This is a genomic window from Dactylosporangium maewongense (assembly GCF_039531485.1).
Classification (GTDB): domain Bacteria; phylum Actinomycetota; class Actinomycetes; order Mycobacteriales; family Micromonosporaceae; genus Dactylosporangium; species Dactylosporangium maewongense.
In genome coordinates this window covers 110,232-167,902 of sequence record NZ_BAAAQD010000025.1, presented here as the reverse complement: position 1 = coordinate 167,902, position 57,671 = coordinate 110,232, and the positions used below count along the sequence as shown (strand labels likewise).

Annotated in this window: 50 protein-coding genes (1 of these 50 only partly in view); 40 read left to right on the top strand and 10 right to left on the bottom strand. The window is 71.7% G+C overall.

The genetic code is table 11. The features are described 5' to 3' along the window. Window positions 1-568: 568 nt before the first annotated feature. Window positions 569-1,642 carry a sensor histidine kinase gene (locus tag ABD332_RS45620; RefSeq protein ID WP_344510783.1) on the bottom strand — a complete coding sequence of 358 codons (1,074 nt, stop codon included), beginning with the start codon at window positions 1,640-1,642 and terminating at the stop codon, window positions 569-571. Next, complete coding sequence (locus ABD332_RS45615; RefSeq protein ID WP_344510781.1) at window positions 1,639-2,301, bottom strand: response regulator transcription factor; 663 nt, start codon at window positions 2,299-2,301, stop codon at window positions 1,639-1,641. Before ABD332_RS45615 ends, ABD332_RS45620 begins: the two co-directional genes overlap by 4 nt. Before the next feature lie 115 nt (window positions 2,302-2,416). Between ABD332_RS45615 and ABD332_RS45610 the strand changes: the two genes are divergently transcribed. Then, window positions 2,417-3,847: a hypothetical protein gene (locus ABD332_RS45610; RefSeq protein WP_344510779.1), complete on the top strand. Its 1,431-nt coding sequence runs from the start codon at window positions 2,417-2,419 to the stop codon at window positions 3,845-3,847. A 93-nt stretch (window positions 3,848-3,940) separates the two neighbouring features. Here ABD332_RS45610 and ABD332_RS45605 read toward each other — a convergent pair whose 3' ends face one another. Further along, complete coding sequence (locus ABD332_RS45605) at window positions 3,941-5,134, bottom strand: CaiB/BaiF CoA transferase family protein (protein ID WP_344510777.1); 1,194 nt, start codon at window positions 5,132-5,134, stop codon at window positions 3,941-3,943. A 225-nt stretch (window positions 5,135-5,359) separates the two neighbouring features. On the opposite strand from ABD332_RS45605, the gene ABD332_RS45600 reads away from it, so the two are divergent. The 12 genes from ABD332_RS45600 to ABD332_RS45545 all read left to right on the top strand — a co-directional run bounded on the left by ABD332_RS45600 (window position 5,360) and on the right by ABD332_RS45545 (window position 19,298). Beyond that, the gene (locus ABD332_RS45600) at window positions 5,360-6,235 is read left to right on the top strand and encodes a cyclase family protein (protein WP_344510774.1); all 876 of its coding nucleotides are present in this window, start codon (window positions 5,360-5,362) and stop codon (window positions 6,233-6,235) included. Further along, window positions 6,228-7,688 (top strand): MmgE/PrpD family protein, encoded by a 1,461-nt coding sequence (locus ABD332_RS45595; RefSeq protein ID WP_344510772.1) that lies wholly within the window; start codon window positions 6,228-6,230, stop codon window positions 7,686-7,688. Before ABD332_RS45600 ends, ABD332_RS45595 begins: the two co-directional genes overlap by 8 nt. Then, window positions 7,685-9,151, top strand: a complete 1,467-nt coding sequence (locus ABD332_RS45590; RefSeq protein WP_344510770.1) for a dihydroorotase — start codon at window positions 7,685-7,687, stop codon at window positions 9,149-9,151. Before ABD332_RS45595 ends, ABD332_RS45590 begins: the two co-directional genes overlap by 4 nt. 43 nt (window positions 9,152-9,194) lie before the next feature. Then, window positions 9,195-10,100 (top strand): HpcH/HpaI aldolase/citrate lyase family protein, encoded by a 906-nt coding sequence (locus tag ABD332_RS45585; protein ID WP_344510768.1) that lies wholly within the window; start codon window positions 9,195-9,197, stop codon window positions 10,098-10,100. Between the two features lie 92 nt (window positions 10,101-10,192). Then, the gene (locus ABD332_RS45580; RefSeq protein ID WP_344510766.1) at window positions 10,193-11,227 is read left to right on the top strand and encodes a glycoside hydrolase family protein; all 1,035 of its coding nucleotides are present in this window, start codon (window positions 10,193-10,195) and stop codon (window positions 11,225-11,227) included. Between the two features lie 22 nt (window positions 11,228-11,249). Further along, window positions 11,250-12,608 (top strand): FAD-dependent oxidoreductase, encoded by a 1,359-nt coding sequence (locus tag ABD332_RS45575; protein WP_344510764.1) that lies wholly within the window; start codon window positions 11,250-11,252, stop codon window positions 12,606-12,608. 133 nt (window positions 12,609-12,741) lie between these two features. Continuing rightward, window positions 12,742-13,806: a class I SAM-dependent methyltransferase gene (locus ABD332_RS45570; RefSeq protein ID WP_344510762.1), complete on the top strand. Its 1,065-nt coding sequence runs from the start codon at window positions 12,742-12,744 to the stop codon at window positions 13,804-13,806. 9 nt (window positions 13,807-13,815) lie between these two features. Further along, on the top strand, window positions 13,816-14,067 hold the full coding sequence (locus ABD332_RS45565; RefSeq protein ID WP_344510760.1) for a hypothetical protein: 252 nt from the start codon (window positions 13,816-13,818) through the stop codon (window positions 14,065-14,067). 1 nt (window position 14,068) lies between these two features. Continuing rightward, window positions 14,069-14,857 carry an SDR family NAD(P)-dependent oxidoreductase gene (locus tag ABD332_RS45560; RefSeq protein WP_344510758.1) on the top strand — a complete coding sequence of 263 codons (789 nt, stop codon included), beginning with the start codon at window positions 14,069-14,071 and terminating at the stop codon, window positions 14,855-14,857. A 40-nt stretch (window positions 14,858-14,897) separates the two neighbouring features. Further along, a complete protein-coding gene (locus ABD332_RS45555) occupies window positions 14,898-16,265 on the top strand; it encodes a RidA family protein (protein ID WP_344510756.1) in 1,368 nt (455 codons plus the stop codon). A gap of 13 nt (window positions 16,266-16,278) precedes the next feature. Beyond that, window positions 16,279-18,030: a CocE/NonD family hydrolase gene (locus tag ABD332_RS45550; RefSeq protein ID WP_344510754.1), complete on the top strand. Its 1,752-nt coding sequence runs from the start codon at window positions 16,279-16,281 to the stop codon at window positions 18,028-18,030. A gap of 5 nt (window positions 18,031-18,035) precedes the next feature. Beyond that, window positions 18,036-19,298, top strand: a complete 1,263-nt coding sequence (locus tag ABD332_RS45545; RefSeq protein WP_344510752.1) for a PucR family transcriptional regulator — start codon at window positions 18,036-18,038, stop codon at window positions 19,296-19,298. On the opposite strand, the gene ABD332_RS45540 is transcribed toward ABD332_RS45545, so the two are convergent. Beyond that, entirely contained in the window at window positions 19,273-20,409 is a 1,137-nt protein-coding gene (locus tag ABD332_RS45540) for a flavin reductase (RefSeq protein ID WP_344510750.1), read from the bottom strand. The two genes, ABD332_RS45545 and ABD332_RS45540, sit on opposite strands and share 26 nt — an antisense overlap. Before the next feature lie 118 nt (window positions 20,410-20,527). On the opposite strand from ABD332_RS45540, the gene ABD332_RS45535 reads away from it, so the two are divergent. From ABD332_RS45535 to helR, 20 genes are all read left to right on the top strand, one after another. Then, on the top strand, window positions 20,528-21,628 hold the full coding sequence (locus tag ABD332_RS45535) for an LLM class flavin-dependent oxidoreductase (protein WP_344510748.1): 1,101 nt from the start codon (window positions 20,528-20,530) through the stop codon (window positions 21,626-21,628). Continuing rightward, window positions 21,621-22,181 (top strand): carboxymuconolactone decarboxylase family protein, encoded by a 561-nt coding sequence (locus ABD332_RS45530; RefSeq protein WP_344510746.1) that lies wholly within the window; start codon window positions 21,621-21,623, stop codon window positions 22,179-22,181. Before ABD332_RS45535 ends, ABD332_RS45530 begins: the two co-directional genes overlap by 8 nt. After that, window positions 22,178-22,978, top strand: a complete 801-nt coding sequence (locus ABD332_RS45525; RefSeq protein WP_344510744.1) for an alpha/beta fold hydrolase — start codon at window positions 22,178-22,180, stop codon at window positions 22,976-22,978. The genes ABD332_RS45530 and ABD332_RS45525 overlap by 4 nt, the downstream gene beginning before the upstream one ends. Further along, the gene (locus tag ABD332_RS45520) at window positions 22,978-23,928 is read left to right on the top strand and encodes an NAD(P)-dependent oxidoreductase (protein ID WP_344510742.1); all 951 of its coding nucleotides are present in this window, start codon (window positions 22,978-22,980) and stop codon (window positions 23,926-23,928) included. The genes ABD332_RS45525 and ABD332_RS45520 overlap by 1 nt, the downstream gene beginning before the upstream one ends. After that, on the top strand, window positions 23,925-24,296 hold the full coding sequence (locus tag ABD332_RS45515; RefSeq protein WP_344510740.1) for a VOC family protein: 372 nt from the start codon (window positions 23,925-23,927) through the stop codon (window positions 24,294-24,296). The genes ABD332_RS45520 and ABD332_RS45515 overlap by 4 nt, the downstream gene beginning before the upstream one ends. A 122-nt stretch (window positions 24,297-24,418) precedes the next feature. Then, window positions 24,419-25,807 carry an amidohydrolase family protein gene (locus ABD332_RS45510; RefSeq protein ID WP_344510738.1) on the top strand — a complete coding sequence of 463 codons (1,389 nt, stop codon included), beginning with the start codon at window positions 24,419-24,421 and terminating at the stop codon, window positions 25,805-25,807. A gap of 53 nt (window positions 25,808-25,860) precedes the next feature. Beyond that, a complete protein-coding gene (locus ABD332_RS45505) occupies window positions 25,861-27,423 on the top strand; it encodes a class I adenylate-forming enzyme family protein (RefSeq protein ID WP_344510736.1) in 1,563 nt (520 codons plus the stop codon). Next, window positions 27,423-28,103, top strand: coding sequence for an aspartate/glutamate racemase family protein (locus tag ABD332_RS45500; protein ID WP_344510734.1), 681 nt, complete (start codon window positions 27,423-27,425; stop codon window positions 28,101-28,103). The genes ABD332_RS45505 and ABD332_RS45500 overlap by 1 nt, the downstream gene beginning before the upstream one ends. A gap of 273 nt (window positions 28,104-28,376) precedes the next feature. After that, window positions 28,377-30,056 (top strand): ABC transporter substrate-binding protein, encoded by a 1,680-nt coding sequence (locus tag ABD332_RS45495; protein ID WP_344510732.1) that lies wholly within the window; start codon window positions 28,377-28,379, stop codon window positions 30,054-30,056. After that, complete coding sequence (locus ABD332_RS45490; RefSeq protein WP_344510730.1) at window positions 30,053-30,622, top strand: carboxymuconolactone decarboxylase family protein; 570 nt, start codon at window positions 30,053-30,055, stop codon at window positions 30,620-30,622. The genes ABD332_RS45495 and ABD332_RS45490 overlap by 4 nt, the downstream gene beginning before the upstream one ends. A gap of 8 nt (window positions 30,623-30,630) precedes the next feature. After that, a complete protein-coding gene (locus tag ABD332_RS45485; protein ID WP_344510729.1) occupies window positions 30,631-31,350 on the top strand; it encodes an alpha/beta fold hydrolase in 720 nt (239 codons plus the stop codon). A gap of 58 nt (window positions 31,351-31,408) precedes the next feature. Continuing rightward, window positions 31,409-32,152, top strand: coding sequence for an alpha/beta fold hydrolase (locus ABD332_RS45480; protein WP_344510727.1), 744 nt, complete (start codon window positions 31,409-31,411; stop codon window positions 32,150-32,152). 19 nt (window positions 32,153-32,171) lie between these two features. Continuing rightward, entirely contained in the window at window positions 32,172-33,206 is a 1,035-nt protein-coding gene (locus ABD332_RS45475; protein WP_344510725.1) for an ABC transporter permease, read from the top strand. A 2-nt stretch (window positions 33,207-33,208) separates the two neighbouring features. Continuing rightward, the gene (locus ABD332_RS45470) at window positions 33,209-34,171 is read left to right on the top strand and encodes an ABC transporter permease (RefSeq protein WP_344510723.1); all 963 of its coding nucleotides are present in this window, start codon (window positions 33,209-33,211) and stop codon (window positions 34,169-34,171) included. Continuing rightward, window positions 34,168-36,177 carry a dipeptide ABC transporter ATP-binding protein gene (locus ABD332_RS45465; protein WP_344510721.1) on the top strand — a complete coding sequence of 670 codons (2,010 nt, stop codon included), beginning with the start codon at window positions 34,168-34,170 and terminating at the stop codon, window positions 36,175-36,177. The genes ABD332_RS45470 and ABD332_RS45465 overlap by 4 nt, the downstream gene beginning before the upstream one ends. A gap of 75 nt (window positions 36,178-36,252) precedes the next feature. Beyond that, a complete protein-coding gene (locus ABD332_RS45460; RefSeq protein WP_344510719.1) occupies window positions 36,253-37,692 on the top strand; it encodes an amidohydrolase family protein in 1,440 nt (479 codons plus the stop codon). A gap of 2 nt (window positions 37,693-37,694) precedes the next feature. Then, the gene (locus ABD332_RS45455) at window positions 37,695-38,603 is read left to right on the top strand and encodes an NAD(P)-dependent oxidoreductase (protein ID WP_344510717.1); all 909 of its coding nucleotides are present in this window, start codon (window positions 37,695-37,697) and stop codon (window positions 38,601-38,603) included. Then, window positions 38,600-39,559, top strand: a complete 960-nt coding sequence (locus ABD332_RS45450; RefSeq protein WP_344510715.1) for a Gfo/Idh/MocA family protein — start codon at window positions 38,600-38,602, stop codon at window positions 39,557-39,559. Before ABD332_RS45455 ends, ABD332_RS45450 begins: the two co-directional genes overlap by 4 nt. Window positions 39,560-39,642: 83 nt before the next feature. Continuing rightward, entirely contained in the window at window positions 39,643-40,497 is an 855-nt protein-coding gene (locus ABD332_RS45445; RefSeq protein WP_344510714.1) for an IclR family transcriptional regulator, read from the top strand. 176 nt (window positions 40,498-40,673) lie between these two features. Beyond that, complete coding sequence (gene helR, locus ABD332_RS45440) at window positions 40,674-42,800, top strand: RNA polymerase recycling motor ATPase HelR (RefSeq protein ID WP_344510712.1); 2,127 nt, start codon at window positions 40,674-40,676, stop codon at window positions 42,798-42,800. Here helR and ABD332_RS45435 read toward each other — a convergent pair. The 4 genes from ABD332_RS45435 to ABD332_RS45420 form a co-directional block, all read right to left on the bottom strand. Next, window positions 42,778-44,805: a DNA recombination protein RecN gene (locus tag ABD332_RS45435; protein ID WP_344510710.1), complete on the bottom strand. Its 2,028-nt coding sequence runs from the start codon at window positions 44,803-44,805 to the stop codon at window positions 42,778-42,780. The genes helR and ABD332_RS45435 overlap by 23 nt on opposite strands. Further along, on the bottom strand, window positions 44,802-45,296 hold the full coding sequence (locus ABD332_RS45430) for a hypothetical protein (protein ID WP_344510708.1): 495 nt from the start codon (window positions 45,294-45,296) through the stop codon (window positions 44,802-44,804). Before ABD332_RS45430 ends, ABD332_RS45435 begins: the two co-directional genes overlap by 4 nt. Further along, complete coding sequence (locus tag ABD332_RS45425; protein ID WP_344510706.1) at window positions 45,293-46,249, bottom strand: hypothetical protein; 957 nt, start codon at window positions 46,247-46,249, stop codon at window positions 45,293-45,295. The genes ABD332_RS45430 and ABD332_RS45425 overlap by 4 nt, the downstream gene beginning before the upstream one ends. A gap of 148 nt (window positions 46,250-46,397) precedes the next feature. Continuing rightward, window positions 46,398-47,504: an endonuclease/exonuclease/phosphatase family protein gene (locus tag ABD332_RS45420; protein WP_344510704.1), complete on the bottom strand. Its 1,107-nt coding sequence runs from the start codon at window positions 47,502-47,504 to the stop codon at window positions 46,398-46,400. A gap of 142 nt (window positions 47,505-47,646) precedes the next feature. Here ABD332_RS45420 and ABD332_RS45415 point away from each other — a divergent pair, with 142 nt between their 5' ends. Continuing rightward, window positions 47,647-50,334, top strand: a complete 2,688-nt coding sequence (locus ABD332_RS45415; RefSeq protein WP_344510702.1) for a glycoside hydrolase family 9 protein — start codon at window positions 47,647-47,649, stop codon at window positions 50,332-50,334. Between the two features lie 55 nt (window positions 50,335-50,389). On the opposite strand, the gene ABD332_RS45410 is transcribed toward ABD332_RS45415, so the two are convergent. Next, the gene (locus ABD332_RS45410; protein ID WP_344510700.1) at window positions 50,390-51,877 is read right to left on the bottom strand and encodes a pectinesterase family protein; all 1,488 of its coding nucleotides are present in this window, start codon (window positions 51,875-51,877) and stop codon (window positions 50,390-50,392) included. Between the two features lie 174 nt (window positions 51,878-52,051). On the opposite strand from ABD332_RS45410, the gene ABD332_RS45405 reads away from it, so the two are divergent. The 5 genes from ABD332_RS45405 to ABD332_RS45385 all read left to right on the top strand — a co-directional run bounded on the left by ABD332_RS45405 (window position 52,052) and on the right by ABD332_RS45385 (window position 56,382). After that, the gene (locus tag ABD332_RS45405) at window positions 52,052-52,843 is read left to right on the top strand and encodes an endonuclease/exonuclease/phosphatase family protein (protein WP_344510698.1); all 792 of its coding nucleotides are present in this window, start codon (window positions 52,052-52,054) and stop codon (window positions 52,841-52,843) included. 76 nt (window positions 52,844-52,919) lie between these two features. Beyond that, window positions 52,920-53,231 carry a DUF3618 domain-containing protein gene (locus ABD332_RS45400; RefSeq protein ID WP_344510696.1) on the top strand — a complete coding sequence of 104 codons (312 nt, stop codon included), beginning with the start codon at window positions 52,920-52,922 and terminating at the stop codon, window positions 53,229-53,231. Beyond that, window positions 53,231-53,503 (top strand): DUF4235 domain-containing protein, encoded by a 273-nt coding sequence (locus ABD332_RS45395; RefSeq protein ID WP_344510694.1) that lies wholly within the window; start codon window positions 53,231-53,233, stop codon window positions 53,501-53,503. The genes ABD332_RS45400 and ABD332_RS45395 overlap by 1 nt, the downstream gene beginning before the upstream one ends. Window positions 53,504-53,605: 102 nt before the next feature. After that, window positions 53,606-55,900: an MMPL family transporter gene (locus ABD332_RS45390; RefSeq protein WP_344510691.1), complete on the top strand. Its 2,295-nt coding sequence runs from the start codon at window positions 53,606-53,608 to the stop codon at window positions 55,898-55,900. A 17-nt stretch (window positions 55,901-55,917) separates the two neighbouring features. Continuing rightward, on the top strand, window positions 55,918-56,382 hold the full coding sequence (locus ABD332_RS45385) for a hypothetical protein (protein ID WP_344510689.1): 465 nt from the start codon (window positions 55,918-55,920) through the stop codon (window positions 56,380-56,382). A 10-nt stretch (window positions 56,383-56,392) separates the two neighbouring features. Here ABD332_RS45385 and ABD332_RS45380 read toward each other — a convergent pair whose 3' ends face one another. Continuing rightward, window positions 56,393-56,857 carry a MarR family winged helix-turn-helix transcriptional regulator gene (locus tag ABD332_RS45380; RefSeq protein ID WP_344510688.1) on the bottom strand — a complete coding sequence of 155 codons (465 nt, stop codon included), beginning with the start codon at window positions 56,855-56,857 and terminating at the stop codon, window positions 56,393-56,395. 28 nt (window positions 56,858-56,885) lie between these two features. On the opposite strand from ABD332_RS45380, the gene pip reads away from it, so the two are divergent. Beyond that, window positions 56,886-57,671 carry the 5' portion of a prolyl aminopeptidase gene (pip, locus tag ABD332_RS45375; protein ID WP_425552394.1) on the top strand. Its footprint extends 171 nt past the window's final position, so only the first 786 of its 957 coding nucleotides appear in the window; it begins with the start codon at window positions 56,886-56,888; the stop codon falls past the right edge of the window.

Sequence of the window (57,671 nt, the reverse complement as noted above, 5' to 3'; positions counted from 1 at the left end):
CGCCCGTGCTGGACCTCCAGGCCCCAGCCACCCAGCACCACCGTGCGCACCGGTGCCGAATCCCCAGGCCCCAGCCACCGGCGTCACCACGAGCGCCCATGCCGGACCTTGCGGCGCCACCGACCGCGGCCCGCCCCGCACGCTGCCCTCGGTGCCGCCGCGGCCTGCCCACCGCACTGCCCTCGGTGCCGCCGCGGCCGCACAGCTCCCGGCAGGGCGCCCCGACATCCTCGCCGCACTGCCTCGGTGCCGCGCCGTCCCGACCAGGACGGTCCCGCGCCGCCTCGACCAGGGCGGTCCCGCGCCGCCTCGACCAGGGCGGTCCCGCGCCGCCTCGACCAGGGCGGTTCCCGTGCCGCCTTGACCAGGTGGTTCTCGTGCCGCCTAAACCAGGGCGGTCCCGCGCCAAGGGGTGCCCCGTCGTAGCAGCCGCGCTGCCACGAGCCGAGCCATCCGGTCACCGCTGTCCCGGCCTTCAACAGCGGCCCCTTCTGACGGCGCGCCCGGCTATTGCCGACACTGACCGCGTGAGGTCGGCGCGAGCGCTCGGCCCGATACCTGCGGTTTGTCAGGGCGCAGGTGGGAAATCGACGGTGATGTGGAGACCTCCTTCCGGCCCGGGGCACGCGGCGAGCGAAGCGTGATGCGCCTGCGCGATGGCGGCGACGATGGCCAGCCCGAGCCCGTGGCCATCCGTGTCGCCGGTGCGGTCGGTGCCGTGGCGCTGGAACGGCTGGAACAGTCGCCCGATCTCCGCGGCGGGGATCGGCGGCCCGGTGTTGCCGACGGTCAGTCGTCCCGTGGGGGACGTGGCGACCTCGACGGTCCCATCCGGGACGTTGTGCCGCAGCGCGTTGCCGACCAGGTTCGTCACGAGGCTCGCGGCCAGGCGCGGGTCGCCGAGCACCGGCGCGGCGGCGAGCACGGTGTGGACGCGTACGCCGCGCCGCTCGGCCTCCGCCCCATGGTCGAGGACGACGGTCCGCGTCACTTCGGCGAGGTCGAACCGCTCCCAGCGGTCGATCGGCTGATAGCCCGTCGCCAGAGTGAGCAGCGCGTCGATCAGGTGCTCCTGCTGCTCGCCGAGCTCCAGCAGCTCGTGGCAGGCCGATCGGAGCGTCTCGTCGGTGGCGTGCGGGTCGGTGAGCGTCAGTTGCAGCATGGTCCGCTGCACGGTGAGCGGAGTGCGCAGCTCGTGGGAGGCGTTGGCGATGAACTGCCGCTGCGCCGTGAACGACGCGTGCAGCCGTCGCAGCAGGTCGTCGAGCGTGTCGGCGAGCTCCGCGAACTCCTGGTATGCGGCGGGCACGCGCAGCCGCGCGGCGAGGGTGTCCGCGGACATCGCCCGGGCCGAAGACGTGATCACCTGGAGGGGGCGCACCGCCCGCCCGGCGATCCACCAGCCCAGCACGACGGACAGCGCGGCGATGAAGACCAGCGCGACGGCGGAGTAGCGCAACAGCTCACCGAGGTTGCTGGTGGCCTGGGCGCCGCTGCTTCCGTCGACGGGGGTGGTGTGGCCGGTGCTGATCAGCGGCAGGTTGACGAACGCCAGCAGCAGCACGCCGCAGCCGAAGGCGAACGCCGCGTGCAGCAGCGCGAGCCGGGTGCGCAACCGGCGACGCGGCGCTGGGCCGGTCATCGCTCGCCGATCCGGTAGCCGCCCTCGCGGACGGTGTGGATGGCGGGTGGCTGGCCGAGCTTGCCGCGCAGCCGGGCGATCGTCGTCTTCACGGTGGTGGTGAACGGGTCGGTCGCGTCGTCCCAGACCCGCTCGAGAAGCTCCTCGGCGGACACGACGCGGCCGCCGGCGGCCAGCAGGTGCGACAGCACCGCGAACTCCTTCGGGCTGAGATCCAGCCGCCGCCCGGCCCGCGACGCGACCCGCCGGTTGGGGTCGAGAGTCAGGTCACCGTTGTCCAGCACCGGGGGCAGCGCCGGTGTACTTCGGCGGCCCAAGGCCCGGACGCGCGCGACCAGCTCGGCGAAGTCGAACGGCTTGGGCAGATAGTCGTCGGCGCCCAGGCCGAGCCCTTCGACCCGGTCACGGACGGTGCCGGCCGCGGTGAGCATGAGCACGCGGGTGCCCGCCCCGCCGGCCACCGTGCGCCGGCACACCTCGTCGCCGTGCAGGCCGGGCAGGTCGCGGTCCAGGACCATGACGTCATAGCGGGTGGCGGCCAGCTGCTCCAGCGCGGCGAGACCGTCGAGGGCGGTGTCGACGGCCATCGCCTCGCGGCGCAGACCGGACGCGATCAACGCGTTCAGCGTCCGATGATCCTCGACCACCAGCACTCGCATGACCACACCTCCATGCAGCAAGAGCGACGCCGACCACGATGCCACGCGGGAGGTGACAGCCCGGTGACAGCGATCGACACCGTCCTGTCACCCCCGCCGGCGTACAACCGAAGCCATGACACAAGTCACCAGGCTGCTGCGGTCGGAATGGACCAAGTTCCGCACCGTGCCCGGCTGGGTGCGCGCCGCCGCGGCCGCCGCCCTGATGATCGTGCTGTTCCCGCTCACGGGCCTGGCCGGCGGGGCGCCCGAGCAGCGCACGACGGTGCCCATCGGGCCGCACGGCGAACCCGTCAGCGACGCCTACTTCTTCGTGCACCGACCGCTGGCCGGCGACGGCAGCATCACCGTCGCGGTCACCGCCCCGTCCTCCACCAGCCCATGGGCGAAGGCAGGACTGATCGTCAGCGCGGGAGACGAGCCCGGCGCCCGCTATGCGGCCATCATGATGACGGCTGCTCATGGTGTACGGATGCAGCACGACTACCTGCATGACCGCGCTGCTGCGGCAGGCGGCTGGCTGCGTCTGACCCGAGCCGGCGACACGGTCACCGGTGAGGTCTCCGCTGACGGCGCGAGCTGGAGCGAGGTCGACTCGGTGCGGCTGGCGGGACTGTCCGGCACCGTGCAGGTGGGCCTGTTCGTGGCCTGCCCGCCACTGGTCGACGGCATCGGCACCGCCGGCAACACGGCCACCGCCACGTTCAGCGACCCTCAACTGACGGGCGCCTGGTGGCCTGCCGCCGACTGGACCGGTGACCAGCGAGGAGCGGGCACGGCCACGTTCGCGGGTTATCCGTCCGGCACGTCCGGCGGGTTCACCGCGTCCGGCGACGGCTTCACCGTGACCGGCGCCGGCGACCTCGGCCCGGCGCCCCGCAACGAGGTGCCCGTCGGTGCCACCGCAGCCGATCTGCTCTTCGGCACGTTCCCGGCGCTGGTCGTCATCGTCGTGATGGCCACCCAGATGATCACGACCGAGTTCCGGACCAGGCTGATCCGCACCACCTTCAGCGCGAGCCCACACCGGGTGCGTCTGCTGGCGGCCAAGGCGGCCGTGCTCGCCGGCGTCACGTTCACCGTCTGCCTCGCCGCGACGGTCATCGCGGTGCCACTGTGGCTGCGGGTGGTCCGCGGCCTCGGTCTCACAGTGTTCCCGGCAACGGACGGCACCCTGCTGCGGGCCGAGGCCGGCACCGCCGCGCTGCTCGCCGTCACCGCCGTCTTCGCGCTCGCCGTCGGCACGGTCGTGCGGCGCGGCGCCACCGCGGTGACCGCCGTCGTGGTCGCCACCGTGCTGCCCCACCTGCTGGCGCGGACGCCGTTCCTGCCGCCACCCATGGCCGAGTGGCTGGCGACGTTCACCCCGGCGGCGGCCATGGCCGTCCAGCAGACCCTGACCCGCTACCCCCAGGTCGACAGCGTGTACACCCCCGCCACCGGCTACTATCCGCTGTCCCCGTGGGCCGGCCTCGCTGTCCTGTGCACGTACACGGCGCTGACCTTCGCCTTAGCCGTCGTCCTCCTGCGCAGGAGAGACGCATGAGACGCCGCCGTAGGAGAGAGGCATGGGCGCCGCCGTAGGAGTGACGTATGAGGTGTCGCCGTAGACCGTTGCTGTGAGATGGGTGTCTTCGCGTCAGACGGCTCCGGCCGCGTGCAGGTCGGCGATCTCCTCCTGTGTGTAGCCGAGCTCGGTGAGCACCTCTTCCGTGTCGGCGCCCTTGGAACGGCCGGTGAAGCGGATGCGTCCGGGTGTGTGCGACATCCGCCACATGACGTTGTGCATGAGCATCGGGCCGAGCTCGGGGTCCTCGACCTGCGTGATCATCTCGGTCTCGCGGATGTGTGGGTCGTGGGCGATGTCGGCGGCGGAGTAAACAGCGGCGAGCGCGGCACCGGCCTGTTCGAAGGCCGCGAGGACCTCGTCGCGGTTGTACTTGCGGACCCAGGTGCCGACGTATTCGTCCAGTTCGTCGGCGTGTTCGGCGCGGGTGTGCCCGGCTGCGAACCACGGCTCGTCGACGACCTCCGGGTGGCCGACGAGGTGCATGACCCGCTCGGCGATCGCCTGTGCGGACGTCGAGACGGCCACCCAGTGGTCGTCCTTCGTGAGGTAGGTGTTGCGGGGGGCGTTGTTCGTCGAGCGGTTGCCGTGCCGTTGTTCGACGACGCCGAGCTGGTCGTAGACGGTGACACCGGGGCCGACCGCGGTGAGGATCGGCTCGATGAGGCTGAGGTCGATGACCTGGCCCGCGCCGTTGCGTGCGTCCCGGTGGTAGAGGGCCATGACGGCCGCGGAGGAGGCGGCGATGCCCGCGATGCTGTCGGCCAGGCCGAAGGCGGGCAGCATCGGGGGGCCGTCGGCCTCACCGGTGAGGTGGGCGAAGCCGCTCATCGCCTCCGCCAGGGTCCCGAACCCGGGACGTGAGGCGTAGGGACCGTTCTGGCCGAAGCCGGTGATCCGCACGATGATGAGTCCGGGGTTGAGGGCGTGCAACGCCTCGGGCGACAGCCCCCAGCGTTCAAGCGTCCCCGGACGAAAGTTCTCGACGAGCACGTCCGACTCGCAGACGAGTCGTTTGAGCACCTCGGCCCCGGCGGGCACCTTCAGGTTCAACGTGACGGCCCGCTTGTTGCGGGACACTTCCTTCCACCACAGCGGGACCCCGTCCTTGGACGGTCCGTGACCTCGTAGCGCGTCGCCCTTGGTCGGATGTTCCAGCTTGATGACCTCGGCTCCGTAGTCGCCGAGGATCTGGCAGCACAGCGGGCCTGCCAGGATCGTGGACGCGTCGATGACCCTGACGCCACGCAACGAATCCTGAGACATGTCCCTCCTTGGTTCCGATCAGTGGAACATCGTTCCGAACCAAAGCTAGGTTCGATGTCGCCCGGAGTCAATCGCCCGAGTTTCGCGGGTTGCCTGCGGATCGCCGGACAGGCAACGCTGGCGCGGGCGCCGTACCGCGAAAGAGATGCTTTCCACAGAGCGCAATGGTGTTCCGCTCTGCGGGTTTCTCGGCTAGTCTCCGTGACTACATCAGCGGGACCGGAGGTGAAGGGCGCCTTCAATGCCCGACCGGAAACGGAGGACAGGGTTCACGTGCCGGATGACGTGTTGATCGAAGCCGTGGCGCAGGGCGTGCGCGTCTTCGACCTGGGGCGGGTCCTCTTCGTGGGGATGCCCCAGTCTCCCAACCACCCCCACTACTGGCACGCGCTGCCGCGCCGGCACGGCGACATGGTGCGGGCGGACGGCGGCTCGGCCTCGAACGACATCATCACCATGGGCACGCACGTCGGGACGCACATCGACGCCCTCTCCCACGTGTCGCAGGACGGTCGCCTCTTCGACGGCTCGGACGCCTATGAGGCTTCCTCAGGCGGTCGCTTCATCGAGCTCGGGGCGCACACCATCCCCGCCATGGTGCGTCGTGGCGTCCTCCTCGACGTGCCGGCGGCTCTCGGCACCCCTGAGGGATGCCCTCCCGGCTACGAGATCACGCCCGACGACCTCGAGATCACCCTCGAACGTCAGGGCGGGTCCATCGCGGCCGGCGACGTGGTCCTGATCCGCAGCGGCTGGGGCAGGCACTTCGACAACCCCGACCGCTCGGTCTTCATCGGCGGCGAATCCGGCGTTCCCGGTGTCGGCGAGGCCGGCGCGCGCTGGCTCGCGGATCGGGGCGTCGTCGCCGCGGGCGCCGACACCATCGCCTTCGAGTGCCTCCCTCCGGGCGCGGGACACAGTGTGCTGCCTGCTCACCGTGTACTGCTCGTCAACGCCGGCATCTACATCATGGAAACCCTCGACCTCGAGGAGCTCGCCGCCCAGCGCGTGCACGAGTTCGTCTTCGTCGCCTCGCCGCTCAAGTTCTACGGCGCGACCGGATCGCCGGTCCGTCCCCTGGCGGTGACGAGCGGTGCATGACGCGACCCTCGCCCAGGCGATCGCGCGGTTCGCCGCCCGGGCCCGCTACGAGGACCTGCCCCCAGCGGTCACGGCCAGCGTGCGGCAGCGGGTCCTGGACACGCTCGGCATCTGCATCGCGGCGCAGAGCCTCGACAGCAGCCAGGCAGTCATCGACTACGTCGCCGAGCAGGGCGGTGCCCCCCAGGCGCGCGCGATCGGAGTGCCGCACCGTGTCCCCGCCGCGCTCGCCGCCTTCGGCAACGGGGTGCTCGCCCACTCCCTCGACTATGACGACACGCACCTGCCTTCGGTGCTCCATCCGAGCGCGACCATCGTGCCCAGCGTGCTCGCCGCCGCCGAGCGCGCGGGCACCGACGGTCGCACGGCGGTCACGGCGATCGCCGTGGGCCTCGAGGTCTGCGTCCGTATCGGCATGGCCGGCTACGACCGGCAGGCCGGCAACTCGGTGTTCTTCGAGCACGGGCAGCACGCGACCTCGATCTGCGGCGCCCTCGGTGCCGCGGTGGCCGTGGGGGTCGTGCTCGGCCAGGACGAGGCGCAGCTGACGAGCTCCCTCGGCGTCGCGGCGTCCATGGCCGCCGGCATCATCGAGGCCAACCGGACCGGTGGCAACGTCAAGCGGCTGCACTGTGGCTGGGCCGCGCACTCCGCCGTGACGGCGGCCGACCTCGTCGGCCGGGGCATCACGGGTCCGCCGACCGTGCTCGAAGGGCGTTTCGGGTTCTTCGAGGCGTTCCTGCGCGGCGAGTTCGACCCTGCCGCCATCCTCGAGGGCCTGGGAACCGAGTGGGAGGTGCCCAGGATCTTCTTCAAGCCGTACCCCGCCAACCACTTCACCCACGCCGCCATCGACGCCGCCACCGCGCTGCGGCGCAGGGGCGTGGACCACCGTGCGGTGCGCAGCCTCACCCTCGGCGTCCCGGCGCCCGTCATCAGGACGATCGGCGAGCCGATCGACGGCAAGCGCCGCCCGGCCACGGGCTATCAGGCCCAGTTCTCCGGCCCGTACGCCGTCGCCGTCGGCATGCTCGGCGGGGGAGGCGGCCTCGGGGTCGGCCTCGACGACTACACCGACGAACTCGCGGCCGCCCCCATGCGCCGGGAGATCATGGACAAGGTCAGCGTCGTCGCCGACGACGAGTGCACCCGGATCTTCCCGGAGCAGTTCCCCGCGGTCCTCACCGCCGAGCTCGTCGACGGCTCGGCCGTGACCGAGCGGATCCTTGTCAACCGCGGAGGTCCGCAGCACCCGCTCTCCGACGACGAGGTCGAGCTCAAGTTCCGTGACAACGCGGGGCGACACCTCCCCGAGACAGCGGTGGCGCTGATCGCGGCGCGCGTGCTGGCTTTCGACGAACTGAGCGACGTCGGCGTCGCCCTCTCCGCCCTCGACGACGTGGCGGCCATCGAGTACTCCGTCACCACTACCGCGCAGGAAGGCGACCTATGAACTACGACCTCATCGTCCGCGACGTTCGCCTCGTCACCCATGAGTCGCCCCAGACCGTGCTCACCGACATCGCTGTGACGGACGGGCGGGTGGCCGCCATCGGCCACCTCGGCGACGCCACCGCCACGACGACGGTCGACGGTGGCGGCAAGCTCGCGCTGCCCGGCGTCGTCGACGCCCACCAGCACTGGGGCATCTACAACCCGCTCGAGATCGACACGGAGACCGAGTCGAAGGCGGCGGCCCAGGGCGGTGTGACGACAGGCCTCAACTACATGCGCACCGGGCAGTACTACCTCAACAAGGGCGGCGCGTACCGTGACGTGTTCCCCGAGGTGCTCGAGCGCAGCCAGGGCCGGGCGTACATCGACTACGCCTTCCACCTCGCGCCGATGTCCAAGGAGCAGATCGGCGAGATTCCCGAGCTCATCAAGGAGCACGGCGTCACGTCGTTCAAGATCTTCATGTTCTACGGTGGCCACGGCCTGCACGGCCGGTCCGCGGACCAGAGCTCGTTCCTCATGACCCCCGAGGGCGAGCGCTACGACCTCGCGCACTTCGAGTTCGTCATGCGCGGCATCCAGGCGGCCCGGGAGGCCGAGCCGCAGATCGCGGACTCCATCTCCCTCAGCATGCACTGCGAGACCGCCGAGATCATGTCGGCGTACACCGCCATGGTCGAGCAGGAGGGGCGGCTCACCGGGCTCGAGGCGTACTCCGCCTCCCGGCCTCCGCACTCCGAGGGCCTGGCCATCTCCATCGCCTCCTACCTCGCCCACGAGACGCGGCTGGCGAACATCAACCTGCTGCACCTGAGCGGACGCAAGGCCGTCGAGGCGGCCCTGCTCATGGCGAGAACCTTCCCGCACATCAACTTCCGCCGCGAGGTCACCATCGGCCACCTCATCGCCGACTACCACAGCGCGTCGGGGATCGGCGGCAAGGTCAACCCCCCGCTCCGCTCGCGTGACGATGTCGAGGGGCTGTGGGAGCACGTCCTCGACGGCGAGATCGACTGGGTCGTCAGCGACCACGCCTGCTGCCGCGACGAGATGAAGTTCGGCGAGGAGCGCGACGACGTCTTCGTGGCCAGGTCCGGCTTCGGCGGAGCGGAGTACCTCCTGCCGGCGCTCATCACCGAAGGCCGCAGGCGGGGCCTCGGCCTGGACCGGATCGCCGCCCTGACCGCGTGGAACCCGGCACAGCGCTACGGGCTCTCCGGTCGCAAGGGTGTCGTCAAGGTGGGGTACGACGCCGACTTCTGCCTCGTCGACGACTCGCGGTCGTGGGTCGTGCGCGCCGAGGACTCGTTCTCGACGCAGGAGTACACGCCGTTCGAGGGTGTCGAGCTCTCCGCCGCCGTGACCGACACGTTCGTGCGCGGCCACCACGTCCTGGCCGATGGGGTGATCCAGGGGGAGCCCCGCGGTCAGTACCAGCGGCGTCCGTTGACCACCGAGTAAGGCAGCCAGCGACAACCGGCCGCCGACGCGAGAGGAGGACGGCGTGGATCCCTTCAAGGCACACAGTCCCGCACCCGAGCTCACCGCACTCTACGTGCCGGCGGACCGTCCGGACCGGCACGACAAGGCACTCGCGACGATCGCCGACGTCGTCATCGTCGACCTGGAGGACGCCGTCGCTCCCAGCCGCAAGGACGCGGCGCGGCGCGAGGTCGTCGACCTGCTGCGGCACCGGTCGTCGGGGTCCGGCACCGCGCGCCTCTGCGTCCGGGTCAACCCGGTGAGCAGTCCGTGGGGCCGGGCCGACCTCGAAGCGCTCGCGGAGGTCCTCGCCGACGTCACCGTGCACTCGATCCGGCTGCCCAAGGTCGAGTCGGCCCAGGACGTCGACTCGGTGCGGGCCTGCTTCGAGCGGGACGTGCCGGTGTCCGTCCTCGTCGAGACGGCCGTCGGCGTCGAGCGGCTCGGGCAGATCGCCGCGGCGCACGGGGTGGCGTCGGTCGCGCTGGGCGAGGCGGACCTGCGCTCGGACCTGCGGCTGACCGGGGACGGCGGGCTGGACTGGGTGCGCTCGCGACTCGTCGTCGCCGCCCGCGCCGCCGGGCTGCCGCCGCCGATGATGTCGGTCCATCCCCGGCTGAACGACGACGAAGGTCTGCTCCGGTCCTGCGCGGCCGGGCGTGCCGCCGGGTTTCTCGGGCGTACCGCCGTCCACCCGAGGCAACTGCCGCTCATCGTGGAGGGCTTCGCACCCGAGCCGGCGCAGGTCGAGAAGGCCGAGAGCCTGCTCGCGGCGCTCGCCCGGGGCCGGCAGGTCGCGGCGGGAGTCGTCGTCCTGCCCGACGGTCAGATGGCCGACGCCGCCATGGCCGCGGCAGCCGAGCACGTCGTCGCCGTGCACCAGCGAGTTCAGGTGCTGCGGCAGATGTGCGGCGCGGCGCAGGCGTAGACGGAGCAACAGGTAGCTGACAGGTGTCGTGCCGACGGGGCGGCTGCGGTCGGGGAGCACGGCGTTGACGGATAGGAGGCCGCACGATGCGCATGGACGGGTTCCTTCTCGGGCCTGGCCCCGCAGGCCGCTGTGACGACTACCGGGTGGGTGGCGCCGTCGTGCACCGTACCGACGCCGGTTGGCGCATGTGGTACTACTGCCGTGATCGCGCCTACGACCGCCCGGCACCGGGCACGCTGGGGTCCGGGCGGATCGCGTTGGCCACCTCTCCCGACGGCATCGGGTGGGAGAGGTTCGACGGCCCTGAAGAGCTCGGCTCGGTGTTCGCCCCGAGCAGCGACCCGGCGAGCTTCGACGCCTCGCACGTCGGGCTCACCGACGTCACCTTCGACGGGCGGCTCTGGCACCTGTGGTACTTCGGCGGCGACCTGACCGTACGGGCGAGCCAGACACGGCTCGGGGCGGTGACGGGGCTCGGGATGCGCCCGGGGCACGCGATCAGCCCCGACGGGGTGACCTGGACCCGCGTCCCCGGCCCGGCCACCGGCGGTGCCATTCTCGACTACGACCCGGACCGGCTCTACCGCGCGTGGCCGAACGCCTTCGGTGACCCCGACGGGACGATCTACGTCCAGACGACCTCACCGACCCTGGACCTCGGCGTGTTCCACACGGACACCTTCGTGTCCGGTGACGGGGCCGTCCTGACCGGCGTGGGTCCGCTCGTCTGGGCCGACGGCGAGCGGCCCTGGGACTCGCACGGCATTGTGACGCGGCAGGTGCTCGAGAACCCGTTCGGCGTGGGCCGCCGCTGGCTCATGCTGTACACGGGGCTCGACGAGCGCCACGGCCGCTCGGTCGCGACCGCCGACTCCGACGACGGCCGGCACTGGCACCACCAGTCCGACGGCCCGGTGCTGACGGCGGGGGAGCCCGGCGCGTGGGACAGCCTCGGCGCGGCGGCGACCCGGCTGGTCCCGGTCGAGGACCGTCTGCATCTGTACTACTACGGCTTCAGCTCACTCGCCGACGACGACTCCCCCCGAGGGATCGGCCTCGCGATCGCCCACCGCCGGCCGGGGTCGCCGTTCCGACGCGTGACGACCCCCGATGACCAGTACTGACGCGTCCGAAGGAGGAAACGAGATGGCGGACGTCAACCTGCTCGTGGCCGGTGCGGGCGGCGGCATCGTCGCGGCGCTGCGGGCACAGGAGCTCGGCCTCTCGGTCGCGGTGATCGACGCGAACGAGCACTTCCTGCGGGCGAACAACACGGCGATGTCGACGGCCATGATTCCGGGTGCCGGATCGCTGTTCCAAAATGAGGCGGGAGTCGAGGACTCGCCGGAGATCTTCGCCGAGGATGTCCGGTACAAGACCAAGGGTCGCGCCAACCCGGTCGTCACCGACGCGCTGAGCCGGATCTCGGCCCCGCTCGTCGAGTGGCTGGCCGGCTCGCTCAAGCTGCCACTCGAGCTCGTCACGGATTTCGAGTACCCCGGGCACACGCGGCACCGTTGCCACACCGTGCCGGGACGGCACGGCACGATCCTGCTCGGCATGCTCCACCGGGTCGCCCGGGAGCGGGGGATCGACATCGTCGTCCCCGCGCGGCTCGTCGCGGCCCGGCACCAGGACGACGCCCTCGTCGCCGTCACCGAGGCGCCGGACGGGACGACCGAGGAGATCTCCTGCGACGCCCTCGTCCTCGCGACGAACGGCTTCGGGGCCGACGCGGCGCTCGTCGCCGAGCACATCCCGGAGATCGCCGGCGCCGTCTACCACGGCAGCGAGGCCTCGCGCGGCGACGCGCTGAGCATCGGGCGGACGTTCGGTGCGGCCGTCGACTGCCTCGACGCGTACCAGGGCCACGGGGCGCTCTCGCTCAGCAGCATCCTGGTCGGCTGGGCGACGGTGATGCACGGCGGGTTCATCGTCAACACGAGCGGCGGCCGCTTCGCCGACGAGACCCAGGGCTACTCCGAGTTCGCCGCGCTCGAGCTCACGCAGCCGGACCACCGCGCGTTCATCATCTTCGACCAGCGGATCCACGACGCGTGCCTCGCCTTCGAGGACTTCCGTCAGACGAAGGCGTCCGGGGTGCTGCGCCAGGGCGACTCGGCCGCCGAGCTCGCCGGGCGGCTCAACCTGCCCGCGGGCCGGCTCGAGGCCTCGTTCGCGCAGGCCGCGGCCGGACGCCGCGGCGCGACCGACCCGCACGGGCGCTCCCGATGGGGCGACGCGGACCTCGCCGCTCCGTTCTACGGGGTCGAGGTGCGTCCCGCGCTCTTCCATACCCAGGGCGGGCTCGCTGTCGACGCGGCGGCCCGCGTCCTCGACGCCGCCGGCGAGCCCATCGCGGGGCTCTACGCGGCGGGTGGCGCCGCCGTGGGCATGAGCGGCCGGGGAGCGGACGGCTACCTGGCCGGCAACGGGCTGCTCGCGGCGCTCGGGCTGTCCTTCATCGCGGCCGAGGACGTGGGCCGCCGGCTGGCGGGCCGCTGACCGTGTCGAAGCGGCCGGACGAGTTGTCACAGGCCCTTGTTCGGTGGATACCTAGATCGCTATGGTGCACGTAATGGAACGGCGTTACGCATAGCGGAATTGACGACTGGCTCTCACCTCTGGAGGGATGAACGTGAAGACAGGTCTCAAACAGCGCGGCCGGGCCAACTTCAACCTGCTGGCGGATCTGGCCGCATGGAGCGGCCGGGAGCTCCAGGCCTCGGCCGAGCGGACGCTGGACGAGCGGCTCGAAGGCCAGACCCTTCCCGAGGGTGACCGCGAGCGGCTGCGTCTCGGCTACGAGCTGCTCGACGGCTCCAGATCCTTTGCCTGGGACCGCTTCTACACCCGTCTCATCGCCGAGCGTCAGTTCGTGGCGGGCCTGGAGGCGTACGAGGACGGGGCGGCGGAGATCCGGGCGGAGTACGAGGCGAACGCCGGCAAGGGTGGCGTGCTCGAGCTCGACCCGGACGTCGAGATCCCCGAATACTGGACGACGGAGTTCCACCTCACGCCCGGCGGCTGGGACGGCCACGAGCACATGGGCTTCATCATCCACGACTACGTCTACGACCTGATCTTTGCGACCGGCGGGATCGGCGCCATCAAGCCGGGCAGCCACTTCTCCGACCTGCGCTACGTCACCGCCGTCGAGGGCAACCGCGACCACTACGACAACATCCTCGAGCTCGGCGTCGGGACCGGCCGTTACGCCCTCGCGCTGCAGCACGCCTACCCGAACGCGAAGATCCACGGCATCGACCTCGGCCCGAGCGAGCTGCTGCACGCCAAGCTCGTCGCCGCGCGCAACGGCTTCGAGTGGAACCTGCGCCAGGCCCAGGCCGAGGCCACCGGCTACGACGCGGACACCTTCGACCTCACCACCGCCTTCATCCTCTTCCACGAGATCCCGGCCCCGGCCGCCAAGGCCGTGGTCAAGGAGGCGTTCCGGGTCACCAGGCCCGGCGGGGAGTTCCTCGTCGCCGACGTCGCGCCCTACAGCGAGCACGAGAGCCTCTTCCGCTCCGTGGTTCTCGACTGGGAGACGGACCACCGCAATGAGCCGTTCTGGCGCGGCGCGCTCCTCACCGACCGCAAGGCGCTGCTCGAGTCCGCCGGATTCGTCGACGTCCAGGAGTACGGCGTGGGCGCGGCCAACTACCCATGGATCACCAAGGGCGTCAAGCCCGCAGCCTGAGAGGAAGCCATGGAAGTTCCTAAGTACTTGGAGAAGGCGACGATCGACGATCTCGCCCGGATGATCGAGGGCCTCGTCGAGGAGTTGTGGGTGACCAAGGACCGGCTGTTCGTCCTTGAGGAGGTCCTCGCCGGCAAGGGCACGCTGTCCGACTCGACCGTCGACGAGCACCTGCCCTCCGAGCGGCTGCAGGCCGTGCTCCGGCGGGAGCGGATGCGTCTCATCCAGCGGGTCCTCGGCGCTCCCCAGATGGACCACTGACATGGCCATCCTCATCGCCCCCGCGCTGCGCTCCTCGCTCGGGCAGGCCCTCGGCCTCGCCGGGCGCACCATCGTCGTCACCGGCGCCAACTCCGGCATCGGGCAGGCCGTGGCCCTCGGCCTCGCCGAGCTCGGCGCCAACGTCCTCGGACTCGCCAGGCGTGAGGAGGGACTGGCCGCGGTCGCCGAGCAGGCCGAGCAGGCCGGCATCTCGTTCGCCTACGCCGTCGCCGACGTCACCGACGAGGCCTCCGTCGAGGCGGCCATGGACCGCGCCGTCGAGACCTTCGGCGGGCTGCACGGCGTCGTCGCGAACGCCGGTATCGCCGTCGTCCAGCCCGCGCTCGAGGTCGGCGCCGACGACTTCCGTTCCGTCGTCGACACGAACCTCAACGGCGTGTTCCTCACGGCCCGCAGCGCGGCCAAGAGGATGACCGGCGGCGGCTCGATCGTCCTGACCAGCTCGAGCTTCGCCCGCCGCGGTTTCCCGGACTGGTCGAGCTACAACGCGAGCAAGGCCGCCGTGTCGATGCTCGCCGAGACCCTCTCCGTCGAGTGGGCGCCGCGCGGTATCCGGGTCAACGCGATCGGCCCGACCGCGACGCTGACGCCGGTCAACGAGGCCCTCTTCGCCGACCCGGACTTCACCGCGGCGGTCGTCGCGGGGATCCCGGCCGGCCGCATCCTCGATGCCCGTGAGCTCATCCTGCCCACCGCGTTCCTGCTCAGCCCCGTCAACGGGATGATCCTCGGCCAGACCCTCATGGTCGACGGCGGCCAGACCCTCTGAAAGCGCCTTCCGAGCAGCACAACCCCTGGAGTCCTCGCCCATGACCCACAACAGCCCCCGCGTCGTCCACGACGTGCCCGACGCGTCCTTTCCTGACTGGTACCCGAGCAGCCCGGTCGTCACCGCCGGCCCGTTCGCATTCACCGCCTCGATGAGCGCCACCGACTTCGACAACGGAGGGCTCGCCGAGGCCGCGCAGGTCGAACCGGGCCTGCCGATGCACAGCGGCCACCCGGTGAAGAAGCAGGTCCGTGAGGTGTACCGCCGCCTCGACTCCGCGCTCACCGTCGCCGGGTCGAGCCTCGAGCAGGGCGTGTGCATCAACCAGTGGCAGCCGACCTTCCACACCGACGGGCACCTGGAGCCGGGGTGGACGCCGCGATACCAGACCCACTGGGAGGACTGGCGCTTCGTCGCGCACTCGTACATCCAGGGCCGCGACGAGTTCCTCCTGTCCGACCGCCCGGCGAGCTGCCTGCTGCCCGTCGAGCGCCTCGTCGCCACCGACACCCACGTCGAGATCCAGCTCATCTCGTTGCTCGACGGGTCCGGTATCGAGAAGCGCGCCTACGCTCACGACGTCCACAGCCCGCTCGGTGGCTACTCGGTCGGCGTCGAGTCAGGCCCCTACCTGTTCAGCGCGGGCTTCATCCCGACCGACTTCGAGTCCGGCCTGCACCCGAACGCCCGTGTGCCACAGCACATCTGGTACGGCAACCAGGTCGCCGCGGAGACCGACGAGACGTTGCGCCAGATCCGCATCACGATGGAGGCGGCCGGCGGGGACTGGCGTGACGTCGTCAAGGTCGTCATCTACCTCACGCCCGAGGGCGTCCGGCAGCTGCCCGCCATCGACGAGGTCTGGGCCAGGCACTGGCCGACCGAGCCGCCCGCGCGCACCATCGTCCCCGTCTCCGGCATCGGTGGGGTCAAGGGCGGCAACGTCGAGATCTACGTCATCGTCGCGCGTCCCGGGCACGGCGGCGACCGCCACATCATCCGCGCGGACAACGCGCTCGCGCCGATCGGGCACCAGGCCCAGGCCGTGCGCAGCGGCTCCCTGCTGTTCCTGTCCGCGCAGCTCGGACGCACCGCTTCCGGCGCGCCCGGCGGCGCCTTCGCCCGCAGCCTGCCGCACACCCGCCGCCACATCGTCGACCAGGTGCGGCGCATCCACGAGGACGTGGCGGCGATCTGCGAGGCGGCCGGCACCTCGATCGAGAACGCGGTCCGCGCCGACCTGTTCCTGTCCGACCTCGAGGACCTGCCGACCGTCTTCCAGGCATGGCCCGAGCCCTTCACGAACGGGCTGCCCGCGGCCGGGTTCTACGAGGTCCCACGGGACTTCCAGGAGGTACCGGGCTGCGCCCTCAGCGTCGACCTCATCGTCCACATTCCTGAGCAGTGAGGTTCGCAGGCCCGTGACCGAGACCGCCGCCCGAATCAAGGAGGTCCGCGACGGCATGCGGATCCTGTGGGACGTCACCATCACGATGGACGACGGCCTGCCGCTCGCCGCCGACGTGTTCCTGCCGGAGGAGCCCGGACGCTACCCGGTGCTCCTCAGCTACGGTCCCTACGCCAAGGGGCTGCCCTTCCAGGTGGGCTACCCCACGGCGTGGGAGTCGCTGTCGGGCGACCACCCTGACGTCGCCGCGGGCAGCTCCTGCGCGTACCAGAACTGGGAGGTCGTCGATCCGGAGAAGTGGGTGCCGCACGGTTACGCCATCGTGCGGGTCGACTCCCGGGGCTGCGGCCGCTCGCCCGGCTACATCGACCACTTCTCCGCGCGCGAGACGAAGGACTTCGTCGCGTGCGTCGAGTGGGCGGCGGACCAGCCCTGGTCGACCGGCAAGGTCGGCACCTCGGGCGTGTCCTACTTCGGGATGAACCAGTGGCAGGTCGCGGCGGAACGGCCGCGCGGCCTCGCCGCGGTCTGCATCTGGGAGGGCGCGAGCGACTTCTACCGCGACGCGTCCCACCACGGCGGCATCCTGTCGACGTTCTGGGAGCACTGGTACGACAAGCAGATCAAGGTCGTCCAGTACGGTCTCGGCGACCGCGGCCCGGTCAACCCCATCACCGGCCTCAACGTCTGCGGCGACGAGACGCTCAGCGAGGAGGAGCTCGCCGCGAACCGGTGCGACTTCGGCACCGTCATCCGCTCTCACCCGCTGCTCGACGACTGGCACGGCGAGCGCTCCGGCGTGCTGGAGAACATCGAGGTGCCGTTGCTCAGCGCCGGGAACTGGGGCGGCTCCGGGCTGCACCTGCGCGGCAACGTCGAGGGCTTCCTGCGCGCCGGCAGCGCGCAGAAGTGGCTCGAGATGCACGGCCTGGAGCACTGGACGACCTACTACACGGACTACGGGCGGCAGATCCAGCTCGCGTTCTTCGACCACTTCCTCAAGGGCGTCGACAACGGCTGGGACCGGCGCCCGCCCGTGAGCCTGCTCGTCCGCTCACCCGGCGAAGCCTACGAGGAGCGAGCCGCGTCCGCGTGGCCGCTGCCCGAGACGGCATGGCGGCGTCTCGAGCTCGACCCCGACCTGCTCCAGTTCGTCGAGCAGAACGACGCTGAACCGGGATCCGTCGAGTTCTCCGGTGGCCGGGAGGTCACCTTCCGGCTGCCGGCGACCGACGCGGACCGTGAGATCACCGGCCCGGTCTCGGCGAAGCTGTTCGTGTCCACCGACTCGGACGACGCCGACGTCTTCCTCACCGTGCGGCTGTTCGACCCCGGCGGCAAGGAGGTCACCTTCGCCGGTGCCGTCGACCCCAACGCGCCGATCAGCATGGGGTGGCTGCGCCTGAGCCATCGCGAGCTCGACGAGTCCGCCTCCACCCCGTGGCGGCCGATCCACTCCCACTCGCGCACCCTTCCCGTCGAGGCGGGCGAGGTGTACGAGGTCGACGTCGAGGTCTGGCCGACGTGCATCGTCGTCCCCGCCGGCTACACGCTCGCGGTGACCATCGGCGGCCGGGACTACGAGAACCCCGAGCTCGAGGACGCGGTGACGATGTCCAACTTCAAGAACGCCATGAAGGGCTGCGGGCCGTTCCTGCACGACGACCCGGTCGACCGTCCGCAACGGCGGGACGCCGCGCGGGTTCGCGTCCATTGCGGCGGTGACCACCGATCGAGCGTCCTGCTGCCCTTGCAGGAGCGCTGATCGCCGTGTCCGCGGAGTCCGCCTGCCCCCCGCCGCTGCCCGTGTGGCTGCGGGAGGCCCTCAGGTCCGCCGTCTCGGCCGAGCTCATCGCGGAGGTCGTGGCCGTCGACCTCGACGCGGCGTTCGATCACCTGCGCGACGACGAGGAGTTCGTCGCCGCGCTGACCGCGAGCGTCACGGAGAACGTGCGAACCCTGCACCGGGTCGCGATGGGCGAGGTCGAGCTCGACGAGCTCGACCTCGTGCAGCCCCGGCGCCTCGCCGTCGTCCAGGCCCGGCGGCGCGTCGTGCAGGCATCCCTGCACCTGTCCTACCGCGTCGGGTTCCTCACCATGTGGCGGGACTGGGTGGGCCGCCTCGACGCCGTCGAGGCGGACCCTGCCCGCCGCTGCGAGGGCGCCCGCCTGCTCACCGAGCTCGTCATGGCCTACCAGAACGCGGCGCTGGCCCAGGTGGCCCGCGAGCACATGCTCACCGAGGAGAGCCTGCAGCGGTCGCGGGACCACCTCCGCTTCCGCCTCGTCAAGGACCTGCTCAACAGCGACCACGTCCCGGACAAGTTCGAACTGCTCGGACTCGGCTATGACATCGACGCCGACCACATCGCCGTCGCGTCGCGTGCCGATGCCGGCAGCACCGACTGGGTGCGCCGCGCTCAGGCGACCTGTGCCGTGACGGACGTCCTGCACCACACGGAGCCGGACGGCATCCACGTGCGGTTCCTCGCCCGGCGGGCGTGGACCGCCGAGGCGCGGGCGGGGCTGCGCCGGCTGCTCGCCGAGCACGGTGTCGCCGCCGAGGTGAGCGCGCCCGCGCGTGGCCTGGAGGGACTACGCCACGCCTACGGCCAGTTGGGGCGGCTGCGCCGGATTCGAGGGGCGTTCGCCGGGAAGCATCAGCGGTACCAGCTCGCCCGTGACGGGGTCATCGAGTACGCCGACGTCCGTCTCGAGGCGATCTTCCTCGACGACCTGCCCATCGCGGCCCAGCTGGTCGAGGAGGAGCTCGCGACCCTGAGCGGCACCGGCAGCGGGCTCGACGTGCTGCGCGAGACCCTGTGTGTCTGGCTGCGTGAGCGCAACTACGCCGCGACCGCGAGAGCCCTGCACCTGCACGAGAACACCGTGCGCAACCGCGTCCACCGTATCGAGGAGCTGCTCGGTCACGACCTGCAGTCCCGCCATGCCGAGCTCATGCTCGCGCTGCGCCTGCACGACCTGCTCGCCGGCCTGAACGAGACGGCTACACCGATCCGCCGTGCGATGTGAGCAGCTCCCGGGCCCGCTCGGTCGCCAGCGTGGTGTAGAGCCCGATCGCTGCCTTGACCGCCGTCAGGTCACGCTGGCGGTAGCCGCTGACGATCCGCTGGTGGACGTCGACGAACTGCGAGGAGCTCTTCCGGGTCATCCCGAAGCTGTGCGCCATGATCGTCGGCATGGCCAGCGCCTCGTACTGGGCGATGGCGCGCCGGTTGCCCGAGAGCCCGATGAGGAAGCGGTGGAACCGGTCGTTGGCCTCGAGGTAGGCCTCGAAATCGGTGAACTCGTCGTTGAGGATGAACCGGGACAGCTCGCCGCAGTGCTGGTCGAGGGCGACCAGGTCGTCCTCGGACACGGAGCCGACGGTCAGGTCGGCGACCCCCTGCTCGATGATCGCGCGCGCCTCGAACGCCTCCGCGGCGTCGTCGGCCGTGAAGGGGGCGACCCGATGGCCGTGCCGCGTCGACATGATGAGCCCTTCACGGCGCAGCGTCGACAGCCCGGCGAGGACGGCGGCCGGCTCGACGTCGAGGCGCCGCGCCAGCTTCGGAACGTCGATGTCGTCGTGCCCGTCGATCTCCCGCGCGAGGATCATGTCGCGCAGCCGCTGGTACACCTGGTTGAAGCGGTCGAGCGTGAGCCCGCCGAACCCGCCGCGGAAGTACGTCAGGGGCAGGCCCTCACGCGCCTGGGCATCCCGCGCCCGGCCGATGAAGATGCTGTGGCTGCCCGCCTGCACCGTGTCCGACACCTCGCACTCGATCGAGGCCAGGGCGTCGGTGAGGACGGGATTGCCGAGGACTCCTTCGTGGACGCGCACCCCGGTGAACTTGTCGTCGCTCGGGCGGGCGAACTGCAGTGCGAGCTGTTCCTGGCCCTCGGCGAGGATGTTGAGGCAGAAGGTGCCCGCCTCGGCGACGGTCCGCTCGGTCGGCACCGAACGGTTGACGCAGACCAGGACCATCGGCGGGTCGAGCGACAGTGACGTGAGCGCACTCACCGTCATGCCGGCCCGGGCCTGGACGCCTCGTGACGTGAGGACGGCGACGCCGGTGGCGAAGCGACCGGCGACGTTGCGGAAATGGTCGCGGTCAACGTTTGGCGTCCGAACGACGGTCATGTCCCGAGTCAACCTCCCGCGCCGGCAGCGGGGCAATCACGGCTTCCCACATCCCGGCCCGGTCAGGTTGTGAGAAGCCGTAATTGTTCCGGGGTTGACCAGCGGATTGACTGAGCCGGTGAGACTTGGATACTTCGCGATGCCACTGCACCGCCCCGGACGTCCATGGGCGGAGACGCTCCGCGAGGACCGCGAGGCGGTCATCCTCGCCGATCGGCTCGGATTCCACGACGCCTTCATCGGTGAGCACCTGACGGACACGCTGGAGAACATCACCAACTCGATGCTGTTCCTCGCGACGCTCGTCGGCGACGCTCCCCGGATCAAGCTCGCGACCGGCACGACGAACCTGTCACACCAGCATCCGGCGCTCGTCGCGGCCAACGCGGCGATGTTCGACCACCTGACCGGCGGCCGGCTCATCTTCGGCATCAGCCCCGGGGCGCTGCCGTCGGACGCCGAGGTGCTCGGCATCCTCGACGAGGACCGGGGCGCGATGTTCGCCGACGCCATCGAGGTCATCCTCAAGATCTGGGAGGGTGAGCCGCCCTACGACATCGTGTCCGGGAGCGGGCGCTACAGCGTCTCGACGCGGCGGTCGATGGACCTTCCGCTCGGTGTTGGCGTCCTGCCGAAGCCGCTGCAGAGCCCGCGCCCCGAGGTCGTCGGCACCGTCGTCGCGCCCTTCTCCAAGGGCGTCGTGGAGATGGGCCGCAAGGACTTCCACCCCCTGTCGGCCAACTTCCTGCTGCCGCAGTGGGTGGCCACGCACTGGGGCAAGTACGTCGAGGGCAAGGAGGCCGTAGGGGTCAAGGCGGACACGGCCGACTGGCGGATCGCGCGGACGGTCTTCGTCGCCGACACCGAGCAGGCGGCCCGCGCCTACGGGCGTGACGACCGGAACAGCCCCTACCGGTTCTACTACGAGCAGATGCTGCGCAAGATGACCAAGCTCGGGCGGCTGGGCCTGTTCAAGCGCGACCGCAGTGAGCCGGACGAGGCGATCACCCTTGACCGGGTCCTCGACGACCTCGTCATCTGCGGCACGCCCGAGCAGGTGGCCGAGCAGCTCGTCGCCTTCGAGCAGCAGACCGGACCCTTCGGGGAGCTCGTCTACGCCGGCCTCGACTGGGTCGACGAGGGGCTCGCGCGCCGGTCGATGGAGCTCATGGCGACCGAGGTCATGCCCCTGGTCGAGAGGTACGGCAGCGGTGCGTGACCGGATGCCGCAGTTGCCGGCGACGGCACTGACGCCGGCGCAACAGGAGGCTGTCGCGGCGATCACCGCCGGCCCCCGGGGTGAGCTCTTCGGGCCCTTCGTCCCCCTCCTGCGCAGCCCCGGCGCCATGGTCCGGCTGCAGGAGGTCGGCGCCCACCTCCGGTTCGGGTCCATCCTGCCCAAGGCGGTGCTCGAGATGGCCGTCCTGCAGGTGGCCCGCGCCCGGAACCAGGTCTTCGAGTGGGGCTACCACTGTCAGCTCGCCCTCGACGCGGGCGTCCCCCGGGAGGTCGTGGAGGACATCGCGGCCGGCCGGGAGCCGGGTCCGCTGGCGGAGCCGTTGGCGACGGGCTACGCGGTCGTCGCCGGCGTCCTCGCCGACAACGACATCCCCGACGAGCTGTACGACCGGGCGCTCGACGTGCTCGGCGAGGAGGGCCTCATCGACGTCATCGTCTGTGCGGGCTACTACACGACCCTCGCCATGGTGATGAACGCGACGCGGACCGACGCCGGCGCGCTCAGCCCGCCCGTCGAGATGAGCTCGTCGTGAGCGGGGTGGTCGTCCGCGGGCGCGCCCTGCGGGAGAGCCACGGCCCGACCGTCGTGCTGCTGCACCCGCTCGGCGCCGGCGCCGACTTCTGGGAGCGGGCCGCCGACTCGCTCGACGGTCTCGGCGTGTACTCCGTCGACCTTCCGGGGCACGGCGGCTGCCCCGTCCCCGACGCCCCCTACGGCACTGCGGACGTCGCGGCCGCGCTCGCGACACACCTGCGCGGCCTCGGCCACCAGGGTGTCCACGTCGTGGGGTTGTCCCTCGGCGGCCTCGTCGCCCTCGAGCTCGCGGCGCACGACCCCGGGCTCGTCTCCAGCCTCGTCGTGGCGGCCACCGTGCCGTTCTACCCGGAGGACTGGCGCGAGAGGTGGCGGGTCCGGGCCGCCGACGCCGCACGCCTGGGCGTGACGCCGTTCGTCGAGCCCACGTTGCAGCTGTGGCTCACCCCCGCGGCACTCGCCGCCGACGGTGCCGAGGTCGCCTACGTGAAGCGCGCCCTCGCGGACATCGACCCGCGCGGCTACGCCCTCGCGTGCCTGGCGCTCGCGGAGGCCGACGTCGCCTCGCGGCTCGGCACGATCACGGCGCCGACCCTGCTCGTCGACGGCGAGCTCGACGCGCCGATGTTCCACGACGGCGCCGCCCACCTCGCCCGGTCGATCCCCGGCGCCCGCCGCGCCGTCATCCCCGGGGCGCGACACGCCAGTGCCCTCGAGTTCGCCGAGCCCTTCGCGCGGCTCGTGCGGAACTGGGTGCGACCTGGGAATGACAGCCCGGACGAGGGGAGCCGGTGATGGACGCGACCGGACGGCCACTCGTCGGGTTCGTCGGGCTCGGGGTCATGGGCTCGGCCATGGCGGGCAACGTCCTTGCCCGCGGGGCGTTCGAGGTCCACGGCTACGACATCGACGCAGATCGGCGCCGGGCGTTCGCCGACGCCGGGGGCACGGTGCACGACTACCTCGCTTCGCTCGTCGCCGCCTGCGACCTCGTGCTCACCTCCCTGCCGAGCACGACGGCCTTCGAGTCCGTCCTCAGTGGACTCGTCGAGGCCGCGCGCCCGGGGACGGTCGTCGTCGAGACGAGCACCCTGGATCTGCGCACCAAGCTCGACGGGGCGGCCCGCCTCGCCCGGGCGGGCGTCGAGATGCTCGACTGCCCGTTGAGCGGAACCGGTGCCCAGGCCCGGGCCGGCGACCTCGTCGCCTACGTGAGCGGCGCACCGGAAGCGGTCGGACGGGCCAGGAGCCTCGTCGAGGCGTTCACGCGCGCCCACTTCGAGCTCGGCAAGGTCGGCAACGGCACCCTGATGAAGCTGGTGGCGAACCATCTCGTCGCGGTGCACAACGTCGCCGCGGCCGAGGCGCTCGGGTTCGCCCAGGACCTCGGCCTCGACCTGTGGCAGGTGCTCGCCGCCGTCGGCGACGGCGCGGGAGGCTCGCGGATGCTCGGTGTCCGCGGCCCCGACATGGTGCGGGGGCGCTACGAGCCGGCGAGCATCCGCATGGACGTCTTCGCCAAGGACCTCGAGATCATCGGGGCGGCCGCGGCCGAGGCGGGCACCGTGACGCCCCTGTTCGACGCCGCCCGGGCCATCTACCGCGACGGCCTGTCGGACGGCCTCGTCGCCAGCGACACGGCCGTCGTGTTCGAAGTGCTTCGTGGGCACCCTCGCCCACGCGACCCGGCGCCCAGCGGGCGACGGGTATCGGAATCGGTCGACAACGGAAGGGAACACGCATGATCACCGGAATCCGCGGTGTGAACATCAAGGTTCGTGACCAGGATCGGTCGGCGAATTTCTGGACCGAGCAGGTCGGCCTGGAGGTCGTCAGCGACGTCGTCATGCCCGACTTCGCCCCGCGTCGCTGGTTGGAGACGGCCCCCGCGTCGCGCAACTCAATGATGATCCTGCACTGGCCGGTCTTCGACGAGGTGGAGTTCTACTCGGGCATCACCTTCACCTGCGACGACATCCACCAGACCTACGAGGAGCTCAAGGCCAAGGGCGTCGAGTTCGTCTCCGAGCCGTTCCTGGCCGGCTTCGGCTGGTGGGCGACCTTCAAGGACCCCGACGGCAACGTGTTCGTCCTGCGGCAGGAAAAGGGCTGAGCGCAGCCATCGTCGCGCGCTCGCCGGCGCACGGCGGGCGCGCATCAGCGACAACGAAAACTCACGACGGGGCCGGAAGGCGGTTGACGATGGTGGAACGTTCGGTCATTTTCCCTCGCTGGGTGTACCTCGGTGGCGGTGAGGTGCGCACGGGTGCGGCGGTGGTCGTCGAGGGCGACAGGATCGCCCAGATCCTGCCGGCCGACCAGGCCGAGGGCATCGACGCCCGGCGGATCGAGCTGACCGACAAGGTCCTGCTGCCGGGGCTGGTCAACATGCACACCCACGCGGGTGCCGGCCCCGTCGGCCGGGCCGTGTCGGAGGACTACGAGCTGCCGACGGGCATGCCGTTCTACGTGCCGCTGTCGCGGCTGTGGCGGCACGCCTACCGTGACGAGCTGCGGGAGCAGTTCCGCGCGGTCATCGAGTGGGACGTCCTCGGCATGATGCGGACCGGGACGACGACGATCCTCAACCACGCGTCGACCGACATCGAGGGCTACCTGCACATCGCCGATCGCGTCGGGGTGCGGACCTTCGCCGGCCCGACGATCCCGCTCGACGTCACCGCCCGCCTGGGCCAGCTCTCCGGCGGGCGGGAGGACCGCAAGCAGACCACCTCGGAGGAGGTCCAGCTGGCCGAGCTCGAGGAGCTCGAGCGGATGTTCGGGGAGTGGGACGGTGCGGCGGGCGGGCGGATCACGATGGTCCTCGGGCCGGCCGCTGTGCACACCGACGAGTTCAGCGTGCTGGCCGGGGTCGGCGTGGCGGCGAAGCGGCTCGACTGCCTCGTCACGACCCACCTGTGCCAGGCGCCGAGCGAGCTCGCCGCGACGCAGGAGCGCTTCGGCACGACCCCGCTGCGGGTCCTGCAGCGGGCCGAGCTGGCCAACGAGCGGCTCATCGCCGCGCACGGCACGTACCTGCCGGACGGGGACCGCCAGCTCGCGGCCGACTCCGGGATCACCATCGTCCACTGCGCCTCGCGCAAGGCGAAGGAGGCCGTCATCTCACCTTCGGTGTCCTTCCAGGACTCGGGCATCTCCATCGCGCTCGGCACCGACGGCTTCAACTGCGACATGGTCGAGGAGCTGAAGTTCGCCGCGATGCTCGGCAAGATCGCCGTCGCCCAGTCGCACCGGCCGACCGCCGCCGAGGTCCTCGACCTCGCGACGAGCCGCGCCGCCTCGATCCTGCGCCGGCCCGACCTCGGCGTCATCAAGGAGGGCGCGCGGGCCGACCTCATCGGCGTCGCCGTCACCGACCCGTCGATCGCGCCGGTGCTCGATGTCGTCCAGTCGCTCGTCTACTACGGCAACGGGCGTGACGTCCAGTTCGAGATGGTCGACGGCCGGGTCCTCATCCAGGACGGCGCCTTCCTCGACGTCGACCTCGACGGCGTCCGCGCCCGCGCGGAGGCGGCCCTCACGTCGATCTGGGAGTCGGCGATCGACGCGGGCGTCATCGCCGAGGTCCTCCCGAGCATCAACCGCACGCGGCCGTTCGCCTAGCCCGTCGGCCCGTGCCTTTCCGATCACACTCAGCCACATCCAGGAGGCGATCCATGACCGATCTGCTTCTCAAGGTCAAACAGAACATCAATCTGCTGGCCGGCAGCCCCGCCATCGTCGGCGACGTGACGACCGCGTCGCATCGCACCCTGACGTGGGGAGAGCTCGGGACACGTCTCGACGGTCTCGTCGGCGGCTTCCGGGAGCGGGGCCGCAAGCCCGGCGACCGCATCGGCATCGCCCACTACCAGGGCACGTTCGGCCTCGAGCTCTATCTCGCCGCGCAGGCGGCGGGCCTGCAGCCGGTGCTGCTCGGCATCACGCTGAACAACCACCTCGACGCCGCCGCGCGCGCCCTCGATCTCAAGGAGCTGTTCACCGGCCCGGAGCTGCTGGAGGCGGCCCGGCGGGCGATGGGTTCGGCGCCTGTCTGGTTCACGGAGCCCGGCACCGACACCTACGACGAGGTCGCGCGGCAGGACGGCGACACCGAGTGGGTCGGCCTCCGGGCGCCCGACACGGTGTCCGGGATCCAGTACTCGACGGGCACGACGGGCGTGCCCAAGGGGATGGTCCGCTCCGTCGGGGCGGACTACTGGGACGCGGTCAACCGCTCACTGTGCATGCGGCTGCGCCACTCGGAGCGGTGGCTCGCCGCCAGCCCGACGAACATCAACGTCTCCGTCGGTGCCCTGCGGGGCATGACGCTCATGGGTGGCACGACGATCGCCCTCGACGACGTCTCCATCGCCTCGATCGAGCGCAACAGTCAGGACGGCGTCACCGTCCTGCCGCTGCAGGCGCCCGCCTGGCGGGCGATGCTCGATTCCGGCGCGGCCGAGCGCCTGCTCGACAAGGGCCTGCGGGTCCTCGTCGCGACGGGCCAGCGGACACCGCGCGCGACGCTGCGCCGCCTCGGCGAGCTCGCCGAGGGACGAGGTGAGGTCGTCAACAGCTACGGCCTCACCGAGACCAGCACGCTCGCGATCCTCACGTCCTCGATGCCGGAGTACGGTGACTCGTCCTCGGTCGGGCGTCCCGCACCGCTGAGCACCGTCGACATCGCGCCCCGGCAGGACGCTCGCGGCGACACGCGCGGCGCCGGGGAGGTCCGGGCGAGCGGCCCGGGCATCTCGCCCGGCTACGTTCTGGCGTCCGAGCTCCACCAGACGGCCACGTCCAACGTCGGCGCGGCGGTCGACGGGTGGTTCTACACCGGTGATGTCGGTCGCTGGGACGAGCGGGGCAACCTGCAGATCCTCGGTCGCTGGAAGGACGCCTTCGTCCTCAACGGCGCGTACGTCTACCCGTATGAGATCGAGGGGATCCTCGGTGAGATCCCCGGGGTGCTCGACTCCGTCGTGATCGGCCTGCGGACGGACGGGCAGTCCGCCGGCGGCGAGCTTCCCGCGGATTACATGGCCGTCGTCGTCCACTTCAAGGGCGATGTCGCCGAGCAGCGGGCCGCCATCGGGGCCGCCGTCGCCGAGTTCCCGGCCGCACTGACGCGGCTGTTGCTCATCGACGAGATGCCCCGCAACTCGAGCGCCAAGATCAACCGGGCCGAGGTCGCCGGCCTCGTCGTCGCGGGCGTCCCGTCGGCCCTGGAGCTGTGATGGAAGGCGTCGAAGCGGTGCCGCTGCGCATCTGCATGATCTCGCCGATCCACCTCTCCGAGCCGGTCACCGCGGCCCGGGCGGAGCGGCTGCGCGAGCTCGGCGGGACGGACCTCGACGTGGATCTCGTCGGTCTGCCTCCCGAGGCGCCGGTCGGTCTCGACCGGCCGGAGGACATCGAGGCCGCGACGGCGCACATCACCGCCGTCGCGGCGGGTCTGGACCCGGCGCGCTACGACGTCGTCGTGCCGGACTGCGTCCTCGACCCCGGCGTGGAGGCCGGTGCCGACTGTGACATTCCTGTCCTCGGCCTGCTCCGCCTCATCGCCTCGGGTCTGTACGGGCTCGGCAGGCCGTTCTCGGCGGTGACCCGCAACGAGACGATCGCGGCCGAGCTCGAGGCGCGACTGCGTGGCTACGGCCTTGCCGAGGGCTTCAGAGGGACCGACATCCTCAACCTCGAAGTTGAAAAGGTGTTCCACGGAGAGGAATGGTCGAACGCCATGGGTCAGGTCGTGCGCGAGCGCGCCCGGGCCGGCGTCACCATCGTCCTCAACGGGTGCAGCGCTGTCGCGACCGGGCCTTCGCCCTGGTCCGGCAGCTGGGTGGTCGATCCCACCACATACGCGTTTGACCTCATTCGAGCCCGCCTGCACAACGGGGTGCGGCCGGCCGGCTGAGGCCCGAACGGGCCGCCTCGGGAGGTGTCGACGGCACCTCCCGAGGGGGTGGCCGCTGCCCTTCAAGCCATGGTCTTGACGGCCGTTGACATCGCTTCGGCGGCTTCATAATCTCATCTAGAGGAAAACAGTTCCGACAGATGAAACACGAGCGGTCGATCCCCCGCCCGGCGGACCGGAGCACCATTCCCGCGACCGGCTCTCGCAGTCCTTTTGAGACACCACCTTCCTTCCCGGCTGCTGAACCGGGCCATCTCCTCATCGGAGGACAGAATGAACGACTTCCCCCCGGCTCGGCTCAGCCGAAGGAGCGCGTTGCTCCTCGGGCTGTCCGGTGCCGCATCCCTCGCCCTCGCCGCTTGCGGCAGTGTCGACGACGCCGCGTCCGGCGCCGGTGACGACATCAAGGCGCTCTCGCCCGACGGTGCGCCGGGCGACACGCCCCCGGCCGGCGTGAAGCTGGCCGCGACCCAGAACGCGACCATCGCCGTGTCGAACCTGCCCTCGTCCATCGACCCGATGGTCGTCGTCAGCGGTGGCGCCCGGCGATTCGACATCTACGAATCGCTCATCGACACCCACCCCAGCACCGGCGAGCCCCGCCCGTTCCTCGCGACGGAGTGGAAGCAGGTCGACCCCAAGACCTGGCAGTTCACCCTGCGTCAGGGCGTCAAGTTCCATGACGGCACGCCGATGACGGCCGAGGACGTCGTCTTCAGCTTCCAGCGGGCCGCGACCCAGGGCTACGGCATCGCCACGCACTTCTCGACGATGGCGAGCGCGCGCATCGTCGACGACAAGACCGTCGAGCTGGTCACCAAGACCCCGGACGTGCTCATCCTCAAGCGCCTCGCTCAGGTCGCCATCCTGCCGAAGAAGTACTACGAAGGCCTCGGGACGGACCAGAAGGCGCGTGACGCCGCGTTCGCCAAGGCTCCGATCGGCACAGGCCCCTACAAGTTCGAGTCGTACGCCTCGGACAAGGCCGTCGTGAAGAAGGCCGGCGACACGACGTGGCGCAAGCCGACCCTCGAGAAGATCACCTTCCTGCAGGTCACCGACGCCGGCACGCAGCTGAACTCGCTCCTCGCCGGGGACGTGCACTACATCAACATCCAGCCGCTCAACAACCTGCCGACGCTCAAGAACGCGGGCGCGACGCTCGTCCAGCTGACCAAGGGCAACGACCTCGGTGCCTTCATGGACTCCGTCGACAACAAGGGCAAGCCCAAGACCGGACCGATGGGTGACAAGCGGGTCCGCCAGGCGATCCAGTACGCGCTCAACAAGGAAGAGCTCGTCAAGTCCGTCCTGCAGGACCGCACCGTCGCCGACGACGGCCAGCTCATCGGCAAGGGCCTGCCGGGCTACACGGAAACCGTGAAGGACTACCCGTACGACGTCGCGAAGGCCAAGGCCATGCTCGACGAGGCGGGCTACCCCGTGAAGGCCGACGGCACGCGCTTCACCATCACGATGGCCTCCGCCTTCGCGGGCACGGGCTCGGTGCGCCGTCTCATCGGCGAGTGGATGCAGTCGTCGATCAGCAAGCTCGGCATCAAGGTCGAGTTCACCGCGCTGACCGACACCGCGCTGCAGCTCGAGTACTTCTACAACACCAAGCAGCGTCCCGACATCTACCACTTCGGTCTGTTCACGCGCCCCTACATGGACGCCGCGCGGGCCTACAGCCGGTTCGTCTCCGACAGCGGCTCGTTCCACATGAACAACCCCGAGTTCGACAAGCTCTACAAGGAGCAGCTCGGTGAGCAGGACCCGGCCAAGCGTCAGGCGATCCTCGCCAAGGTGACCGAGATCTTCCACGAGGAGTCCTGCTTCCTGTTCGCCTGCGCCGACGTCTGGGTGGACGCCGCGGCGAAGAACCTCAAGGGCCTGGTCCAGTGCGACGTCCAGACCGAGCAGTACTACGACCGGCTCTACATCACCGCATGACCTCGATGCCTTCCGGCGGGTCGTCGGCGCTGTTCACCGCGGTCCCCGAGTCCACACAGGACCCGGAGACGATGGAGGCCTACGAGAAGTCCCGCGAGCTGTTCGGGCACGTCTCCGAGCTGTTCTCCATCCTCGCGAACGCGCCGACGGCCCTGTCGGGCTGGATCGACCTGCTCCGTCGGCTGCGCCGTGAGCTGGCGGTCGCACCGCGGCTCACGGAGCCGGCGATCATCACCGTCGCGCGGCTGCACGGCAACGGGCGGGTGGCCGCGTCGCACGAGCGGCTGGCCGCCGCTGCCGGGGTGGACGCACAGGTGCTCCGCGCGGCGGCCTCCGGCGAGACGGATCGGCTCGACGCCGACGAGCGCCTCGCCTGCGACCTCGCCGCGGCGGTCGTCGGCGGTGGGGCCCCGGAGCCGCTCGTGCGGGAGTGCCAGTCGCGCCTCGGGGTCAGGGAGACGGCCGAACTCATCATCCTCACCTCCTTCTACTGCATGGTCTGTCGCGTCAACGCCTCGATGCAGGTCTACGTCGACCTGCCGCCGGCGCAACCGGCCGGGCACTGACGAGCGCCGTGTCCGCTGTACTCGCGTACGACCGGTACCCCAGAGAGGGGCCGCTCGCGGTACTGCTCCACGGCTGGGCCTGCGCCGGAGAGGACCTGCGGCCGCTCGCCCTCGAGCTCGCGGGCCGGCACGACGTCGTCGTCCCCGGGCTGCCGGGCCACCCGCGCACGGGGGCGGCGCTCGGTCCGGCCTACGGGATCGAGGCGATGGCGCGGTGCGTGCTCGACCTCGTGCGCGCACTGGACCGCGGGCCGGCCCTCCTCGTCGGCCACAGCCTCGGTGGCGCCGTCGCGCTCGCCGCGGCCCGGCTCGAACCGGCGCTCGTCACCCGTGTCGTCACCGTGGAGACGTCGTGGGCCTGGGTCGAAGCATCCATAGGGCCCATCGATCTCGCTGACGCGGAACGCCGTTCCGAAAGCGTGAACATGAAGCGGGAACAACTGGGTCTGTCCGCGGTGACCGGACAGCTCGACCCGTCGGCCATGGCCGAGGCGCTGTCCTCGGTGCTGGAGTGGTCCAGGGAGCCCTCCCGAGACTCGTCGCTGCACACCCTCGGCATCTTCGGCGACCCCGGCTGGGCGGCAGTGAACAGCTCAGGAGTGCCTGGCGCTCGGGAGGGTGGCGTCCGGCGCGCCCATCTGGCGGGCTGTGGGCACTGGCCGCACGTCGAGCGTCCGGCCGCGGTGGCCCGGCTGATCGCCGCGACCGGGGGCGACGAAAAGCATTGACCGCCCAGTAGCTCTGGATTACGTTGTGCGGAACGCCGTTCCGACTGATGGAGGTGCCGTGAATCGCCTGAGGGTCGTGCTCGTCCACGGCGCCGGCCGCGGAGCCTGGTGCTGGCAGCGCCTGACCCCGCTGCTCGACGCGGCGGGGGTGGAGTGGGAAGCGCCGACGCTGACCGGACTCGCGGACCGCGCGCACCTGCTCGGTCCCGAGGTCGGCCTGCAGACGCACGTCGACGACGTCCGCGCCGTCGTGGCCCGGCAGGCTCCGGCCGCGGTATGTCTCGTCGGCCACAGCTACGGCGCGGTCGTCGTCGCGGGCGTCGTCGGGGCCAAGGCCGAGCATGTCGCGCGGGTCGTCCTCCTCGACGGTCCCGTCGTCGAGGACGGCGAGAGCGGGGCGGACGTGCACCCGAAGGGCGACGCGATCCGGGCCCGGGCGAGGCGGCACGGAGACACCGACATCATCCCCATCGCCGGCGGGCCCGACGACCGGCTCTCCCCGGCGGACAACGCCTGGATCGCCGGCAGCGTCACCCCTCAGCCCCTGCGGTGCGTGACCGACCCGGTCCGCCTGCCCGGCGGGTGGCCGCTCGACCTGCCCAAGGACTACGTCCTGTGCGGCCGGCCAGGGGAGTCCCCGGACCGTCCGTACCTCTCCCGTGTCCGGTCCGGCGAGGGGTGGTCCACGCATGTCGTCGACAGCCCTCACGACGTGATGATCGCGCGGCCGGACTGGCTCGCGGAGCTGCTCGTCCGTCTGTCCGTGAACCCCATCGACGACTCCCGACGCCCGTGCCCGTAGCGACGGAAAGGCTGATCGCATGACTCTGAACGTCGCGCCCACGGGCACCGCCCCCGCGACGACCCGTGGCGGTGACCGGGCCCCTCAGGCCCCTGTCTGGTCCCGGCTCCTCTCGCATGGCGTCGTCCGCTTCGCGGTGCGCAGTGTCGTGCGGCTCGTCCTGGTCGCCGTCGGCGTCCTCACGCTCCTGTTCGTCCTGCTCCGGATCGCCGGTGACCCGGCGAAGGCCCTCGCCGGGCAGGACGCGACACCTGCCGACCTCGCGCGGATCCGCACCGGCCTCGGGCTCGACCGGCCGATCATGACGCAGTACTGGGAGTTCGTCTCCCGGGCGTTCCTGTTCGACTTCGGCGACTCGTACCGGCTCAACAGCGACGCGATGGCGGAAGTGCTGCACCGGCTGCCCGCCACCCTCGGCCTCATTCTGGCCGCGCTCGCGCTCGCGCCGCTCATCGGCATCCCGCTCGGCATGATCGCCGCGCTCGCCCGCAGCCGGATCTACGACAAGCTGATGGACGTCATCGTCGTGGGCGGCCAGGCCATCCCCGTCTTCGCCGTCGCGGTCCTGCTCGTCTACCTGTTCGGCGTCCAGCTGCGCTGGGTGCCCACACTGGCGACGGCCGGCTTCGCCTCGGACCCACGGGCGATAATCCTGCCGATCCTCGTCCTCGCCATCCACCCCATCTCCCGCATCCTCGAGGTGACCCGGGCGGGCCTGGCCGACAGCATGCAGGAAGACTTCGTCCGCACCGCGCTGTCCAAGGGCGTCCCGCCCGCCCGGCTCGTGACCCGTCATGCGATCCGACCGGTGCTCAACAGCCTCATCACCGTCCTCGGCGTCGACTTCGCCGGGATGCTCTCCGGAGGCGTCGTCGTCGAGTTCATCTTCGTCTGGCCCGGTCTCGGACACGTGCTCATCTCCGGCGTCTCCAACCGCGACTACCCCGTCGTCGGCGCGGCGACCTTCGTCGCGGCCGTCCTCGTCGTGCTCGTCAACCTCGTCATCGACATCGCCTACCGCCAGCTCGACCCGCGGATCCGAAAGGGGCGCTGACCATGGCTCAGCCACCGCAACCGGCCGGCGTGCCGGGTCCGGCCGACCGCATCGACGCGGCCGAGGTCCCGACGGCCGCGGCAACGCCCGCCGGCCTGTCCGTTCCCGAGCGCCGCGACCCGTCACGGACACTGCTGCGCTCGTTCCTGCGCTCCAAGGCCGGCGTGCTCAGCCTCGTCGTGCTGCTCGGCATCGTCGTGGTGTCCCTGCTGGCCGGCCAGGTCGCGCCCTACGACCCCGGACAGCTGAACCCGGCGAAGTCGCTGCTCAAGCCGGTGTGGGCCGGCGGTAGCAGCGACCATCTGCTCGGCACCGACGAGCTCGGCCGCGACCTGCTCTCACGGCTCATCTTCGGCGCCCGGACGGCGCTCGCCCTGGCCTTCGGTGCGGCCACGATCAGTGCCGTCGTCGGCACCGTGCTCGGACTCGTCGGCGGCATGAACCGCCGGTGGATCGGGCCGGTCGTCGACTGGCTCTGCGACGTGCAGCTCGCGTTCCCCAACATCGTCCTCGCCCTCGTCGTCATCACGTCCCAGGGCAACAGCATCAGCTCGCTGCTGGTCGTGCTGTCGATCTTCGGGTGGGTGCACTTCGCCCGCGTCGTGCGCAGCGCGGTGCTCACCCTCCGGCAGGCCGACTTCGTCCTCGCGGCGCGCGGCAGCGGCGGGTCGACCCTCAGCATCACCTTCCAGCACATCCTGCCCAACGTCATGTCGTCCGTGCTCGTCCTGTGGACGTTCGCGGTCGCGACGGTGCTCCTGCTCGTGAGCGGCCTCAGCTTCCTCGGCCTCGGCGTGCAGCCCCCGGCCTCCGACTGGGGCCAGCTGTTCGCCTCCGGACGCGCCTTCCTCATCCAGAACCCGTGGTACGCGTTCATGCCCGCCGTTGCCATCACCGTCACGGTGCTCTGCGCGACCGTGCTGGGCCGGACGCTCCGCACGACGCTGAACCCGAGGACCCGATGACTGCCACCCCGAACGCGCCCCTGCTCGCGGTGCGCGACGTCACCGTGACGATCACCAAGGGCAAACGCCAGACCGACGCCGTCACGGGCATCGACTTCGACGTCGCCGCCGGAGAGATCGTGGCCATCGTCGGCGAGACGGGGTCAGGCAAGTCCCTGTCCGCGCTCTCGGTGCTCCAGCTGATCCGGAACCCCGTGCGGCTCGCCCGCGGCAGCGTGCTGCTCGAGGGGCGGGACCTCACCGATCTCAAGCCCGCCGACCTGCGCCGGGTGCGTGGCGGCGACATCGGGATGATCTTCCAGGACCCGATGACCGCGCTCAACCCGTTCCACACGGTCGGGCAGCAGATCGGCGAGGCCATGACGGTCCACCGCAAGCTGTCCAGGGAAGCCGTGCGCGAGCGGACCCTGCGCCTGCTCGGCGACGTCGGCATCGTCAACCCCAGACAGCGGATCGACCAGTACCCCCACGAGCTGTCCGGTGGCACCCAGCAGCGAGTCATGATCGCAATGGCGCTCGCCAACGAGCCCAAGGTGCTCATCGCCGACGAGCCGACAACCGGACTCGACGTGACCGTCCAGGCCCAGATCCTGCGCCTCGTCCGCGAGGCCGCCGTGTCCTGGGGGATGGGCGTGCTGCTGATCACCCACGACCTGGGCGTCGTCGCCGGTTACAGCGACCGCGTCGTCGTCATGTACGCCGGCAACGTCGTCGAGAGCGGGCCCACGGAGGAGGTGCTCGCCGCGCCGGCCCACCCGTACACCCGGGCCCTGCTCGACGCGCGACCGGAGAACGGCCGTCCCGGCATGAAGCTCAACGCCATCTCCGGCGGGCCGCCGGAGCTGTTCAAGTTCCCCGGCGGCTGCCGGTTCCAGCCGCGCTGCGCGGTCGCGACGGCCGAGTGCGGCGTGGCCAACCCGGTGCTCGTGCCGGCGCCGGACGCGTCCGAGGACCGCCTCGTACGCTGCATCCACCCCTTCGCCGCGCCCGTGCCGAGCGATCCCGTCCGGAAGTCCGGCGTGTCGATCTTGCTGCCCCCGGCCCCCGCCGAACCCGGCGTCCCGGCCATCAGAGTCGAGGGGCTGCGCCGCGTGTTCGCCGGCGGTGGGCACGTCACCAAGGCGGTCGACGGCGTCGACCTCCAGCTCGCGTTCGGCGAGACCCTCGGCATCGTCGGCGAGTCCGGCTGCGGCAAGTCGACGACGGCACGGATTCTCGCCGGGCTCGACCAGCCGTCCGACGGCCTCATCCGCTACGCCGACGGCAGGGAGCTCACGCACCGGCGCGGCGGCGTCGACCACACCTTCGTCCAGTACGTCTTCCAGGACACCTTCGGCTCGCTCAACCCCCGGCGCACCGTCTGGCAGATCATCGAGGAGCCGCTCAAGCGGCTCACCGGCCTTTCGAAAGCGCAGCGCGCCAAGCGGATCCGGGAGTACATGGCCGAGTGCGGCCTCATGCCGAGCATCGAGTCCCGCTACCCGCACGAGCTCTCCGGCGGCCAGCGCCAGCGCGTCGGCATCTGCCGGGCGCTCGTCGTCCAGCCCAAGGTCGTCGTCATGGACGAGCCGATGTCCGGTCTCGACCTGTCGGTCCAGGCGCAGATCATCAACCTGCTGCAGGACCTGAAGAAGGATCTCGGGCTGACGGCCGTGCTCGTCTCCCACGACATCAGCGTCATCCGGCACCTCTGCGACCGCGTCGCCGTGATGTACCTCGGCCGCGTCGTCGAGGCCGGGCCGGCGAGCAGCCTGCTCACCGACCCCCTGCACCCCTACACGGCGGCCCTGCTCAGTGCCGTCCCGCAACTGGAAACCGAAGAGCGCCGCCCCGAGATCCCGCTGCGCGGGGATGCCGGCGACGTCGACCCGGCGTCCGCCTGCGGCTTCGCGCCGCGTTGCCCGATCGCGCGCCCCGACTGCCGCACCGACGAGCTGCGCCTGACGCCTCGGCGGGACGGCCTGCTCGTCGCGTGCCACTACCCAGGACAGTTCGACCAAGCCTGATTCCCGTCCTGCGACCGCGGATCGCGTCGTCCGTCACCGGACGGCGCCGCCGTGGCGCCAGAGGAAGGTCCCCACATGAACGAGCCATCACCGTGTGACGTCCTGATCCGGGGCCGGATCATCACCATGGACACCGACCGGCGCGTCCTCTCCGACGGCTGGGTCGCCGTCACCGACGGCGCCATCGTCGGTGTCGGCACCGGGCCGGCCCCCTATCAGCCGCGCGAGACCTGGGGCGGGGACGACCACCTCGTCATGCCCGGGCTCGTCAACACGCACACGCACCTCGTCCAGGGCTGCATCCGCAGCATGGCCGAGGGGACGAGATTCCAGGAGCGGCTCTTCGGGTTCTACTACCCGATGACCGGTGCCTGCGACGAGGAGCGGTCCTACTGGTCGGCGATGACGCCGACGCTCGACCTGCTGCGCTCGGGCGTGACCACGACGACCGACGACCACTTCACCCACGCGAACAAGCGCTCGATGGACGGCGTGCTGCGCGCCCTGACCGACGCGGGCATCCGCGCCCGCGCCGCGCGCCTGCTCGTCAACGACCCGCTCGCGGTGCCGGAGGAGTTGCGCGAGGACATCGAGACCGCGCTCAGCGAAACCGACCGGCTCGCCGCGGCCTACGACTCGGACACGATGTCGGTGACGGCGAGCACCATCGGCATCACCTACGTCAGCGAGTCCGACCTGCGTGCGCTGTACAAGTGGACCCTCGACAACGACAAGCAGTTCGACATCCACGCACCCTCGATGATGGACGGCGCCTACCTCAAGGACGTGCGTGGCTGGGCCGGCGGCTCCTTCGAGTGGCTGCACTCGGAGGGCATGCTCGACAAGCACGTCATCGGCATCCACGCCCAGAACATCCGGCCGGGCGAGGCCGAGCTGCTGGCTCGCGCCGGCGCCAGTGTCTCCCTCGTGCCGGACATGGAGCTCATCCTCGGCATGGTCACCTTCGACTCGCGTCGGTACCTGGACGCGGGGGTCACCGTCGGTCTCGGTCTCGACGGCCCGGTGGTCTCCTACGGCCACAACTTCTGGCTCGGGATGCGGTCCTACCTCATGGCCCAGCGCATCGGTGACAGCGCGCGCAAGCTCGTCCGGGGCGACAAGGGCCACTTCGGCGACGAACTGCTGTTCGGCAGCGCGGAGGAGGCGCTCGAGCTCGGCACCATCGGCGGTGCCCGGGCGCTCGGCCTCGGCGACCGGATCGGGTCGCTCGAGGTGGGCAAGGAGGCCGACCTGCTCGTCATCGACCTGTCGACCGAGCCGACCGCCGCTCCCGATGGGGCGCTGCTGGCCAACCTCGTCTGGTCCGGCGGGCCCGCCCCCGACTCCATCGACCGGGTCGTCGTGCGCGGCCGCACCGTGATGCGCCGGGGTCAGCCGGTCCAGGTCGATCTCAAGGAGGCCGTGCGCCGCGCGAACGAGGTCCAGCGCGAGCTGTTCCAGGAGACCGGCTGCGACAGCTTCCTCCGGCGCGGCTCGACCTGGCAGTGGTCGTGACCATGAGCGGCGCGACACCGGGAGCCCACGCGGAGCCGGCCATCGGGTGGATCGGGCTGGGTGCCATGGGCGCGGCCATGGCCGCGAGGCTGGTCGACCGGGGCCGTCCCGTCCTCGGATGGAACCGCGGCGCGGCGCGCGCGGCCGACGCCGCCGCGCGCGGGGTCACCGTCACGTCCGACATCGCCGAGGCGGCCTCGCGCGACATCGTCGTGAGCATGCTGCCGGACGACGAGGTCGTGCGGGAGGTGCTCGGCGGCGCCACGGTCCTCGCGGCCGTCAAGCCGGGCAGTGTCCACGTCAACTGCGCGACCATCTCTCCCGGTCTTTCGCGCGAGCTCGACGGGCTGTACCGCTCCCGGCGCGCCCACTACGTCTCGGCGCCGGCCTTCGGCCGGTCCGCGGCCGCGGCCGGAGGTCAGCTCACGATCGTCGCGGGTGGCGACGCCGAGCCGGTGGGCCTGATCCGTCCGGTCCTCGACGAACTCGCGGTCAGCGTCCACACCTTCCCCGAGCCGGCGCAGGCCAACCTCGTCAAGATCCTGGGCAACTACCTGATCGCGGTGACGGCCGGCTCGCTCGGCGAGGTGGCCGGGATCGCCGAACGTGGCGGGCTCAAGGCGGACCAGCTGCTCGACGTCCTCACCGAGCGGCTGTTCTCCGGGCTGATCCATCGGGCCTACGGTCAGATGGTCGCCGAACAACGGTATGAGCCGGTCGCGTTCACGATGCGACTCGGGAAGAAGGACGTCGACCTCGCCCGGGCGGAGGCACAGCATCACGGGGGACACCTGCCCCTCGGTGACGTCATCGCCGGCGCGCTCGGCGAGGGGGTCGCGGGTGCGGCGGCCGAGCAGGACTGGGCGTCCGTCGCGGAGTGGTTCCGGACGCGGGCCGGAGGTGTGCGATGAGTCGCTGGCTGATCGTCGGTTACGGCCGGGCCGGCGAGGTGCACGCGGCCGCGCTCTCGCGCGTCCCGTCGGCCGTCGTCGCCGGTGTCGTCGACTCCGTGCCGGAGGCCCGCGAGAAGGCCTCCGCCGCCGGCTACGCCGTCCACAGCGATCTCGAGGCGGCGATCGAGCGGACCCGTCCCGACGCGCTCTCGGTGGCGCTGCCGCACGACCTGCACGAGTGGACGGTCGATGTGGCGGCGGCCCACGGGCTCGCCGTCCTCGTGGAGAAGCCGCTCGCCCGTGACGCCGAGGAGGCGGAGCGGATGGTGTCCACCGCCAGAGCCGCCGGTGTCGAGCTCGGGTGCCTGATGAACTACCGGGCCTACGCCCAACTGCGTTGGGTCAGGGACCTCATCGCCGGCGGCACGCTCCGGGTGCGCAGCGTCACCGTCGAGGTCAACCTGCCGGCGCCCGTCCAGGTGCCCGGCTGGCAGACGGACAGGGCGCGGGCCGGAGGTGGCCTCCTGCGCACGGTCGGGGTCCATTACCTCGACCTGCTCGTGTGGTGGCTCGGCGTGCCGGAGCGACTCGTGGGCCAGGTGACCGGACCGAACGACGAGGTCGCGACGGCGCTGATCGCGCTGCCCGGCGACGTCAGCGCGGCCGTGTCGGTGGCGGCCGTCGCGGCACGCGGTGCCGGGGTGCGGATGACCCTGTTCGCCGATCAGGGAAACGTCGTCATCGATGGTTCGCGGGTGGTCTCCTCACCCGAGGGGATGATCCCGCCGGCACCTGAGGCCGATGGTGTGGACCTCCTTTACGGCTCAGGTCATCTAGAGTATTTTCGGGCAGCCGACCGGGCCGTCGGGCTGAGGGAACCGTTCCCGGTGCGGGGGGACGAAGGACTGGACGCCGTTCGTCTCGTGGATCTCTGGTATGCCTCCGCGCGGACCGGCGGATGGGTCAGGCTGTAATCTCGCTACCCACCACGACGGGCTTTACCGGCACCGTGCTCGATGCCACTGACGGCGGCCGAGGGGCACGACTTGGAAAGGGAATGACGTTGTCGCAGGACAGCCAGCTGGCCGACCTCGAGCTCGAACTCGGAGCGGGGGCGAAGGTCTCGAGCGCCACCATCGCGACGGTCGTGCGGGCCGTGGATCTGCTGATGTACTTCAAGGACGCCCCGACCCGTGACCTCGGCGTCAGTGAGATCGCCGACGGGCTCGGCATGTCGAAGGCGGCCACGCACCGCATGCTCGCGTCGCTTCGGGTGCGCGGCCTGATCGAGCTCGACGAGACGACCCGCAGGTACACCCTCGGCATCGGCATCATGCAGCTCGGCCTCGCCTACATGGACCAGATCGACATCCGTCGAATGGCTCACCCGGAGCTCGCCCGGCTGTCCAACCGGACGAACGAGACAGCGACCCTGTCCGTCCGGGTGGATCAGCGCCGGCGCATCTACGTCGACGAGGTGCTGCCACGACGCGAGGTCATCATGTCGGTGAGCCTGGGCATCCCCTACCCGCTGCACGCGGGTGCGTCGTCGAAGGCGTTCCTCGCGTTCTTCACTGAGGACGAGGTCGACCGCTACCTCGACAGCACGCTCGAGGCGGTGACCGACGGCACGATCACCGACACGGCGGCCCTGCTCAAGGAGCTCAAGGCCGTCCGTGAGCAGGGCTGGGCGCGATCCATCGGGGAGCGCCGCAGCGGTGCGGCATCGGTCGCCGCCCCGGTCTTCGACCACAACGGCAAGGTCGCGGCCGTCATCAGCGTCTGCGGACCCAAGGAGCGGTTCGAGGCCGAGTTCGACGCCTGCCGCGATGCGTTGCTCGAGGCGACCGCGCGCCTGTCCGTGCGTCTCGGGTGGACGCCGGGGCGTACGGGTGAGGCGACCGCTCGCTGATCACGCGGCCGGGCGCAGCGGGAGCAAGGGGAGCGGTGGGGGAGTTGGGGAAGGGCGCCGCACAGAGCGCGCACTGTTCCCTTTCTAAGGTATAGCGGACCCCGGGGCTTGCGGCAAGAGGTGGGTCAGGGCGCAGAATCGCTGGCCGGAGCCGGAAGCAGAGGATGTGCCTGACCATGCAACCGTTGCGGACCAGTGTGTTCGAGCTTGGGGGGCGGCTTGCCGTCAAGGGCGAGCCGGGGCTGATCGACAGGGACGAGCGGCACTTCGCGGTGATCGCGGAGAGCCTGGACGGGACGATCGCGGAGCTGCGGGAGCGGCTGGACGCGGAGCGGAGAGCGCCCGGGGGGATCGGGCAGGCGGCGATGGACCGCGACGACGAGGTGCGGCGGCTGTCGGGGCGGTTGCGGGCGTTGCGGCGGTTCGGGATGGACCTGTGCCTGGGCAGGATGGTGCCGGAGTCGGGCGAGCCGGTGTACGTCGGGCGGCTCGGGCTGACCGACGGCGGCGGGCGGCGGTTGCTGCTCGACTGGCGGTCGCCGGCGGCGGAGCCGTTCTTCGGGGCGACGCACGCGAACCCGATGGGGCTGGTCAGCCGGCGCCGGTACCGGTGGACGCGCGGCAGGATCACCGACTACTGGGACGAGGTGTTCACGCCAGAGGGGCTCGAGGGGCACGCCGCGCTGGACGACCAGTCGGCGTTCATCGCCACGCTCGGGAGCAGCCGGTCGGCGCGGATGCGGGACGTGCTCGGGACCATCCAGGCGGACCAGGACGCGATCATCCGGGCGGGGTCCAGCGGTGCGCTGGTGGTGGACGGCGGTCCCGGGACGGGGAAGACCGTTGTCGCGTTGCACCGGACGGCGTACCTGCTCTACGCCGATCCGCGGCTCGGGCACAGGCGGGGCGGCGCGCTGTTCGTGGGGCCGCACCAGCCGTACCTGGCGTATGTGGCGGACGTGCTGCCGAGCCTCGGTGAGGAGGGTGTGCAGACGTGCACGCTGCGGGACCTCGTGCCGGAGGGGGCGGCGGCGACGGCCGAGACCGATCCGGAGGTGGCCCGGCTGAAGGCGTCGGCGCGGATGGTGGGGGCGGTCGAGGAGGCGGTCCGGTTCTACGAGCGGCCGCCGGCGAAGGGGATGACCGTCGAGACCCACTGGGCGGATGTCTGGATCGGCGCCGAGGACTGGGCGGAGGCGTTCGAGGCGGCGGAGCCCGGGATCCCGCACAACGACGCGCGGGACCTGGTGTGGGAGGAGCTGGTGCGGATCCTGCGGGAGAAGGAGGACGTCCCCGAGGCGCAGCTGCGGGCGAACCGCGAGCTGGTGACGGCGTTCAACCGGGCGTGGCCGCTGATCGACGCGAAGGACCTCGTCGGTGACCTGTGGTCGGTGCCGGCGTACCTGCGCAGGTGCGCGCCGTGGCTGTCGGTGGAGGAGGTGCGCCGGCTGCAGCGGGCGGACCCGCAGGCGTGGACGGTCAGTGACCTGCCGCTGCTGGATGCGGCCAGGCAGCGGCTCGGCGACCCGGCGGCAGCGGCGCGACGGCGGCGTCGGGCGGCGGACGTGAAGGCGCGGCGGGCGGGCATGGACCGGGTCGTGGACGACCTGATCGAGGCCGCCGACGACGAGTACGGCACGGGCCTGGTGACGATGCTGCGCGGCGAGGACTTCCAGGAGGCGCTGGTCGACGAGGCCGGCCTGGCGGAGCGCGACCCGGACCGGCTGGCGGGGCCGTTCGCGCACATCGTGGTGGACGAGGCGCAGGAGCTGACCGACGCGGAGTGGCAGATGCTGCTGCTGCGCTGCCCGTCGCGGAGCTTCACGATCGTCGGGGACCGGGCCCAGGCGCGGCACGGGTTCGCCGAGTCGTGGCAGGAGCGGCTCGGGCGGGTCGGGCTCGACCGGGTCACCATGGCGTCGCTGAGCATCAACTACCGCACGCCGGAAGAGGTCATGGCCGAGGCGGCGCCGGTGATCCGGGAAGCGTTGCCGGACGCCAACGTGCCGGTGTCGATCCGAAAGAGCGGCCTTCCCGTCGTACACGCGAAGAAAACGGACATCAAGACCATCATCGGCGAGTGGCTCGCGGCGCACGAGGAGGGCACGGTGTGCGTCATCGGCGACCCGGAGTTCGCCGCGACGGAGCGCGTGCGGTCGCTGACGCCGGAGCTGTCCAAGGGGCTCGAGTTCGACCTGGTCGTGCTCGTGGATCCGGAGGCGTTCAGCAGCGCGGTCGACCGGTACGTCGCCATGACGAGGGCGACGCGGCAGCTGGTGATCAGCCGGTCTCGTCGTCGATGAGGCCGTAGGGCGGCTGGTCCGGCCGGCGGGTGAAGCGGACGATGACGTCGTCGGCGGCGGCGGGGGGCGGGGCGTTGTCGGCGACGATGATCTGCGCCCCCACGCCGCGGCCGGCGAGCCACTGCTCCAGGTGCTGGTAGATGCGCTCGATCGTGACGGTGTCGGCGAGATCGCCGGCGACGCCGAGGTTCTTCTGCGGGCTGTCCAGCATGAGGAACCCGGGGTGCGACGAGCGGCTCTCCCACGCGATCTCGAACAGGGCGAGCTGCCAGGCGAGCGCGATCAGCGTCCGCCCGCCCGACGACGCGGCCGTGTAGGGCTCGCCGCGCATGTACGGGGTCAGGTCCTCGGCGAGGTAGGCGTCGGCGACCTTCGGGTAGTGCCACTCCTGCAGGATCTCCCGGTAGCGTTCGCTGACGAGCCGGATGACCGCGGTCCGGTCCGCGCGCCGCGCCTGCGGGCCGGCGGCGGCGAGCTCCTCGCGGTACGCGGCGACCTGGTCCATCTGGTGCAGGATGCCGGCGGCGCGCCGCTCCAGGCTCTGGATCAGCCGCAGCCCGCTCAGCGCCCGTTGCAGCGTCGCGGCGGCCTCCTCGCGGCGCCGGGCGAGGGCGTCGCGCTGGGCGAGGAACGGCGTGATCGTGTGCGCCGTCGCCTCGTCGACCTCCGCGGCGGCGCGGGCCTCGTCGCGCTGGGCGCGCTCCGCGGCGTCCCGCAGCCGCGGCAGCTGCTCCTGCAGCTCCTCGGTGTAGCGGTTCAGCTCGGCGAGGCGGGTCTTCGCGGAGCGCAGCTCGGCGGTCACGTCGACCGAGCCGCCGTCGGTGATCGGCAGCTGGCAGGCGGGGCAGCGGTCCTCGCCGCCGGTGGCGGCACCTGTCACATTGCCACCGGTGGCGGCAGCTATCACATTGCCACCGGTGGCGGCAGCTGTCCCACTGCCACCGGTGGCGGCCGCTGTCCCACTGCCGCCGCTGAGCGGCTCCAGGCACGACGGGCACGCCGAGACGCGCATGGGCTCGAAGAGGTGGTCGGCCTCGGTGAGCATCGTCCACTTCGCGACGTCGTCGGCGTAGGTGCCGTGCAGGGTCTGCATCCGCTGCAGCTGGGTCTCCCGGTCGCGCAGCTCCGCCGCCGTGCGGCGGGCCTCGGCGGCCGCGGCGCCGTGCCGCTCGCGCAGCTCCTCGGCGAACATGGTGTCGGCGCGGGCCTGCGCGTCCAGCGCCGCGAGGGCCTGCGCGCACGCGGCCAGCTCGTCCTTCGCGGTGCGGTGCAGGGCCTCCAGGTCCTCGCGGCCGCCGACGTGCTGCTCGTCGACGATCTGCTCCGCCGCCCGGTACGCCGCCCGGGCCGCGGACAGCTCCGCCTCGACCGCGCGGATCCGCCGGCCGATCTCCACGGAGTGGTCGTCGTGCACGTCGAAGACCACGTCGACGACCTGCCGCAGCTTCAGGTGCTTCATCGGCACGCTGCGGAAGAGCAGGTCCTTGCCGTCGAGGCGCTCGTTGGGCAGGAAGCACAGCCACATCAGGTCGCGGAAGCTCAGCGGGTCGGTGTCGACGCCGCTGTCGCGCAGCCGGACGCCTTCGAGCTTGCAGTGCGACAGCAGCATGGTCGACAGGCTGTCCGGGTGGCTCGCCGGGCGCAGCGGCCGCCGTGCCGGGGGAGTGGCGCCCGGCTCGTCGAGGCGGCCCGCTCGCACGTACGCGAACATCGACGGCTCTCCGACGGTCCGCTCGATGAGGTACGGCGAGCCGGACAGCTCGACCTCCAGGGTCGCCGCGCGCACCTTCGGCATGATCTCCGGGTGGCGCGGGTGGTCGGAGGCGCCCAGGCAGTAGTCGACGAACTCCAGGATCGTGGTCTTGCCGGTGCTGAAGGCGCCGGCGAGCACGGACATCGGCCGGGGCGAGTCGTCGGGCGCCCGGAAGTCGACGTCATAGGTGCGGTCGCCGCTGTGCAGGCGCAGCCGCCTGAGCCGGATGCCGTGTGCTCGCAAACCGATCATATCAGGTCCTTCAGTGCGGACGAAGGGACCGGAAGGAGCCACAGCCGCAGGCCTTCGCGCAGCCTCCGCGTGCTCAGGCGACGAAGGCGGCGGATGACGATGCGCGCCGCTGTGCGGTACACCTGAGCGTACATCGCGGTGAATCGATCGGCCATGCTCGCGCCCTCCTGGGTGAGCCGGTAGGTCACCCGTCCGGTGGCCGTGACCTCGACGAGCCCCCGCCCGACGAGTGCGGCGAGGTCGTGGGACAGGTGCAGCTGGGCGGTGACGAACCGCTGGCCCGGGCTGGCGTAGGCGACGGCCCGATCGTCGAACCCGGCGAGCCGCAGCGTGGTCCGGTCGGCGTCGTCGTCGGACCGCGCGAGGAGCAGCGGGTGGGCGGCCAGGAAGTCGTAGACGCCGAGGCGTTCGGCGTCGAGGGGCTCGGCGGCGCTGGCCAGGAGCAGGAGCAGCCTGGTCTGGCGGAAGACGGAGACGTCGTCTGGGGTCATGCGATGTCCCGCCAGTGGATGACCCAGCCCGCGCGGCGGTCCTCGACGACCCGGTGCATGAGACCGCACCGGTGCACCGGCCCGGCCCGCAGCTGGACCGGGAACGCGCCCGACTCGCGGATGTCGTGCATCACCTCGGCGTGCAGCCCCGGCAGCCGCGGGTCGCCGGCGAACGCCATCGCGTTGAACCGCGCCTCCCAGATGCTGTGCACGACCCCGTCGGCCTCGCTCAGCGCCGCGACCTCCGCTGGCACCCGCTTGTCGAGGACCTCGCGGGCCAGCAGGTCGGCGTTGAAGTACTCGCGCTTCGCGGCGCCGACCTCGACGTGCCCCGCCGCCCGCAGCTGCCGCACGAACAGCGCCCGGTCCAGGGCCGTGTCGTCGTCCTCGCCGAGGTCCCGCACGGGGGTCCGCTGGGTCTGCGCGGGCACGTACGGGTCGTAGAAGTGCCGGCGCACGTGGGCGCAGTCCGGCCGCACGAGATGGTTGCGCAGCACGTTCTCGTGCCACAGCTCGATCGAGACGCCGGTCTCCCGCTGCCGCCGCGCCCGCCAGTTGTCCCACCACTGGGCGGTCGGCGCGTCCATGCTCGCCGGCACGCACAGCACCCACTGGCTCAGCCGGTACCCGTTGCGGGCGGCCGCGGCGAGCGCCGAGTCGAACGACTCGCGGATCTGCCCCTGCTGCGACCGGCCGACGACCGGCCAGAAGTACTTCGACTGCCAGATGATGACGAGCCCGGACAGCTCGCCGAGGAGGATGTCGATGCCCCAGTCGCCGGGGTTGGCGGTGATCGCCCGGGCACCGGGGTAGATCGCCGCGAGCAGCATCGCCAGCATCTGCTCGAAGTCGTCGCGGGCGCCCGCGAGGTTGCCCGCCCGCAGCTGGTGCGCGGCGAAGTTGATCGGGGGCTCTCCGGAGGCAAGACTCATCGCGGCCGCGGTAGCGGTCATCCCCGCTCCTCCCACTCGCGCCCTGACCCCCATTGATCTTCGCGACTTTCAGACTGTCACGCAATGCAATAGATCCGCTACCCAGTGCGCAGTGTTTGTGCATTTTTCACCGTTCGTTTGTCGCTCGAACCGGTGACACGAGCGCCGTTCAGGGCCTCGGCAGGCGAGACAGGTCGATGTCGGCGTAGATGGCGGCGTGGTCGGAGCCGGCGTGGACCGGTTGGGTCATCGTGTCGTAGATCGGCCACAGGGCGCCGCGGCGGCCGCCCCACACGCCCTTGCGCAGGATGCCGCCGCCGGTCGTCGCGGCGAACAGGGCCGGGGACAGCAGGACGTAGTCGAGCTTGTTGGGGGCGGTGCAGTAGCCGTAGGTGCCGGGGCGGCCGCCGTCGTCGAAGCCGGGGTGGGTGCTGACGTCGCGCAGGTCGGTGTCGCGCAGCAGCGGCGCGAGGGGGTCGCTGGCCGGGGTGTCGTTGAGGTCGCCCACGACGGCGACGAGCGGGAAATCCAACGCGCGGTAGATTTCCGCGACCCGGGCGGCCTGCCGGCGGCGCCGGGCGTCGGAGGCGACCTTCCCGCCGTAGCCCTTGCTCTTGAGGTGGTTGACGAGGACCGCGAGGCGCTGGCCATCCGGCAGCCGGAAGTGGTACTCGGCGCAGTCGCGGCTGAAGACGCGGCCGTGCTCGTCGGTGTCGTCGACGTGGGTGCGCTGGCCGACCGGCGGGTATGCCGCAGTGGACATGACGCCGACGTCGATGCCGCGCTCGTCGTTGCCGTCGACGACCATGAAGTGCTCGTACATGCCGCCGAGGCCGCCCTCGGCGAACCGTTTCAGCGCGAGGCGGCTCTCCGCCTCGATCACGCCGAGGATGTCGGCGCCGACGTCGAGGATGACCCGCGCCGTGTTGAGCAGCGCCAGCTCGTCCACCCGGTCGGTGGTCAGCTCCACCCAGCCGATCCAGTCGGCCCGGCCGCCGGCGACGACCTCGACCACGCCGGTGCGCCGCCGCACCAGCAGCCGCCCGCGGTTCTGCCGCAGGCGGGCGAACTTCGCCGTGTCGCCGTTGCGCAGCCCGAGCCGGCCCAGCTCGCGCAGGATGTCGTGCTTGACCTCGTCGGTGTAGACGGGCTCCTCCAGCAGCTCGCAGGCCCGCTGGAACGCCTCGAGGATCGGGCGCCCGGCCGCCCACGTGCGCTGGTCCAGCGCCTTGGCCCGATTGAACAGGTTCTCGACGTTGTAGCTGGCGAGCCGCATGGGCCGTAAGTTACATGCCCGCGGCACCGGCCGGACGGCATCGACGCGACGGATGCTTTACAGCGTGTCGAAGGTCCGCCTACGGTCCGGCACGCCGGCGCCCGCCAGTGCCGGCACCCTTTGCCGCAGGAGGACTCCCGACATGAGACGCCGTACCGTGGCGATCGCCGCCGCGGGCGCACTGTTCGCACTGTCCGTGTGCGCGCCGCCCGCCACCGCCGCGCCGGACCCCGGGTCGCCGGTCAAGGTGAACCAGGTCGCCTACGTGCCGGGCCTGCCGAAGCAGGCCACGATCGTCAGCTCCGCCACGACGCCGATCGGCTGGACGTTGCGCAACGCCGCCGGCGTGACTGTCGCGAGTGGACAGACGACCGTGAAGGGCGCCGACACCCTGTCCGGCGACAACGTCCACATCGCCGACTTCTCCGCCTACGACACCCCGGGCAGCGGCTACGTGCTGTCGGCCGGCGGGTCGGACAGCTACCCGTTCGACATCTCCGCCGCGCCGGTGCAGCAGCTACGGAAGGACTCGCTCGCCTTCTTCTACCACCAGCGCAGCGGCATCGCGATCGAGTCGCAGTACGTCGGCAGCCGCTACGCCCGCCCCGCCGGGCACGTGGGCGTCGCGCCGAACCAGGGCGACACGTCCGTGCCGTGCCGGACGAGCTGCGGCTACTCCCTCGACGTGCGCGGCGGCTGGTACGACGCCGGCGACCAGGGCAAGTACGTCGTCAACGGCGGCATCGCCGCGTGGCAGCTGCTCAACATCTACGAGCGGAGCACCGACCGGGCCGCGCTCGGCGACGGTACCCTCGCCATCCCGGAGCGGGCCAACGGCGTCCCGGACGTCCTGGACGAGGCCCGCTGGGAGGTCGAGTTCCTGCTGCGGATGCAGGTGCCGGACGGCCGTACCGACGCCGGCATGGTCCACCACAAGATCCATGACGAGAACTGGACCGGGCTGCCGATGCGCCCGGAGGCCGACCCGCAACGGCGCCTGCTGTCGCCGGTGAGCACCGCCGCCACCCTCAACCTCGCCGCCGTCGCGGCCCAGGCGGCCCGAATCTGGCGCACGATCGACCCGGCGTTCTCCGCCCGCGCCCTGACCGCCGCCGAGAAGGCGTACGCCGCCGCGAAATCCAACCCCGGACGGATTGCCAGCGGCTCCGACAGCACGGGCGGCGGCGCGTACGACGACAGCACCGTCAGCGACGAGTTCTACTGGGCCGCGGCGGAGCTGTTCACCACGACCGGCGGCGCGTCCTACCGCACCGACGTGACCGGCTCGCCGCTCTACAAGGGCGCCGGCTTCAACCAGGGCGGCTTTTACTGGGGCTGGGTCGCCGGCCTCGGCGACACGACCCTCGCGATCGTCCCCAACGGCCTGCCCGCCGCCGACGTCGCGGCGACCCGCGCCAGGATGGCGACGTTCGCGGACGGGCTGCTGAGCCAGATGGCGACGCAGGGCTACCCGGCGCCGAACGGCGGCACTACCTACAACTGGGGCTCCTCCGGGCAGATCGCCAACAACGCCGCCGTCCTCGGCCTCGCCTACGACTTCACCGGCCTCGCGAAGTACCGCACCGGCGCGTTCCAGGCCCTCGACTACCTCCTCGGCCGCAACCCGCTCAACCAGTCCTACATCGCCGGGTACGGCGAGAAGGCCGTCCGCAACGTGCACCACCGGTTCTGGGCCAACCAGGCCGACGCGTCGCTGCCGACCGCGCCGCCCGGCGCGCTGTCCGGCGGCCCCAACAGCGGCCTGCAGGACCCGGTCGCGCAGGGGCAGCTCGCCGGCTGCAAGGCGCAGAAGTGCTTCGTCGACGACATCGGCGCGTACTCCGTCAACGAGGTCGCGATCAACTGGAACTCGGGGCTCGCGTCCCTGGCCAGCTGGGCCGCCGAGCACACCGGCACCGTCCCGCCGCAGGACACGACCCCGCCGTCCGCGCCCGGCACACCGGTCGCCTCCGACGTCACCTCGACCTGGCTGCGCCTCACCTGGGCCCCGTCCAGCGACCCGGAGAGCGGCGTCACCGGCTACGAGGTGCGCCGCGTGTCCGGCTCCACCTCGACGGTCGTGGCGACCACCACCACCGCGTCCGCCTCGATCACGGGCCTGACGCCCGCCACCGCCTACACGTTCGTGGTCGCCGCCCGCAACGGCGCCGGCCTCACCTCCGCCGCGTCGGCGCCCGTCACCGTGACCACGGCGGACCCGCCCGCGGACGCCCGGCCCTCCACGCCCGGCCTGCCCGTCGCCTCCGCGGTGACGGCCACCGGCTTCACGCTCACCTGGGCCGCCTCCACCGACGACAACGGCGTCACCGGCTACGAGATCCACCGCCGGCAGGGCGACGCGCTGTCGATCCTCGCCACCAGCACCGGGCCGTCGGTCACGCTGACCGGCCTCACCCCCAACACCGAGTACATCCTCATGGTCCGCGCCAAGGACACCGCGGGACAGTTCTCCCTGTTGTCGTCGCCCGTCACGGTACGGACGGCGGCCGCACCGACCGGCGGCTGCACGGTGGCCTACTCGGCGAACAGCTGGGGCGCCGGCTTCACCGGCAGCGTCACGATCACGAACACCGGCACCACGGCGTGGACCTCGTGGACGCTGGGCTTCACGTTCCCCGGCGACCAGCGCGTCACCCAGGGCTGGTCCGGCCGCTGGTCGCAGACCGGCGCCGCCGTCACCGCCACGAACGAGTCCTGGAACGGCGCGGTGCCCGCCGGAGGCACCGTCAGCCTGGGCTTCAACGGCTCGTACACCGGCGGCAACACCAACCCGACGGTCTTCACCGTCAACGGCACCACCTGCGCCTGACCCGCACCGCCCCAGACGCCGGCCACCGCACTGGTGGCCGGCGTCGGTGCGACGGTTACATGGGGTTCCAGCCGTCGGTGCCGGCCAGGTACTTCTGCGGGGTGTAGTTGGCGGCCTGCGAGTCGCTCAGCTGGGGCCGGTTGCCGTTGACCGTGGCACCGGCGCCGGTGTTCCTGTACTCGAAGAACCGCGCCTGCTTCCAGGTGGCGTCGCCCATGTCGTTCCACGGCTGGGCGAGCTTGATGGTGGCGCTGAGGCTCGACTCGCGGTAGAGCACCTGCGCGCCCTGCCGCCACGGCCGGCCCAGCTGAGTGACGTTGTTCGAGGCGCCGGTGATGGTCGACCTGTAGAACAGGAACCCGTAGGTCTTGGCGGGGTCGGTGCTGGCGGCCGTGATCGGGCCGCCGGTGCTGCGCTTCTCGAAGATCGAGCAGGCGTTGAAGACGGCCGTGCCGCCGCTGTAGATGAAGTCGACGGTGCCCTCGATGTAGGAGCCCACCACGTACAGCCGGGCGTGGTCGTTGATCTGGAACGTGTCCTGGTCGCCGAGCAGCCGGACGTTCCTCAGGATCGACCGGTCGGCGTCCAGCTGCAGGGCGACCGCCTGCTGGCCGCTCGTCTGCGTGCTCTCGTCGAAGTCGTTGCTGACGGTCAGGTTCGTCAGCACGCTGTCGTGGCCGTTGACGAACATGGTGGCGCTGCCGCCGGGGAAGCCGCCGCCGGCCCAGTGGTTGTTCACGATGACCGTGCCGGCCGGGGCGGAGCCGAGGCCCTGCAGCGTGATGTACGGCTTGTTCGCCGGGATGGTGACGATCTCGCGGTAGGTCCCCGGCTTGATGGTGATGGTGACCCGGCCGCTGTTGTTCGCCGGCACCGCGTCGATGGCCGCCTGCACCGTCCGGAACGTGCCGGTGCCGTCCGCCGCGACCGTGGGCTTGCCGCTGGTCGGGGGCGGGCTGGCGGTCGCGGTCGCGCCGCCGACGTGGTTGAACGACCACTGCATGCGCGCGATGTCGGCGCACGTCTCCTGCACGATCGGGTTGCCGCCGGCGGTGGAGCCGTCCTTGTCGCTGAGGCAGAGCGCGGAGGAGACGCTCTTCACGACGTATTTGCCCGCGGCCGCCGAGGACGCCGTGAAGGTCCACTGCTGGTTGGTGGAGACGCCGCAGGTGTACTGCCACAGCTGGGTGCCCGAGGTCGTGGACGCGTACGGCACGTCGACGCACTTGCCGCTGTTGGCGTTGACCAGGTTGAACGCGCCGCCCTGGACGATCACGGTGAACCGCTGGTCGGCCGCGGCGCTGTTGCACGCGATCTGGACCAGCAGGGCGCTGTTGCCGGTCGCGGCGCCGGCGACGTCGACGCACTTGCCGCTCGCGCCGCTGGCCAGGGTGTAGACGCCGCCGGCCGCCGGGCTGGCGGCCGCCTCCGACGGCCACACCGACACCGCGAGCACGGCGATCGGCACGGCCAGCGCCGCCGCCGCGACTCCGGCGACCCGGACGGTGAGCCGGCGCCACCGCGCCGATGGTTGTGGATGCACGGGAACCTCCTGAGCGGGGTGTGATCTCGTCGATGCGATAGATGCCTCGCCCGGCGCCCGGATTACGGAAAGTTCGCGGCGGCGGCGCGGGTCCCCGGCCGGCGGCGGAAACTTTCACGCCCCCGGCGAGATACCCCGTGGCGCCCCGCGCGGTGCGGGTGGTGAAATCGGCCGATGATCGACGTGCGGCTGCTGACGTTCAACACGCTCATGCGCGACGACGTCCCGGCCCGGCTGCGGGCGCTCGGCCCGGTGCTGGAGCGGGCCGCGTACGACGTGGTGTGCCTGCAGGAGGTGCTGCACGGCGGCAGCGTGCGCCTGCTGCGGCGGGGCGCCGGCTACCGGCACGTGGCGGTCACGCGGGCGGCGCTGCCGTCGGGCGGGCTGATGCTCATGTCGCGGTGGCCGATCCTGCGGTACCGGTTCGCGCGGTTCCGGATGGCCGGGCCGTTGCGCACCGAGCAGCTCATGCGCAAGGGGGCGCAGCTCGCGGTCGTCGAGACGCCGGCCGGACCCCTCGCGGTCGTCAACACCCACCTGTCCGCGAACCGCGACGACGACTGGTCGGACGGCAACCGGTTCACCCGCGTCATCCGCCAGGAGCTCGACCACCTGGCGCGGCTGGTCCGCGGGTTCGAGCCGGAGCTGCCGGCGGTGGTCGTCGGCGACTTCAACGTGCCCCGCGACTCGGCGGCGTTCACCGGGTTCGCCGCGGCGGCCGGCCTGCGCGACGTCCTCGCCGGCGACCCGACGACGACGTTCCGGCCGACGCCGCGCTGGCCGGCGCCGCCCGCCCTGGACCAGGTCCTCGTCCGCGACGGCGCGGGCCGGCCGGTCGTGGCGAGCGCCCGGACCGTGCTGCGGGACGCCGTCCGCGTCCCCGACGGGCGCGAGCTGTTCCTGTCCGACCACTACGGTCTCGAGGCCGATCTGTCCCTCGCCGGGCCTTCCACAGGGATGGAGTGACCCTCGAACGCTCCCTGCGGGTGTTTGATTGCCGGACGGCAAGGGAACCACGCGTGCACATGAACGGAGGTGCCGCATGGCCATGCCACGATCCGACGGCGACGACCCGCGGCTGCTGCGGGAGCAGATCGCGCGGACCCGCGCCGAGCTCGGCAGCACGGTCGAGGCCCTCGCCGCGAAGGCCGACGTGAAGGCGCGCGCCAAGGACGCCGCGGCGCAGGCCGCCGAGCGCGCCAAGGGTGCCGCCGCCGACGCCGCCAGGAACCTCGCCGGGACCGTCTCGGACAAGGCGGTCGCCGTGCGGCGGCCGCTGCCCCTCGCCGCGATCGGCGCCGCCGTGCTCGTCGCGGTGCTCGTCGCCGTCGCCGTCCGCCGCCGGGGGCGATGATGAGCGGCTGGGGCGCGAAGCTCGCGTACAAGCCGGTCGGGCTCGCCCTGGGCGTCGGCTCCGGCCTGGTCGCCGGGCTGGTCTTCAAGCAGGTCTGGAAGGTGCTCGGCAACGACGACGACGCGCCGAACGCCACCGACGAGGACCGCGGCTGGGGCGAGATCCTCGTCGCCGCCGCGCTGCAGGGCGCGATCTTCGCCGTGGTGAAGGCGACCGTGGACCGGGCGGGCGCGGTCGCCGTCCACCGTGCCACCGGCCGCTGGCCCGGCTGATCCCGCCACGACGTCGCCCGATCAGGGCGCACCGTTTTCCTCTCCGGGCGCCGGGGTACTGCCCGATCCACACAACGAACTCCTGGAAGAGGGGGCCGGACCGTGACCGACGTCGTGGAGCCTCGCAGCCGGTGGCGGCCCAACGTGCTGATGCGTGGATACGCGGCGCTCGTGGTCGCGCTGCGCTGGCTGATCGTCGGCGGGTGGGCCGTCGCGGTCGTACTGTCCGTGCAGTACCTGCCGGCCACCAACCAGGGCGGCAGCGACCTGGAGCAGCTGGTGTCCGCCGGCAACCCGGCCGTCGCCAGCGAGGTCCGCTCGTTCGAGAAGTTCGGCTTCCCGCTGCTGAGCCGCGTCGCCGTGGTGCAGCGCAAGGCCGACGGGCTGCCGCAGGCCACCCAGACCGAGGCGGTCGCCCGCGCGCGGGCGGTCAGCGACGGCACGTACTCCGACGTCGCGCCGATCCGCGCGGCGGTCCCGGTCATGAACACCCTCGGCCTCTTCCCGGGCTCCGCCGAGGACGGCACCACGATCGTGACGCTGCTCTTCACGGACCCGGACGTCGCCTTCGCCGACCAGGTCGCCGCCGCGGAGAAGTTCGTGGCCGCGCACTACAGCGCGGACGACGCCGTCGTCGGGATCACCGGCTCGGTGCCGGCGCGGGTCGAGCAGACCCGCATCCTGCAGTCGAAGGTGCCGACCCTGGAGCTGATCACCGTCGGCGCGGTGTTCCTCATCGTGGCGTTCGCGTTCCGGTCGCTGATCGCCGCGCTGCTCGCGCTCGGCGCCGCCGGGGTCGCGACGCTGCTGACCCTGCATGTCGGTGGCGCGCTCGCGGAGCGGCTCGGGGTGCCGGTGCCGCAGGAGACCCAGCCGCTGCTGGTCGCGCTGCTGCTCGGCGTCGTCACCGACTACGTCGTGTTCTACCTGTCGGCGGCGCGCCGGCAGCTGGCCGCCGGGGAGTCGCGGCTGGACGCCGCGCGGCACGCGACCGCGCGCTACACCCCGATCATCGCGGTCGCCGGGGCGACCGCCGCCGCCGGCACCGGCGCGCTCATCGTCGCCGACGCACCGACCTTCCGGGCGTTCGGCCCCGGGATGGCGCTCGCCATCCTCATCGGCGTGCTGGTGTCGGTGACCCTGGTCCCGGCGCTGTTGGCGATCTTCGGCCGGTTCGTCTTCTGGTCGCCGCTGCGCTGCCCGCTCGGCACCCGCGGCGCCGAGCCGGCCCCGGTCGGCGGGCGCTGGTGGGCCAGGCTGCTGACCCGTCGCTGGTTCGCGCTGCCGGTGCTGCTGCTGTGCGTCGGCGGGCTGGTCGCGGCCGCGCTGCCGCTGCAGCACATCCGGCTCGGGGTGTCGTTCGTCGAGGCGCTGCCGCCGGGGCATCCGACCCGGGTCGCGGCCGACGCCGCGGAGACCGGCTTCGCCGACGGCATCCTGTCGCCGACCGAGGTGCTCGTCGAGGGCGCCGGCGTCGCGGGCCGCCAGGCGGAGCTCGCGAAGCTGCAGCAGGCGCTGTCCCGCGAGCCGGGCGTCGCCGCCGTCCTCGGCCCCGGCACCCAGGGCCTGCCGGAAGGGCTCAGCGTCTTCCAGGCCGGCGACGGCTCCGCCGCGCGCTTCCTGCTCGTCCTCGCCGACGAGCCGCTCGGCGCCCGGGCCGTCGACACCGCCGGCCGGCTCGACCGCGACCTGCCGGGCCTGCTGCGCGACGCGGGCCTCGACGGCGCGACGGCGAGCCTCGGCGGCGACACCGCCGTCGCCCACGTCATCGTCGACCAGACCGTGCACGACCTGGGCCGCATCGCGATCGCGGCGCTGCTGGCCAACCTGCTCTTCCTGGTGCTGTTCCTGCGGGCCCTGATCGCCCCGGTCGGCCTGCTGGTCTGCAGCGTCCTCGCCATCGGCGCCACCCTCGGCCTGACCACGTACGTCTTCCAGGACCGCCTCGGCGGCGACGGCCTCACGTTCTACGTCCCGTTCGCGGCGGCGGTGCTGCTCGTCGCGCTCGGCTCCGACTACAACATCTTCGGCATCGGCCCCGCCTGGCGCGAGGCCCGGACCAGGCCGCTGCGCGAAGCGCTCGCGATCACCCTGCCGCACTCGGCGAAGGCCATCCGCACCGCCGCCTTCACGCTCGCGGTGAGCTTCGGCCTGCTGCTGATCGTGCCGCTGCGCCCCTTCCGGGAGCTCGCCTTCGCCCTCGCGGTCGGCGTGTTCATCGACGCGTTCATCGTCCGGTCGCTGCTCGCGCCGGCGCTGCTGAGCGTCCTGGGGTCGACGGTGGCCCCGACCGTCGACCCGCCGCCCTCCGGTGCCGGGGAGCCGCTCGTGGTCGAGCAGCGCGCGCGCTCAAGAGACGCTCAAGACCTGCGCACCGCGGGCTCGTACGACGGCTGAGTGGCTACGCTCGATACATGCTGATCGCGAAGCGGACCAGCGTCTGGCGGGCGCGCTATACAGTCACGCAACAGGGCCACGCCGTCGCCGCGTGGGAGGGCGGGGTCTGGCGCAGCGGCGGCCAGCTGACCGTCGCCGGCCAGTCGTTCCTCGTCCGCGGCAACGCGTGGGGCAGCCGCTTCGTGATGCAGGACAAGGCCGGCGAGTCCGTCGCAGCCGCCGACCGGGTCGGCCGCAAGCAGTGGACGGTCACCGCGGGCGGCGTCACGTACCAGTTCCAGCGCGCCTCGGTGTGGAGCCAGGCCCAGGACCTGTACGCGGGTGGCCGCAAGGTCGGCTCGGTCCGCAAGACCAGCTTCTGGGGCAGTGACGTCGAGGTCGACCTGCCGGGCCTCCCACTGCCGGTGCAGGTCTTCGTCCTCGGTGTCGTCGTCACCATGTGGGAGGCCCAGTCCGCGGCCGCCGCGTCCGCCTCGGCCTGAGCCGCGGCGGTCACGGCTTCCCGTCCACCACCACCTCGCCGATCCGGTCGCGCATCGGGCGCTGCTCGAGCAGGGCGATGGCCTCCTCGACGAGGCGGCTCAGCGGGAACGGCAGCTGCGCGTCGAACGCCTCGGCCGCCGCGTCCGTCGCCGTCATCTCCGCCTCGATCGCCGGCATGAGACGGGCCGCCCGGTCGGTGAGGTGGACGATGCGCTGCCTGGCGTCGGCGCCGGGCTCCAGGCGCACCAGGTCCTGCCGGGCCATCTCCGCGACGGTCTGGCTCGCCGCCGAGTGGGTGACACCGATCGCGGCGGCCAGGTCGCGGATCGTGCCCGGCCCCTGCCGGGCCAGGGTGCGCACGACCGGGGCGAACCTGGGCCGGATGTCGGGCAGGCCGAGGTCCGCGTAGACGCCCGCGACGTCGCCGTCGAGCAGTTCGAGCAGGTGCCGCAGCCGGCTGCCGAGGAATGTCACAGCACTAATATAACAGCGCTGTTGTATTCTGCTCGGCATGTACCCACCCATCGAGCCGCACGACGAGGGCATGCTCGACGTCGGCGACGGCAACCTCGTGCACTGGTCCGTCAGCGGCGACCCGGCCGGGCTGCCCGCCGCCGTCGTCCACGGCGGGCCGGGCTCCGGCAGCAGCCCGCGGACCCGGCGCTACTTCGACCCGGAGCGCTTCCGGATCGTGCAGTTCGACCAGCGCAACTGCGGCCGCAGTACGCCGCACGCGTCCAGATCGGACGCCGACCTGCGGCACAACACGACCGGCCACCTCGTCGCCGACATGGAGCGGCTGCGCGAGCACCTCGGGATCGACCGGTGGCTGCTGTTCGGCGGGTCGTGGGGATCGACGCTGATCCTCGCGTACGCCGAACGCCACCCGGACCGGGTCGCCGGCATCGTCATCGACGGCGTGACCTCCACCCGCCGCCGCGAGCGCGACTGGCTCTACGAGGGCGTCGGCCGCTTCTTCCCCGCGCAGTGGGCGGCGTTCCGCGACCACGTGGCGCCGGCCCCCGCCACCGCGGAGGACCTGGTCGCGGCGTACGCGCGGCTGATGGAGTCGCCCGACCCGGCCGTGCGGGCCGCCGCGGCGCAGGCGTGGTGCGCCTGGGAGGACACCGCCGTGTCGCTCGAACCGAACGGCGTGCCAGACGCGTACAGCGGCCGTCCCGACGACGCGAAGCTCGCCATGGTGCGCATCTGCACCCACTATTTCGCCAACGCCGCCTGGCTGGAGGAGGGCGTCCTGATCCGCGACGCCGGCCGGCTCGCCGGGATC

Bases quoted from the DNA above. Each gene is read 5' to 3' on its own strand.
- ABD332_RS45620 (WP_344510783.1), bottom strand. From the start codon at position 1,642: ATGACCGGCCCAGCGCCGCGTCGCCGGTTGCGCACCCGGCTCGCGCTG.
- ABD332_RS45615 (WP_344510781.1), bottom strand. From the start codon at position 2,301: ATGCGAGTGCTGGTGGTCGAGGATCATCGGACGCTGAACGCGTTGATC.
- ABD332_RS45610 (WP_344510779.1), top strand. From the start codon at position 2,417: ATGACACAAGTCACCAGGCTGCTGCGGTCGGAATGGACCAAGTTCCGC.
- ABD332_RS45605 (WP_344510777.1), bottom strand. From the start codon at position 5,134: ATGTCTCAGGATTCGTTGCGTGGCGTCAGGGTCATCGACGCGTCCACG.
- ABD332_RS45590 (WP_344510770.1), top strand. From the start codon at position 7,685: ATGAACTACGACCTCATCGTCCGCGACGTTCGCCTCGTCACCCATGAG.
- ABD332_RS45580 (WP_344510766.1), top strand. From the start codon at position 10,193: ATGGACGGGTTCCTTCTCGGGCCTGGCCCCGCAGGCCGCTGTGACGAC.
- ABD332_RS45575 (WP_344510764.1), top strand. From the start codon at position 11,250: ATGGCGGACGTCAACCTGCTCGTGGCCGGTGCGGGCGGCGGCATCGTC.
- ABD332_RS45565 (WP_344510760.1), top strand. From the start codon at position 13,816: ATGGAAGTTCCTAAGTACTTGGAGAAGGCGACGATCGACGATCTCGCC.
- ABD332_RS45560 (WP_344510758.1), top strand. From the start codon at position 14,069: ATGGCCATCCTCATCGCCCCCGCGCTGCGCTCCTCGCTCGGGCAGGCC.
- ABD332_RS45555 (WP_344510756.1), top strand. From the start codon at position 14,898: ATGACCCACAACAGCCCCCGCGTCGTCCACGACGTGCCCGACGCGTCC.
- ABD332_RS45540 (WP_344510750.1), bottom strand. From the start codon at position 20,409: ATGACCGTCGTTCGGACGCCAAACGTTGACCGCGACCATTTCCGCAAC.
- ABD332_RS45520 (WP_344510742.1), top strand. From the start codon at position 22,978: ATGGACGCGACCGGACGGCCACTCGTCGGGTTCGTCGGGCTCGGGGTC.
- ABD332_RS45515 (WP_344510740.1), top strand. From the start codon at position 23,925: ATGATCACCGGAATCCGCGGTGTGAACATCAAGGTTCGTGACCAGGAT.
- ABD332_RS45505 (WP_344510736.1), top strand. From the start codon at position 25,861: ATGACCGATCTGCTTCTCAAGGTCAAACAGAACATCAATCTGCTGGCC.
- ABD332_RS45500 (WP_344510734.1), top strand. From the start codon at position 27,423: ATGGAAGGCGTCGAAGCGGTGCCGCTGCGCATCTGCATGATCTCGCCG.
- ABD332_RS45495 (WP_344510732.1), top strand. From the start codon at position 28,377: ATGAACGACTTCCCCCCGGCTCGGCTCAGCCGAAGGAGCGCGTTGCTC.
- ABD332_RS45490 (WP_344510730.1), top strand. From the start codon at position 30,053: ATGACCTCGATGCCTTCCGGCGGGTCGTCGGCGCTGTTCACCGCGGTC.
- ABD332_RS45475 (WP_344510725.1), top strand. From the start codon at position 32,172: ATGACTCTGAACGTCGCGCCCACGGGCACCGCCCCCGCGACGACCCGT.
- ABD332_RS45470 (WP_344510723.1), top strand. From the start codon at position 33,209: ATGGCTCAGCCACCGCAACCGGCCGGCGTGCCGGGTCCGGCCGACCGC.
- ABD332_RS45465 (WP_344510721.1), top strand. From the start codon at position 34,168: ATGACTGCCACCCCGAACGCGCCCCTGCTCGCGGTGCGCGACGTCACC.
- ABD332_RS45460 (WP_344510719.1), top strand. From the start codon at position 36,253: ATGAACGAGCCATCACCGTGTGACGTCCTGATCCGGGGCCGGATCATC.
- ABD332_RS45455 (WP_344510717.1), top strand. From the start codon at position 37,695: ATGAGCGGCGCGACACCGGGAGCCCACGCGGAGCCGGCCATCGGGTGG.
- ABD332_RS45450 (WP_344510715.1), top strand. From the start codon at position 38,600: ATGAGTCGCTGGCTGATCGTCGGTTACGGCCGGGCCGGCGAGGTGCAC.
- ABD332_RS45445 (WP_344510714.1), top strand. From the start codon at position 39,643: ATGACGTTGTCGCAGGACAGCCAGCTGGCCGACCTCGAGCTCGAACTC.
- helR (WP_344510712.1), top strand. From the start codon at position 40,674: ATGCAACCGTTGCGGACCAGTGTGTTCGAGCTTGGGGGGCGGCTTGCC.
- ABD332_RS45435 (WP_344510710.1), bottom strand. From the start codon at position 44,805: ATGATCGGTTTGCGAGCACACGGCATCCGGCTCAGGCGGCTGCGCCTG.
- ABD332_RS45430 (WP_344510708.1), bottom strand. From the start codon at position 45,296: ATGACCCCAGACGACGTCTCCGTCTTCCGCCAGACCAGGCTGCTCCTG.
- ABD332_RS45425 (WP_344510706.1), bottom strand. From the start codon at position 46,249: ATGACCGCTACCGCGGCCGCGATGAGTCTTGCCTCCGGAGAGCCCCCG.
- ABD332_RS45420 (WP_344510704.1), bottom strand. From the start codon at position 47,504: ATGCGGCTCGCCAGCTACAACGTCGAGAACCTGTTCAATCGGGCCAAG.
- ABD332_RS45415 (WP_344510702.1), top strand. From the start codon at position 47,647: ATGAGACGCCGTACCGTGGCGATCGCCGCCGCGGGCGCACTGTTCGCA.
- ABD332_RS45405 (WP_344510698.1), top strand. From the start codon at position 52,052: ATGATCGACGTGCGGCTGCTGACGTTCAACACGCTCATGCGCGACGAC.
- ABD332_RS45400 (WP_344510696.1), top strand. From the start codon at position 52,920: ATGGCCATGCCACGATCCGACGGCGACGACCCGCGGCTGCTGCGGGAG.
- ABD332_RS45395 (WP_344510694.1), top strand. From the start codon at position 53,231: ATGAGCGGCTGGGGCGCGAAGCTCGCGTACAAGCCGGTCGGGCTCGCC.
- ABD332_RS45385 (WP_344510689.1), top strand. From the start codon at position 55,918: ATGCTGATCGCGAAGCGGACCAGCGTCTGGCGGGCGCGCTATACAGTC.